This is a genomic window from Janibacter sp. HTCC2649 (genome assembly GCF_000152705.1).
Taxonomy (GTDB): domain Bacteria; phylum Actinomycetota; class Actinomycetes; order Actinomycetales; family Dermatophilaceae; genus Knoellia.
Genome location: NZ_CH672413.1, coordinates 1,496,827 through 1,553,056 on the forward strand (window position 1 = coordinate 1,496,827; position 56,230 = coordinate 1,553,056).

The following is a 56,230-nucleotide window of genomic DNA, read 5'->3' on the forward strand; positions in this document are numbered from 1 at the left end:
AGGACTTCACGACCGGCACGTTCCGCCCGATCCTCCCCGACCGCGAGGGTGCGACGAGCGGCACCGTCGACCGCGTGCTCCTCGCAGCCGGCAAGGCCGTGCACGAGCTCGAAGCCGAGCGGGCCAAGCGGGGCGACACGAGCACCGCGATCCTGCACATGGAGCAGTACTACCCGCTCCCCGGCAAGGAGCTCGCCGACGAGCTCAACAAGTACCCCGACGCCGAGCTCGTCGTGGTGCAGGACGAGCCCGAGAACCAGGGTGCGTGGCCGTTCCTGGCCCTCAACCTGCCCCAGTCGCTCGCCGAGCACGGAGTCCAGCGCCCGATGCGAGTCCTCTCGCGCAAGGCGTCGGCCTCCCCGGCCACGGGTTCCTCCAAGAAGCACCAGGCGGAGCAGGCCGACCTCGTGGCGCAGGCCTTCACCCGCTGACGTTCGACCTCACGGTCAGACGCACAGCACGGCGCGGCCCGGTCCTCACGGACGGGGCCGCGTCTGCGCGTTAGGGTTCCTTGGTGTACTTCACCGACCGAGGGATCGAGGAACTCGAGGCACGCAGAGGCGACGAAGAGGTCACCTTGGCCTGGCTCGCCGAGCAGTTGCGCACCTTTGTGGACCTCAACCCCGATTTCGAGACACCCGTCGAGCGCCTCGCCACCTGGCTGGCTCGGCTCGATGATGAGGACGACTGAACATGACCGACCAGATCCACCACTCGGAGCCCACCGACGAGGGCTCCCACAGCGACATCGAGTTCCGCCCGAGCGCCGACTTCGCGGCTCCCGGTGACGGCCCTCGTGACGTCGCCATCGTCTTCATGGGCGACTCCCTGGTGGCTGGGGTCGGCGACCCCAAGGGGCAGGGATGGGTGACCCGAGTCGTCGGGCGCACGTCCCACCCGGAAGTCGAGTTCACGGCATACAACCTGGGTGTTCGTGGACAGACGAGCGGTGACGTCCTCGCGCGCTGGCACACGGAGTGCCCGCCCCGCTGGAAGTCACGCAGCGAGCGACGCGTCGTCATCTCCTACGGCGCCAACGACATCGCCGCCGGCGTCACGCTGGCGCGCCATCGCCTCAACCTCGCCAACATCCTCGACGAGGCCGCGAGCACCGGCGTCTCCGCATTCGTCGTGAGCAGCCCTCCCACGAGCGACGAAGCCTTCAACGACAAGCTGGCCGTGCTCGTCGAGGCCCAGGCCGACGTGTGTGCCCGACGCTCCGTCCCGTTCGTCGACTGCTTCCGCCCGCTGCTCGGCCACGACCAGTGGCGGTCCGAGCTCGCGGCGAGCCGCGACGGACACCACCCCGGGCAGGCCGGCTATGGCCTCATCGCGTGGCTCGTCCTGCACAACGGCTGGAACGAGTGGCTCCAGATCTGATCCCGGGCCGGTTCAGGCCGTGAAGACGATCTTGCCAGTGACCTGACCGTCGACCATCTTGGCGAAGCCGTCACGAGCGTCGGCGAGCGGGATGACCGAGTCGATCAGCGGCTCGATGCCCTGTGCGACAACGAAGTTCGCCAGCTTCTGGAGTTCGTCACGGCTGCCCATCGTCGAGCCGATGACGCGCAGCTGCTTGAAGAAGATCTTGGTCAGCTCGGCCTTGGCCGGGGCGTCGCCCGAGGTCGCGCCCGAGATGACGATCGTCCCGCCGGGGCGCAGGGCGTTGACCGAGTGCGACCACGTCGCGGCGCCCACCGTCTCCATGACGGCGTCGACGCGCTCCGGAAGTCGCTCACCCGAGGCGAACGCGCGGTCAGCACCGAGGGCAACGGCCTGCTCGCCCTTGGCCGCGTCGCGACTCGTCACCCACACGCGGATGCCGGCAGCGGCCCCGAGCTGGACGAGGGCCGTGGCGACGCCACCGGCCGCTCCCTGGACGAGGACCGTGCCTCCGGGCTGCACCTGTGAGTTCGTGAAGAGCATCCGGTATGCCGTGAGCCAGGCGGTGGGTAGGCAGGCGGCCTGTTCCCAGCTGAGTTCCGCCGGCTTGGGCACGAGGTTGGCGCGCGGGACCGCGACCCTGGTGGCCAGCGTGCCATCGTGCAGCTCGGAGAGCAGGGTGCGGCGTGGGTCGAGGGTCTCGTCACCCTGCCAACCGTCCGAGGGCACAACGGCGTGGATGAGCACCTCGTTGCCGTCGGGGTCCATGCCCGCTGCGTCGCAGCCGAGCACCATCGGCAGCCGATCGGGCGCAAGGCCCACCCCTCGCAACGACCACACGTCGTGGTGGTTGAGGGCGCAGGTCTTGAGATCGACGACGACCCACCCGTCGCGGGCCTGCGGGTCGGGGCGCTCCCCCACCTCGAGGCCCGACAGCGGGTCGGACGCGGACTGGGAGACGGCGTAGGCAGCGAGCATGAGTTCGACCCTACCCATGGCGCTCGCCGGGCAGTGCGACGATGTGGCGATGACCATCGACGCGCTTCTTCACACCGGGCCGGTCGTCCTCGACGGCGGCTTCTCCACGGCACTGGAGGCGCGCGGCCACGACCTGTCCGGACGCCTCTGGTCGGCCCGGCTCCTGCGTCAGGCCCCCTCGGAGGTCGTTGCTGCACATCGAACCTTCGTCGATGCCGGAGCCGAGATCGTCATCAGTGCGTCGTACCAGGCGAGCCATGCGGGATATGTCGCCGCTGGCCTGACCGAGGAGGAGTGCGACGCCGACCTCGATGCCTCGATCGAGCTCGCGCGCCAGGGCGCGGACGGCCGGGCGCTCGTGGCTGCCTCGGTGGGTCCCTATGGCGCACACCTGGCCGACGGTTCCGAGTACACCGGCTACCCGGCCGTGAGCCGAGCGACGTTGCGCGAGTTCCATTCCCGCCGACTGGAGCGCCTCATCGCGGCCGGTCCCGACCTCGTGGCGGTGGAGACCATCCCCGAGGTCGCCGAGGCCGAGGTCGTCGTCGAGCTGCTCACCGAGATCGCCCCCGACCTTCCCTACTGGGTCTCGTTCTCCGCGACCGGGGGTGGGCGTCTCACCGGAGGCGCACCGTTCGCCGAGGCCATCGGCGTGGTCCGAGGAGCAGCCATCGCTGTCGGCGTGAACTGCACTGCGCCCCGCCACATCGACGAGCTCCTCGAGGCCGGCGGTCCGAACGTGCCCTACGTCATCTACCCCAACGCGGGTGCGACCTACGATCCCGGCAGCAAGACCTGGACCGAGGACGGGTCAGCGCACTTCGCGCCCACCACGGTGCAGCGGTGGAACGACCTCGGAGCCCGCTTCATCGGCGGCTGCTGCGGCATCGGCGCGGACGGCATCCGCGAGATCGCGGGCGCCGTCCGCGCCTGAGCACGTCGAGAGCGCTGGGTGCGAGCCTGAACGGGTGTCAGGCGAGCTTGGCCACCGCAGCCGCGACGATGTCCGCGACACCCGGCGCGAACACACTCGGCACGATCTCCTCGGCCGTGGGTTCGGGCACCATTGCTGCGATCGCCTCAGCCGCGGCCAGCTTCATGGCCTCGGTGATCTGGCTGGCACCTGAGTCGAGGGCTCCCCGGAAGATTCCCGGGAAGACCAAGACGTTGTTGATCTGGTTCGGGAAGTCCGAGCGTCCGGTGGCGACCACCGCGGCATGCCGGTGAGCGACGTCCGGGTGCACCTCGGGGTCCGGGTTCGCGAGCGCGAAGATGATCGAGTTCGGCGCCATCCTGGCGACCTCTTCCTCGGGCACCGTGCCCCCCGAGACGCCGACGTAGACATCGGCGTCGACGAGCGCGGTGCCGATCAGCCCCGACAGCCCGCGCGGATTGGTCGAGGCAGCGATGCGGTGCTTGTGCCCCGTGAGGTCCGTGCGCGACGGCGAGATGATGCCGCGCGAGTCGCACACGATGACGTCGCGCACCCCGGCCCGCTGCAGCAGACCGGTCACGGCGACACCAGCGGCCCCCGCACCGGCGACGACGACTCGGAGCTCGGCGAGAGTGCGGCCGACAACCTTGGCCGCGTTGATCAGCCCGGCGAGCACCACGATCGCCGTGCCGTGCTGGTCGTCGTGGAAGACGGGGATGTCGAGGCGTTCCTTGAGCTGGGCCTCGATCTCGAAGCAGCGCGGAGCCGAGATGTCCTCGAGGTTGATGCCACCGTAGGACGGCGCGATGCGGGCGATGGCGTCGACGAGCTCGTCCACGGATCCGGTCTCCATGCACACCGGAACGGCATCGATCCCGCCGAAGTGCTTGAAGAGGATCGCCTTGCCCTCCATCACCGGCATGGCCGCCAGCGGTCCGATGTCACCGAGGCCGAGGACCGCGGTGCCGTCGGTGATGACGGCGACCGTGTTGCGGCGAGCGGTGTAGCGAGCGGAGAGACTCGGGTCCTCGGCAATGGCGCGGCAGACATCGGCAACGCCCGGCGTGTAGAGCAACGACAGGTCATCGCGATCACGCAGCGGCTGCGTCGCGTGTACGCCGAGCTTTCCGCCTTCGTGAGCCCGGAACACCGGACTCTCGAAGTCGAAGCTCGAGTACAACGGGGACGCAGACATGACGGACTCCCAACACAAAGAACTTGCGCAACCGAAGCGGATCGGTGCGACGGGCCGACTCCCGGGTGGGGGACGTCGAAGGGCGGGAGGTGTGCCGCGCCCGGCCATCCTCGCACGCTCTGGGGCAGCACGTCTGCGGCTCGCCACGTGCGCAATGCCACAATCAGCGCGTGTCCCTCCGGTCGATTCCACGCCCACGCATCGTGCGGGTGCGTGGCCGGTCCATGGAACCCACGCTCCACGACGGCGACCTGCTGCTGGTCCTGTGGGGCCGCCTCGTCCGTCCGGGGGCCGTCGCCGTGGTGCGTCTGCCACCGGACACCACGGGGACTCCTCGCCCTCTCTCGATCAAGCGCGTCACCGGGGCCGACCCGGACGCTCCGGACCGCTGGTGGATCGACTCCGACAATCTGCGCGAGGGTGTGACGTCGTTCGACGTGGGCTCCCTCGGCCCGGACGACGTCCTTGCCGTGGCTCTGGCGCGGGTCTGGCCCCGTCCCGGAAGGGTGACCACACGGCATACGCCGTGAACAGGCCCGAAGGGCTCGTTGTAGGTTGGGAAGTGGCCACAACTCAGCCCAACGAAAGGGACGTTCATGCGCCTCCCCGCTCTGTTCAGCATCATCGATGTCAGCGCCCACTGCGACCTGCCCTGCGGCGTCTATGACCCCGCCCAGGCCCGCATCGAGGCGGAGTCGATCAAGGCGATCATCGCCAAGGTCGCCGACAACGACGACCCCGACTTCCGCACGCGCGCCGTGCTCATCAAGGAGCAGCGCTCGCAGCTCGTCAAGGAGCACCTGTGGGTGCTCTGGACCGACTACTTCAAGCCGCCGCACTTCGAGAAGTTCCCGAACCTGCACAGCCTGATCAACGAGGCCACCAAGCTCGCTGGCGCCTCGGGCACCAAGGGTGAGTTCGACGCCGCCAAGGCCGACGAGCTCCTCGCGAAGATCGACGAGATCGACGCGATCTTCAAGGAGACCAAGAAGGCCTGACCCGCGACAGCGAGTCAACGCTCGAAGGCCCCGGCACACCCTGTGCCGGGGCCTTCGACGTGTGCCCGCGACTCATCTGGGCGGGGTCGCGCCCACCGAGCGGATGAGGGCCTCGACAACTTCGGGGTCGTACTCGTAGCCCAACCCGAGATGGATCCGCTCCAGGGCGGCCTCGATCGAGTATGCATCGCCCCTGCCGTGCGAGAAGTCGTCAAAAGCGTTGGAAACCTTGATGATCCGGCTCTCGAGGGGAACCTTCTCGCCCCACTCGCGCACGTGCCGGAAGGGCGTCGTCTGCCGCTCCATGAGGTCGGCCACCCGATCGAGCACCTCCGTGCGTCGCACGATGCGAGCGCCTTCGGATGCGATCCGCCGCTGGTCATCCGGGGCCACGAGCACGGTCGCGCCGTCGGGGATCGGAGACCTCAGGCCGACCTGCCCGAGGTCATGGAGCAGGGCTGCGTACTCGAGGTCCTGGACTGCCGCCGCATGCAGGCCCATGGCTCGACCGATGCTCACCGATCGCCCGGCCACCCGGGACGCATGCCCCGTCGGGGTGTAGCCAGCCACCTCGGTGAGCCGGGACAGTGTCTCGATGGTCTGGCGGTACGTGGCTCTGTTGGCCGTGTGGCGGCGCACCGCGAAGTAGGTCAACACCATCGGCAGGAGGCCGAGGGGCAGGGCGGCCAATCCGATCACCGGTGCGAGGAAGGCCACGAGTGGGCCAGCTGCCAACAACCCCAGAGTGAGCGCCTGGGCCTCTCCCAGCTCCTCCCGAAGGGTGCTCGCCACCGGAAGGGCTCGGCGCTGCGCCCTCACCAGCCCCGTCAGCAAGAGGTCGACGTAGAGGCCCGCAGCAGCAGCTCCCATCATCACCACCGCAACGAGCCACGCCGGCCGCTGCGCGTCCAGTTGCCAGGCCCAGGCCCCGGCACCGTCGAGGGGGACGGCCCGCACCAACGTTGCGGTCACACCGACCCCGATCGTGCGGGTCGCCACGACGTACCACTCGATTCTGCGACGCAGGGCCCAGCGGAGCAGGGATCCAAGGCCGAGCGAGACCGCCACCACGACGGTGACGATCCCTGCTGGGACGTCGAACACCCGATGCCCCTGCACGGCCGCGAGCACGGCCAGGGCGATCGCGGAGGCGGTGGAGACTGGGGCCGCCACCCGCCCCGACGGCATGAGGACACGGAACTGCTCCCCCACGACGATGGCCAGGACGAACGCGGCGAGAACGGCCGTGTGGTTGCTCACCACGTCGGCGAGGCGCGAGGCTTCGGCCGCCAACGACAGCACCACCGTGATCGCACCCAGACCGAGGACGAGGGGTTCTGCCGTTCGGGTCAGGGTGCCTTGGGGTGTCGGCGTGAGCCCGATGACGCGTGGCGGAGGAGTCATCTCGTGGTCACTGCCTCGTCGGCAGAGTCCTCACGCAGACGCACCACCCGCGAGAGCGCCAGGAGCACGCGGTCGGTGCCCGCAATGGGCGCCTGGCGGGGGCTCAGCCTGGCGATCGCCGCGGGTGACGTGAGCGATTCGTCCTCCTGGAGCATGAGGTCGTACTCGTCCGCAACTCGCACGATGTCGGCGGCGATGGACAGGCCCGAGTCGCCGGCGTCCGCCCGCGCCACTTCCTCCATCACCGATGACGCCCCAGCCAGGAAGGGCAGGCTCTGGAGCATCGCCGCGCCCCGAAGGGCCGCACTGTCGGCCTCGTCCGCGCCGACCTGGCCGGGGGCGACGACCACTCGACCGAGATCGTGGAGCAGGCCGGCTGTGCGGACGTCCGCGACCTCCTTGGGTCCGAGTCCGAGGTCCTGGGCCATGAGAGCGGCCAGGTCTGACACGCGTCCACTGTGTCCCTCGAGCGCCGGCGCCCGCGTCTCGATGGCAGTCACCAGAGCCCCGAGGGCGCGCTCACGCGCATCGCGCTCTTCGCCGTACTGCAGCAGCGCCCAGAGAGCTCCGGCCAGCGGCGCCAGAGCCACCAGCACCGCGACCGGGCCCAAGCCGCCGGGAATCCACATGATGGCGACGAGGAACGCGATGATGCCGTAGGCGAACTGCGACGGCCCGGACCCCGTGAGCATGTCGCGTAACTGCAGCGGAATGGGAACGCCCGCAGTGAGCTTGATGACGCCGGCCACGAGGACGGCGTTCACGAAGAGGTTGACGACATCGGCGATGACGATCGGAAGGCCGACATGCCACATGAGCTCCACCGCCCCGTGCAGCTCCACGAGGTTGAACGATCCACCCGCCCACACGTAGGCGAGGCCGCCGACCATCGCCGATGACGAGACCATCGCCATGTTGAAGATCCGTCGGCGCAACGGGATGCGGCGCGTCGTCAGGCCGGTCATGACCAGACCCACGACGCCAGCACCCATCACACCGACGATCGGGATGGCGGCGAGGACCACGACGTTGTCTGCCGTGAAGTGACTGCGCCCGTCGCTACTGGTGGGCAACCAGTAGGTCAGCGAGCCCAGAAGGGCCAGCACCACGAGTCCGGCCCACTCCTGGGGCCAGCCGAACAACTGGTGACAGATGAGCCCCAGCAGCACCCAGAGGACCACGACTCCACTGATGTAGAGCGTGACCTTGTGCTGCCGGGCCCAGGTGTTGGCGCCTCTCGCCACCGCGATGTTCGGGTGCTCGTGCCGCGTGGTCTACCAGGTCCAGCCGGCGTTCTGCGGCGTCCAGGTCCACCCGCTGCTGGCAGGTGCCAGGGCACCAGCGGAAGGTGCCGCCTGCGCACTGGACGCGCCGACGGTGGTGAGGGCTGCAAGCAGAAGTGCAGTGGCGGTGAGACGGATGGCGCGCATGATGAGACCTTTCGCAGGTCCCGACCAGGGAAGTCGGGGCTAGTCGGCCCATCGTCCCATGCATCTTCAGTGTGCGACAATGTAACGGACGCACGAGTGAACTGTGGAGCCCTTGGCACCGTCAGGGCTCTTGGTCGCCGGTCCACCCCCCGAAACTTGAGGAGTCCCCATGAGCAAGCGTGCCCGCAAGCGCCGCTCGCGCAAGGGCAACAAGGCCAACCACGGCCGCAAGCCCAACGCCTGAGCACTGCGCAGCAGACGATCGAAGGGGCGACCACCGCACGGTGGTCGCCCCTTCGTCATGTCTGCGCGCTTGGTCAGCCGTCGAGCTCGATGCGCACCATGGTGATCCGCTGGAGGATCTGGACCCTGAGCTGATCGGGGCACGCCTGCGACCCGCCGGTGCGTCGCACCGCGGCCTTCACGGCGCGGTCGAGGTCGTGCTCGTGGAGGCACGGCCCGCAGGCCTCGAGGTGCTCGGCAACCCTGGCGACGTCAGCGGGCTGCATCTCGCCATCGAGATACTCATAGATCCGGTGGAGAACCTCGGAGCACTCTGCATGGGACTCGGAATGCGACCCCGACGCTGCAGACTCGGTTCCGGCCTGGCCATTGCTGTGCATCTCGTTCACGACGAGACCTCCTTGCCGAAGCCGCGCTCGGCGGCATACTCGGTCAGCATCTCGCGGAGCTGACGGCGACCGCGGTGGAGTCGTGACATCACGGTGCCAATGGGCGTTCCCATGATCTCGGCGATCTCCTTGTAGGCGAATCCCTCGACGTCGGCGAGGTAGACCGCCATCCGGAAGTCCTCGGGCAGGTCCTGCAGGGCCCGCTTGATCTCGGAGTCGGGCAGGTGGTCGAGGGCCTGGGCCTCGGCCGACTTCAGCCCCGAGCTCGTGTGCGACTCGGCGCGCGCGAGCTGGTAGTCCTCGACCTCGGAGGCGTCGGACTGCAGCGGCTCGCGCTGCTTCTTGCGATAGGTGTTGATGTAGGTGTTGGTGAGGATGCGGTACATCCAGGCCCGCAGGTTGGTGCCGGGCTTGTACTGGTGGAACGCGGCGAAGGCCTTCGCGTAGGTCTCCTGCAGCAGGTCCTCGGCGTCCGCGGGGTTGCGCGTCGTGCGCATCGCAGCGGCATACAGCTGGTCGAGCAGCGGAAGGGCCTCGGCTTCGAAGCGGGCCTGCCGCTCGTCCGGGGTCTCGGTGGTGACATCCACCGTGGGTTCGTCAGAGGTTGTCTGTGGTGTGGTCATTGCGCTCCACCCTAGACCCGTCTCTGCGGGTGACGTCGTGTTCAGGACGAGCACGGACCAGACCTCTCCATGACGCGGTGCGCCAGTGATCGGCGCGGGGACATGGGTGTCAACAGGGGGGAGGGAGGCGCCATTCCCCGCGTGTAGCGTTCGGCCATGACCACGCCGACCACATCACCCTTTGTCACCCTCCTCGGGGAGCAGGTCCGCCACGAGTTCACCGCCAGCCAGCAGTACATCGCCATCGCGATCTGGTTCGACGACCTCGACCTCCCCCGCCTCGCCGAGCGCTTCTACGCGCAGAGTGTCGAGGAGCGCAACCACGCCATGATGATGGTCCGCTACATGCTCGATCGCGACTGGGACGTCGAGATCCCCGGTGTCGACGCCGTGCGCAACGCGTTCGACCGTCCCGCCGAGCCGATTGCCCTGGCCCTCGCGCAGGAGAAGGCCGTCACCGAGCAGTGCGAAGCCCTTTTCCGCGCCGCTCGCGCCGAAGGAGATGTCCTCTCCGAGCAGTTCATGCTGTGGTTCCTCAAGGAACAGGTCGAGGAGGTCTCGTCGATGAACACGCTGCTGACGATCACTGAGCGCGCGGGGGACGACTGGTTCCAGGTCGAGGAGCACCTGGCCCGAGAGCCCCAGGCGGAGCCGACCGACAACTCCGCTCCCGAGGCTGCCGGCGGCGCGCTCTGACCTGAGGTCAGGCCAGCGTCTCGACGAACGCTCGGGCAGCGTCGACGAGCGGACCGGTGACCCTGATCGTGTGCTCACCCTTGACAGCGGTGACGTATGCCGCGTCCCTGAGTTCCGCTCGCACCTCGTCTGGGGTGCCGAACGGGTCGCGCTCCCCCTGGACCACGTGCAGGGGGATGCCGGCGCCGATCGGGAGGCGCAGCTCGTCGGCACGCGAGACCTCGGGCTTGCCGGGTGGGTGCAGCGGGAACGACAGGCAGAGCACGGCGTCAGCCCCGAGATCGGCCGCCGTGCGGCAGCTGACGCGCGCGCCGTTGCTCTTGCCCGACAGGACCAGCGGCCCCGGCAGCCGCCCCCGACCAGCGCGCAGCGCCTGGACCACGGGAAGCCAGGCCTCGTCCTGCGGGACGGGACGCGGCGGCATACGCCGTCCGGCAACGCCCCATGCCTGCTGCACGAAGGCGACCGCCCAGCGACTCTCGACGAGCCCGTCCCGCACGGCATTGAGGTCGACGCCGCCGAGTCCCCCACTCGCGCCATGGGTGAGGACGACGGTGCCGCGAGCGTGTGGCGGCCGAACCACGTGGGCGTGGGCAGGTCCCAGAGGTGTCGAGACCTCGACGAGTCGTCGCGTCGTCATGACGGCAACCCGATGATCTCGCCGGTCATGGGGTCGACGACGCCGCGCAGTTCGGACTCGGGGAGCGGGTCCAGCAGCTGCGGTCCGTTGGAGCGGTTGCTGCTGACCGCCCGAGAGACGGGGTATGCCGTGAAGCGGCCCGGATCGCGCGGCTCCAGGAGTGTGGCCACGTGTCCGACGTCGGTGAGCGACGGGTCGAGCCAGGCCTCCCAGTCAGCCGGATCGAGGACGAGCGGCTGCCGGTCGTGGATGCGGTCCAGGCCCGGCTCCGCCTCGGTCGTGATGATCGTGAAGGTGGTCAACCACGCGGCGGGGTCGTCGTTGTCGGCGACGGCCGGGTCGCGCCAGAACTCGTAGAGCCCAGCGAAGGCACAGTTCGAGCCGTCGTCGCGCGAGGTGAAGAACGGTTGCTTGAGGGGCTTGCCCTTGGCGTCGGTCGCGGTCGGCGAGACCTGCCATTCGTACCAACCCCGAGCCGGGACTAGGCATCGACGACGCGCCGCCGCCTTGGCGTAGGCCGGCTTCTCCAGGACCGACTCGGCGCGCGCATTGATCATGCGCACCCCCGACTTGGGGTCCTTGGACCAGCTGGGGACCAGCCCCCACGTGAGCAGCCGGAGCTGGCGCGTGGGCTCGGCCTCGGCCTCACCACGGGGTGACCGGGTGAGCACGACGGGCGCCTGCTTGGTCGGGGCCATGTTGTGGTCGGGGGCTCCGGGCGGGGGCGACTGCGGGTTGACGAGCACGCTGCGCGTGGGCTCGGCCGAGCGGTCATCGTCGACCTCGAACTCGAGGGTCAGCTCGTCTGGGTTGGCCGTGGCCGCGTAGCGCCCGCACATGCGACCAAATGTACGCACCGACGCCGACTGACCCTCGAAGACACGGATCCGCACGCACCAACTACGGTAGGAGAAGGTCCACGATCCGTTTTCGACCCTGAGGAGGACGCATGTCTTTGGTGCGTCGTGTTGCCCGTCCCATGCTTGCTGCCATGTTCGTCGTGGGAGGTCTCGACCAGCTCAAGCACCCAGGTGCCAAGGCCAAGGCCGCCCGACCCGTGCTTGGCCAGGCCAAGAAGCTCGGCCTGCCCGACGACCCCGAGCTCCTCGTGCGCGCCAACGGTGTGGCCATGGTCGGTGGCGGTGCGCTCCTGGCGACGGGTCACGTTCCTCGCCTTGCCTCGACGGTCCTGGCCGGAGCCTTGGTGCCGACCACCCTTGCGGCACACGCTTTCTGGAACGAGTCCGACCCCCAGACCCGCGCCCAGCAGAAGATCCAGTTCCTCAAGAATCTCGGTCTGCTCGGCGGCCTGCTCCTCGCCGCTGTCGACACCGATGGCAAGCCCAGCCTGTCCTACCGCGCCCACCTCGCCGGAGAGCGCGCACAACGCACCGCCCACACGACCAAGCGCGAGGCCCGTCACGTGGCCAAGGCTGCTCGGCGCGAGGCACGACTGAAGGCGGTCCAGGCACAGAATGCCCTCACCTGACTGGACCTGCCCCGCTGCCGAAGGCCCGGTCGCCGCGACGATCGACCTCCCCGGCAGCAAGTCGCTGACCAACCGCTTCCTCGTCCTCGCCGCGCGCGCAGGCGGAGTCTCACGGTTGCGCTCCCCGTTGCGCTCACGCGACACCCTGCTCATGGCGCAGGCCCTGGGTGGCCTGGGCGTCGGCATCGATGACGTCGACGGTGACGACTGGCTCGTCACCCCTGGCGAGGTCATGGGTCCGGCCGACATCGACTGTGGCCTTGCTGGCACGGTCATGCGCTTCGTCCCACCTCTGGCTGCGCTCGCGCGCGGGGCCGTCCGCTTCGACGGCGACCCGCATGCCCGCACGCGTCCCATGGGTCCGGCCCTAGACGCCCTGCGACACCTCGGTGTCGACCTCGATGACGACGGTCGTGGCGCCCTGCCGTTCACCGTGCGTGGAACGGGCTCCGTGCGCGGCGGTGACGTCACCCTGGATGCCTCGGCGTCGTCCCAGTTCATCTCCGCTCTCCTGCTCTCTGCCCCGCACTACGACCAGGGCGTGACGATCCACCACCAGGGCGAGCCCGTCCCCAGCCAGCCGCACATCGACATGACGGTCGAGGCTCTGCGTGACGCCGGTGCCGACGTCGACGACACCGAGGCGGACACGTGGCGGGTCGAGCCCGGTCCGCTCAATCCGCTCGACGTCCAGATCGAGCCGGACCTCTCCAACGCCGCGCCCTTCCTCGCAGCCGCGCTCGTCACCGGCGGCAGGGTCCGCATCTCCAGCTGGCCGCAGCACACCACTCAGGCCGGCGACGAGATCCGCGACATCCTCGACGAGATGGGCGCGGACGTGAGCCTCGGCCGTGACGGCCTCACGGTGAGCGCCGTCGACGGGTTCAGCGGCGTCGACGTGGACCTCCACGACGCCAGCGAGCTCACCCCCGTCGTGGCAGCCCTCGCAGCGCTCGCCCAGGGGCCCAGTCTCATCCGCGGCGTCGCCCACATTCGTGGGCACGAGACCGACCGGTTGGCGGCGCTCGCGCGCGAGCTCAACGCGCTCGGGGCCACGGTCACCGAGACCGCGGACGGTCTGCACATCGTGCCGCGGCCCCTCTCCCCCACGATGTTCCACACCTACGGCGACCACCGCATGGTCATGGCCGGTGCCGTCATCGGGCTCGCCGTCCCCGGAGTGGTCATCGAGGACGTCGGCACGGTCGCGAAGACGCTGCCCACGTTCACCGACCTGTGGGCCCACATGCTCGGCCATCCCGACTCCCAGGGACGCTCTGCCTGATGGCACGCTCCACGAGCGACTACGACGAGTCCGACGCCCGGATCCGGCCCAACAAGCGTGGCAGTCGTCCGCGGTCCAAGGACCGTCCGGCCCACCTTGATGCCGTCCCCGGCATGGTCATCGGCGTCGACCGTGGTCGCTACCACGTCCTCATGGAGCCCGGCACCGGCCAGGAGCGCACGGTGACGGCCATGCGGGCACGCGAGCTCGGCCGCAAGGGCATCGTGGTCGGTGACGACGTCTTCCTCGTCGGTGACGTCTCCGGCAGCCCCGACGCACTGGCCCGCGTCGTGCGGGTGGGAGCCCGTCGAACCCTCCTGCGTCGCACGGCTGACGACACCGACCCGGTCGAGCGCGTCATCGTGTCCAACGCCGACCAGCTCGTCGTGGTCTGCGCACTGGCCAATCCCGAACCCCGACCGAGGCTCATCGACCGCTGCCTCGTCGCGGCCTACGACGCCGGCATGTCTCCACTGCTGGCCCTCACCAAGGCAGACCTCGCGGACCCGGCTCCGTTCCTCGAGAACTACGCACCCCTCGAGGTGCCGAGCGTCATCACGGCAACGACCGAGAGCGATGGCACCGACGGCCTGGAAGCCGTCCGGGACGCCCTGCGAGGACACGTCAGCGTCCTCGTCGGACACTCCGGAGTGGGCAAGTCCACCCTCGTCAATGCCCTTGTCCCCAACGCCTATCGCGCCGTCGGCGTCGTCAATGACGTGACCGGACGCGGTCGTCACACCTCCACGTCCGCCGTGGCCCTGCGCCTGCCCGACGGCGACGGATGGGTCATCGACACTCCGGGCATCCGCTCCTTCGGCCTCGCCCACGTCGACCCCGAACGCATCGTCACGCACTTCCCCGAGCTCGAGGCGGGCACGGGCAACTGCCCCCGTGGGTGTTCGCACGACGAAGAGGAGTGCGCCCTGGACGAGTGGGTGGCCGACGGCCACGCCGGGCCGTCCGGCGTCTCGCGCCTCGAGTCGTTGCGCCGACTCCTGCGCACCCGCAACCCCCAGACCGGCGACTGACCAACACGCATCCCACTTCGTGCCCCGTACGGACACGAAACACCAGCCGAGGCCCCTTCGCCGTCCGTGCGGGGCACGAAGTGGGGTTCCCGCTCCAGACAAAAGGTATGCCGCCCGCTCTGGTGAGCGGGCGGCATACCTCGTGCTGTGTGTCAGCGGATCAGACGTTCGGGCCGGGCTTCTCGTTCGGCTCGTTGTCGATGACCCGGTGGGTGTCGTGCGGACGATCCAACGGACCTTCCTCGCCCGTGGCGTGGGAACGCTCCGCCATGGTGGCGGCGTCTGCCGGGAGCACGCCGCCGTCCTCGTTGAACGCGTCTTGGTCGATGACGTCGGTCGACGCGAACCGCGTGTCCACCTCGACGTCGGAGACGTCGATCGTCTCGACGATGACCCGCGGCTCGGCGAACAGGCAGGCCGAACGGTGGGCTGCGACGCCGTCGGGACGGTCCACCAGCTCGGGGTCGTCGACCTTGCAGCTGTCCTGCGCCTTGAAGCACCGCGTGTGGAAGCGGCAGCCCGACGGCGGGTTCGCCGGCGACGGGACATCACCGGAGAGGACGATCTGCTCACGCTTGCCACGCATCGTCGGGTCTGGGACCGGAACCGCCGAGAGCAAGGCTTGCGTGTAGGGGTGCGTCGGCCGCTGGTAGATCTCTTCCTCGGTGCCGAGCTCGACCATGCGCCCGAGGTACATCACGCCGACGCGGTCGGAGATGTGACGGACGACGGAGAGGTCGTGCGCGATGAAGATGTAGGACAGGCCGAGCTCGTCCTGCAGCTTCTCCATGAGGTTGATGACCTGTGCCTGCACCGACACGTCGAGCGCAGAGACCGGCTCGTCGCAGATGAGGACCTTGGGCCGCAGCGCAATGCCTCGGGCGATGCCGATGCGCTGACGCTGACCGCCCGAGAACTGGTGCGGGTAGCGGTTGATGTGCTCGGGGTTGAGCCCCACGAGGTCGAGCAGTTCCTTGACCGCAGCCTTGCGTCCACCCTTGGGCAGGACATCGGGGTGGATCTCGAACGGCTCGCCGATGATGTCGCCGACCGTCTTGCGCGGGTTGAGCGACGTGTAGGGGTCCTGGAACACGATCTGGATGTCGCGACGCACCTTGCGCATCGCGGATCCGCTCTGTGAGTACATGTCGACACCGTCGAAGTTCACGGTGCCCGACGTGGGCTCCTCGAGTCGCATGAGCACCCGACCCAGGGTGGACTTGCCACAGCCGGACTCGCCCACGATGCCGAGCGTCTCGCCGCGGTTCAGCTCGAACGAGACACCGTCAACGGCCTTGACGTGACCAGTCGTCGTACGCAGGACACCACCCTTGATCGGGTAGTGCTTGAACAGGTTGTCAGCCTTGAGGATGACGTCAGCCATTGAGGACCTCCTCGGCGAAGTGGCAGGCGGACTGCTGCTGACCGACACGGCGCAGAGCCGGCTCGTCGGTGCGGCAGATGTCCTGGGCCATGCGGCAACGCGGGTTGAATGCGCACCCCTGCGGGATGCGGGTGAGGTTGGGCGGGAGACCACCGATGGCCGCCAGCGTCTGGCCCTTCTGGTCCAGACGCGGGATCGACTCGAGCAGACCACGCGTGTAGGGGTGCGCCGGGTGGGCGTAGAGGTCCTCGATGCCTGCCTGCGCAACGATGCGACCGGCATACATGACCGCTGCGCGGTCGGCGACATCCGCCACGACACCGAGGTCGTGGGTGATGAGGATGAGGCCCATCTGGCGCTCCTCCTGGAGCTCAGCGAGCAGGGCCATGATCTGCGCCTGGACGGTCACGTCGAGCGCGGTGGTCGGCTCGTCGGCGATGAGCACCGCCGGGTCGAGGGCAATGGCCATGGCGATCATGATGCGCTGACGCATACCGCCCGAGAACTGGTGCGGGTAGTTCTTGACCCGCTCCTTGGCTCCGGGGATGGCGACACGCTCCATGAGGCGGACGGCCTGGGCGTAGGCGTCCGACTTGTTCATGCCCCGGTGCTGCCGGAACATCTCACCGATCTGCCACCCGACCGGGAAGGTCGGGTTGAGCGAGCTCAGAGCGTCCTGGAAGATGATCGAGATCTCCGGGCCGCGCGACTTGCGCCGCTCCTCCTCGGGCATCGTCAGGAGGTCATGGCCGCAGTAGCGGATGGCCCCTGACGGGATGACGGCCGGCGGCATGTCGAGGATGCCCATGATCGCCTGAGCGGTCACGGACTTGCCCGAGCCGGACTCACCGAGGATCGCGAGGGTCTCGCCCTGACGCAGGTCGAACGAGACGCCGTTGATCGCCTTGGCGACGCCCTCGGAGGTGTGGAACTCGACGAAGAGGTTGTCGACCTCGAGCAGGAGACCGTCGGAGTCGGGCTTGTAGCTCGACTCCGGAACGGCGGACTTCTGGGTGGTGGTGGTCACTTGTGGCTCCTCCTGCTCATCGAGACTTCGGGTCGAAAGCGTCACGCACGGCATCGCCGAGCAGGATGAACGCCAGGACCGCGAGGCTGAGGAACAGACTGGGGAAGAAGAGAACGTGCGGGTACGTACGGATCGCACTCAGCGCGTCGCTGATCGCGACACCCCAGGAGATCGCCGGGTAGGTCAACCCGATCCCCAGGAACGACAGGGTCGCCTCGGCCACGATGAACGCGCCGAGGTTGATCGTCGTGACAACGATCGCCGGCGCGAGCGCGTTGGGCAGGATGTGCGACCGGATGATCCGCCACGGGCTCGCACCCAGGGCGCGAGCAGCGAGGACGTACTCGTTGGGCTTGACCTGCAGGACGCTTGAGCGCATGAGGCGGGCAATCGAGGGCCACCCGAAGATCGTCAGCGTGAGCACGACCTTGCCGACCACCACGAAGTAGTTCGTGTCCGGCTTGTTGGGGAAGCTCGCCATGAAGAGGATGCCGCCGAGGAGCAGCGGGATCGCGAAGAAGATGTCCGTGACACGCGAGGTCAGGGAGTCCAGCCAGCCGCCGTAGAAGCCTGCGACGACGCCGATGACGCCGCCGACGATGAGCGTCGCCAGTGACGTCAGGACTCCGACGATGATCGACGCGCGGGCACCGTAGATCGTGCGCGCGTAGATGTCGTAGCCCTGGGTGTCGGTGCCGAACCAGTGGGAACCGCTGGGCCGGTCGCGCACATTGTTGATGTCGCCGAACGTCGGGTCGGTCCTGGTGAACAGCGACGGCCAGATCGCCATGAGGACGAACAGCCCGATGAGCGTGACCGAGATCCAGAACATCTTGTTCTTGCGCAGCGAGCGCCAGGCGTCCTGGGCGAGCGAGCGAGCCTCGCCCACGTCGTCGGCAGCTCCGGGCTGGACGGTGGCAGCGATGGTGTCAGTCATGGCTGATCCTCGGGTCGAGCACGCCGTAGAGCAGGTCGACGAGCAGGTTGACGAGCAGGTACACGATGACGAGCACGGTCACCGCAGAGACGACGGCGACACCGTCGCGGGAGTTGATGCCCTTCCAGATGTAGCCACCCACTCCCTGGATGTTGAAGATGCGCTCGGTCACGATGGCACCGCCGAGGAGGCCACCGAAGTCAGCACCGATGAAGGTGACGACCGGGATGAGGGAGTTGCGCAGGGTGTGGACCCCGACCGCTCGCGTCCTCGTCAGACCCTTGGCCGCCGCCGTGCGCACGTAGTCCGCACGCAGGTTCTCCACGAGGTTGGTCCTCGTGAGTCGTGCGACGTAGGCGATGGACAGCGAGCCGAGCACGAAGGCCGGCAGGATCAGGGAGGCGGTCGGCGCATCCAGGCTGGGCACGGTGGGTTCAACGATCCCCCACTTGATGCCGACCAGGTACTGCAGGAAGACGCCGATGACGAACACGGGGATGGAGATGACGAACAGCGTGCTCACCGTGACGAGGTTGTCGATGAACCTGCCTTTTCGCACGCCTGCGAGGACACCGGCGAGCACGCCGATGATCGTCTCGAACAGGATCGCCATGATGGCGAGGCGGCCCGTGATGGTGTAGCGCTTGGCCAGGTCCTCCTTGACGGGGATCCCGTAGTAGTTCGTACCGAGGTCGCCCTGGACGAACTTGCCAAGGTACTTGCCGTACTGCACGGGCAGCGAGTCATTGAGGTTGTGTTCCTCGCGGAACTTTGCAACATACTCCGCCGAGCACGGGCGTTCGCCGCACTTGCCGGAGGTCGGGTCTCCGGGCAGGGCGAAGACCATGACGAAAATGATGAAGGTTGCTCCCAGAACCACCGGGATCATCTGCAGCAGTCGTCTGACGATGTACTTGCCCATGTCACCTCCTGTGTCACAGTCGGCCCGTTCCGTGGTAACGGACGGGCGCGGCGAGACGGCATCCGCGCGTCTCGTGAAGTCTGATAGTGGCCTCGTGGGCCAGCCAGACCTGCAACATACCTGACGCCTGATGGGCGGTGAGGCGGGTCACACATCTGGGGGGCGAAGGGGCCCCACACCGAGGGTCTTGACCCCCGGCATGCGGTCGGCCTGCCGGCGAAAAGCCGGCAGGCCGACAGCCTGCTGTATGTCGGGTCAGGTGCTCACCCGACACGCGGGAGTCACTTCAGCGAGATGCTTGCGTAGTCAGGCACACCGAAGGGCGTGACCTTGACGTTGGTGACCTTGTCGGACCAACCCATGGTGGTGGTGGAGTACCACAGCGGGATGGAGGCCATGTCGTCAGACAGGATCTGCTCGGCCTCCTGGTAGATCTTGTTCGATGCGGCAGCGTCGGTGGCCGCAGCGGCCTCCTTGAGCTTGGCGTCGAACGCGGGGTTGTTGTAGTCACCGTCGTTGGACGAGGCGCCCTTGCCGTAGATCGGCGTGAGGAAGTTCTCGATCGACGGGTAGTCCATCTGCCAACCGGTACGGAACATGCCCGTCATCTTCCGGTCGTGGATCTGCTTGCGGAACGTGGAGAAGTCCACGACTCCGGTGGCGACACAGTTCACACCGAGCGCCTGCTTGATGCTGTTGCAGGTGGCCTCGGTCCACTCCTTGTGCGACGAGTCAGCGTTGTAGGAGAGGGTGATCTGCTTGCCCTTGAAGCCACCAGCGGCCTCGAGTGCAGCCTTGGCCTTGGCCGGGTCATAGACACAGGACTCGCCACAGACGTCCTTCTTGTAGCCGTCAACGACTGGGGAGACCCAACCGGTGGCCGGCTGGCGCGTTCCGTTGAAGATGGCCTTGATGATGGCCTCACGGTTGATCGCCATGGAGATGGCCTTGCGGATCGCCGGCGGGTAGTTGGGGTCAACTGCCGTCGGGGCCGTGGTGATCGTCTGGATGACGCCGACCGGCTTCTGGAGGTTGCGGTCCGGAAGGTCGGTCTTGTACTTGTCGTCGATCTGGGCGCTGGCCGGGACCTCGTCGGTCACGTCGAGCTGGTTCGCCTGGACGTCGGCGTAGGCAGCACCGCTGTCCTGGTAGATCTTGAACGTGATGTTGTCGACGTTGCCCTTCTTGGCTCCGCTGTAGTCCGCGAACTTCGAGAGCTTGATCTCGGCGTTCTTGGTCCAGCTGTCGAGCTTGTAGGGACCAGCAGCGATCGGCTTGTCACCGAAGGCCTTGGGGTCCGTGAAGAAGGAGTCGGGCTGCGGCGCGAAGGCCGTGTAGCCGAGGCGAACCGGAAGGTTCGAGACCTTGTCGGTCGTCTTGATCGTGAAGGTGCTGTCGTCGACGACCTTGAGACCGGTCATCTCCTTGGCCTTGGGGGCGGGCGCCTTCTGGGGACCGTCAGCGTCCGGGTCCTCGGACTGCAGGTCGCCGTAGCCCTCGATCGGCTCGAAGAAGTAGGAACCGAGCTGGGCGTTGGGCCCGTAAGCGGTGTAGTTCCACGCGTCAACGAAGTTCTTGGCCTTGACGACAGTGCCGTCCTGGAACTTGTAGTCCTTCTTGAGCTTGACCGTGAAGTTCTGGTTGTCCGTGGTCTCGATCGACTCCGCGATGTCGTTCTCGGGAGCGGCCGTCTCAACGTTGTACTTGACGAGCTTGGCCGTGATGACGTCGAGCACGTTGCCACCGCAGGTCTCGGACGTGTTGCCCGCGATCAGGGGGTTCTCGGGGTTGCAGCCACGAACGGAGATGGATCCGCCAGTCTTGGCGGTCGTGTCAGTCTTCGTGTCGTCGCCGCCGCCGCCGCAGCCTGCGAGAAGCAGGGCTGCCGCCGAAATACCGGCAACGGCCACCGTGCGAGTGGTTCCTCGCATGGATGTCCTCCTACGTGTAGAGCCGTCCCAGGGAAAGTGAACGGACATCAAGTGAGAGCCGGTCCCGGTCGGGTGGCCCCCGCATGCCCCGGAAGGGCACGCGGTCCCCATGAAAGACCACAAGTGCGACTCGCGGGAGAGGCGTGACCGACCCGAGACCCGATTGTGACCGTCGCGAGCGGCTACGGTGACGGACGTGCCGACCTATGACGACGACCTGCGACTTGCCCATGTCCTCGCGGACGCCGTCGAGCGAGTGACCGTCTCGCGCTTTCGCGCTGAGGATCTGCACGTCGAGTCCAAGCCGGATCTCACCCTCGTGAGCGACGCGGATCGCAGCGCCGAGGAACTCGTCCGCTCGCAGCTCAAGCGGACCCGTCCACGAGACGCCGTCATCGGCGAGGAGATGGAGAACACGGGACACGGACCGCGCCAGTGGGTGATCGACCCGATCGACGGCACCCACAACTTCGTGCGCGGCGTCCCCGTGTGGGGCACCCTCATCGGGCTCATCGACGACGGCAAGCCCGTGCTGGGTCTGGTCGCCGCTCCCGCCCTGAACCGCCGGTGGTGGGCGGCCCTGGGCAGCGGCGCATGGGTCGGCCGCAGCCTGACCTCGGCGAAGCGCATGAGCGTCTCGAAGGTCTCCCGGATCAGCGACGCCTCGCTGTCCTACAGCTCGGCGTCCTCGTGGGAGGCGGTCGGCCGACAGCAGGCGTTCCTCGACCTCGCCCGTGACTGCTGGCGTGAACGCGCCTACGGCGACTTCTGGTCCTACATGCTCCTCGCCGAAGGTGCGGTCGACATCGCCGCCGAGCCGGAGCTCAACCTGCACGACATGGTGGCGCTCGTCCCGATCGTCACCGAGGCCGGCGGCCGCTTCACCTCACTGCAGGGTGTGGACGGTCCCTTCGGAGGCAACGCCGTGGCGACCAATGGCCTCCTGCACGACGAGGTCCTGGCCCGCATAGGTCTGTGACCGCAACGACACCACTGGTCAGTTGGGCACGACCTTCACAGGGCCGAGATCGAGGGCCTCGATGCCGTCACGAAGCTCTGCCGCATCACCGACGACGATGATGACCCACTCCCCCGTGACGACATCGCTGTATGCCGTCGTGAGACGTGCGTTGTCGAGTTCTCCCATGCGGGTCAGGGTGGTCGTCTGGAAGTCGAGCGGGAGCCCCTCGATCGCGAGGGCCGACGCCTCGTCCGCCACCGCGTCGGCCGTGGCGTAGCGCCCCGGAGCGGTCTGCACCACGTAGTCGACGCCCGCGCGAATCTCCCTGTCGGAGAAGCCATTTCGCGCCTCACCCAAGATCTCGACAAGGAGTCGCAAGGCGTCGACCGTGGCGTCGGCTCGCACGGATCCTGCGGTGATGAAGGACCCTCCGCGTGCGCGCGGCCGGAAGCTCGCGCGGATGCCGTAGGTGTATCCCTTGTCCTCTCTCAGGACCGCGTCCACGCGAGCGCTCGGGGAGCCGCCGACGATGAACGAGAGCACCGGGTAGGGGTCCCAGCCGGTGTCGATCGAGCGGTCGGGACCAGGTGCCGCGACGGACAGCTCGCTCTGGACCGAGCCCGGGCGATCGACGAGGACGACGCGGGTCGCTCCTCCCGTGGCCACTGGCGGGCGCGCGGGAGTCGCCTGGACGTGGTCGGGGTTGACCCAGCCGCCCAACCCCTCGGTCACGACCTGCGCAACGTCGACGTCAGCGAGGTCCCCGGCGATGACGAGAGTGGCACCCAGTGGGCCCACGTGGGCACGGTGGAAGGCGACGACATCGTCGCGCGACATCGCCCCGATGGAGTCCGGCGTGCCAGCGGTGGGCCGCGAGGCGCGCTCGGTCGGTGCCCACAGGTTGGCCGTGAGTTCGCGCGCGCCACGGTGGGGAGCGGACGCACGCTCCTGTTCGATCTCGGCGAGGCGGCTGCGCAGGATGCGTCGCACCTCGGGCTCGGGGAAGACCGGTTCGGCCAGCGCCTGGCGCATGAGATCCAGGGCCGCGGGCAGGAACCGTTGCGGCACATCGACATCCACCGTCAGTGCACCGTCGGTGACCGATGCGCCAAGCACCATCCCGGTGCGCTCCATCAGCTCGGCGAACTCGTCGCTCGAGTGACGCGCCGTGCCCTCGTCGAGCAGCCGGGCCGTCATCGCGGCCACGCCCTCTCGGTCAGCGGGTTCGTCGGCCAGGGACAGGGGCACGACGAGACGCACGGAGATGACGTACTGGCCGGGAACGGCATACGAAAGAAGTCGTATGCCGTTGTCCGTCACCGACTCGTCGGGCAGCGGGAAGGCCCAGGCCTCGGGTGGGGCGACGTCGGGCCTGGGGACTGTGGGGGTGATCATCGGGGTCCTCGCAAAGTATCGGAGTCGGGTCCCATGCTCTGCATGGGCCGGAGGAGCGCAGAACTTTGTGGGGTGATGCTCATGCGACCTCTTCGGTCTCGATGTCGGCGCGGTAGGCGACGACGGCGCGGCTCTCGGGACGCAACCACGTGGCAGCGGCGGCGCGCACCTGCTCCGACGTGATGGCGCGCAGTCGATCCAAGTGGGTGTTGACGAGCTGTGGCTCTCCGTGGAGCAGGGCGTAGTGGCAGATGGCGTCCGCACGCTCCTCCTGGCTCGCGAGCATCGACAACCAGCCGCGCTCGGCCTGCGCGAGAGCGGCCTCCATCTCGGCCTCCGTGGGGCCTTCGACGGCGAAGCGTTCGAGTTCCTCGAGGAGGGCGGCCTCGACCTCGTCGGTGTCGGCCTCGGTGGCGATGTCGATGACGATGAAGCCGAGCGACACCCCGTCGACGAAGCCCCACGACGTCGCATGGGCGCCGAGCGCGGTCTGCTCCTTGCGCACGAGCCGTCGCACCAGCCGCGATGACGCGAGACCGCCGAGGGCGTCGAGGGCCAGGCTCGCGGCGTTGAACTCCTCGGTCTCGTCCACGGGCAGTCGGAACGCGATGTGCAGCCGGTCGTTGGGCACGTCCTCACGACGCTCCACCCGCACCGGCTCAGTGAGCGGCGGGAGTGCGTCAACCGGTCCACGGCGCGTCTCGAGATGAGGCTCGATCGAGCCGAAATAGCGCTCCACGAGGGCGAATCCGTCATCGGGAGTGACGTCACCACACAGGGTCAGGACGGTGTTGTCGGGCGCGTAGTGACGTCGGAAGAACGCGTGGACGTCCTCGACGCTCGCGGCGTCGAGATCCTCCATCGAACCGATCGTCGAGTGGTGGTAGGGATGCCCCTCGGGGAAGACCGCGGCGTAGACATCAATGAGCGCGTTGCCATAGGGCTGGTTGTCGTAGCGCTGCCGCTTCTCTTCCTTGACGACGTCGCGCTGGTTGTCGAGGTTGGCCTGGTTCACGGCGTCGAGAAGGTGACCGTGCCGGTCAGCCTCGAGCCAGAGTGCGAGTTCGAGGGCCCCCTTCGGGACGGTCTCGAAGTAGTTGGTCCGGTCGAACCACGTCGTCGCGTTGAGCCGGCCACCCTGGGCCATCAGGGCCTCGAAGTGCTCGCCACTCGCGACGGCGCGCGACCCCTGGAACATCAGGTGCTCGAAGAGGTGCGCGAATCCGGTTCGCCCGGCGGCTTCGTGGCGTGAGCCCACTCCCACCCAGATGTTGACGGTGACATTGGGAACGCTGGGGTCCGGCGAGACGACGACACGCAAACCGTTGGGCAGCGTGCGCTCATGGACCGGGTAGTCGAGCGGCATGACGCCACCCTACGTGGCGTCCCCGCAAGGCTCGCTGACCCGCCGGTATGCCGTTCGGTCAGCTCGCGTGCTCGGCCGCGGCCACGTCCGGCGCGGTCCGATCGGCGGGCTCGACCCGGTCGGGCGCGATGTGATCCGACTCGACCACGGGGAGCTTGGGCAGGTCCTCGGGTGCCATCTTGCGGATGATGTTGCGCGCCAGGATCTGCTGCGCCGTCACGGTCCGCTCCGAGCGGCCGCGCCCGATGAAGCTCACCATCCAGTGGAGGAGCGTGGTGATGCGCTGCTTGAAGCCGATGAGGTAGACGATGTGGATCGCGAGCCACAGCACCCATGCGAGGAAGCCGGAGAAGCGCAGCTTGCCGACACTCGCGACCGCGCTGAAGCGCGAGATGGTCGCCATCGAACCCTTGTCGAAGTACGAGAAGGGTTCGGGTGCGGGCTTGCCGTCGAGGCGAGCCTTGAGGTGCTTGGCGGCGTACTTCGCACCCTGGATCGCGACCTGTGCCACACCCGGCAGGTTGTCGAGCGCGGCCATGTCACCAACGACGTAGACGTCGGGGCGGCCCGGAAGGGTGAGGTCGGGGTTGACCTTGACTCGTCCGGCACGGTCGAGCTCGGCGTCGGACTGGTTGGCCAGCATCGCGCCCAGCTCGGAGCCCTGGACACCCGCGGCCCACACCTTGGTCATGGCCTCGATGCGTGAGTGCGTCCCGTCGGCCTTCTCGATGTCGATACCCGTGGAGTCGACCCCGACGACCTTGGTGCCGAGCTCGACCTCGACACCCATCTTGGTGAGGCGGTTCTTGGCGGCGTCGCCGAGACGATCACCAAAGGACGGCAGGACCTGGGGTGCGGCGTCGAGCAGGACGATCCGCGCCTGGCGCGTGTCGATGGCCCGGAAGTCCCTCTTGAGGGTGCGGTGCGCAAGCTCAGCGATCTGACCGGCCATCTCGACCCCCGTGGGCCCAGCACCGACCACGACGAACGTGAGGTAGCGGTCGCGCTCTGCCGGTGCGGTGGCCAGCTCGGCCCACTCGAAGGCCCCGAAGATGCGGCCGCGCAGCTCGAGGGCGTCATCGATGCTCTTCATACCCGGGGCGTACTCGGCGAAGTGGTCGTTGCCGAAGTAGGACTGCCCGGCACCGGCTGCGACGAGCAGGGTGTCGAACGGCGTCACGGTCTCGCGACCGAGGACCTCGCTGGTGACCGTCTTGGCCTCGAGGTCGATGTTGACCACCGTGCCAAGGATGACGCGGGCGTTCTTCTGCCCGGCCAGGATCTCGCGCGTGCTCGGGGAGATCCCGCCCTCGGACAGGATGCCGGTCGCGACCTGGTAGAGAAGGGGCTGGAACAGGTGGTGGGTCGTCTTGGCGACGAGGGTGACCTCGATGTCGTCACGTCGCTTCAGCGCCTGGGTTCCGAAGAGCCCGCCGAAGCCAGATCCGATGACGACTACGCGGTGCGGGGCCATGCTGTGCCTCCCGAGAGACCACCTCGTGTTGCCAGAGGTGCTAGATGCAAAAAACGGCGAGTCGTCAGGTGACGACACGCCGTTGTGGTGTGGGTTGCGACCAGTGCGTTCCTGATCTCCTCCATGCTATCGGACCTCACGCCCCGCGAGCGCCACGGATGGCGTGAAGTGCGCTACTCCCCCAGCCGGCGCAGGATCGGATCCTGTGGATCCGTGTGGTCCACGAGGATCGACGCCCTGGCCTGCGGGTCCTGCTCCGCCAGGTAGATCCGGCAGGCCGCCATGTAGCGGTTGTCGTAGGCCGCCCGAGCCTGCTCGGCCCCACCGAGCTGGCGGCTGTCTCGAGCGACTCCTCGCTGCATCGCGACACTTTCATCAGCATCGAGGTAGATCACCTCGTCCCAGTGAGCACGCGTGTCGTCACGCTGGATGAACGTCGCGCCAAAAAGCACGACGGCGCCGGGCGGAGCCAGGGCAGTCTCATCGGTGATGACCGCGTCGGACGGCAGGTCGTGGACGCGTTCAGCGAACTCGCCGCTGCCACCGGGGCCCAGCGGCAAGAGCACACGCTCCACGAGCGAGTCGAGGTCGTACGCGTCGTCGTAGTAGCCACGTGCCGACTCGCGGCCCTGCCGGTAGCGGCGCTCGCGGAGGTGGTGGAAGCCGTCGGAGTCGACATGGATGGCCGGGCGACCGAGTGCCTCCACGGCAGTTGCGAGCTCGCCGGCGAAGGTCGTCTTGCCGACGCCACACACCCCGTCCACCCCCACGCGCAGTCGTTGCCCGGGCCGCTTCTCGACGAGGTGCCGCGCGATGCGGTCCATCAGGTCGGTCCGGCCCGGTGCTGCGGTCACGCCCATGAAGTCCTCGCCAGAAGTTGAGTCATGTCGGGAAACGGCTTCAGGCCCGGAATCCGAGGATTCCGGGCCTGAAGTTTCGTAGCGGGGGCAGGATTTGAACCTGCGACCTCCGGGTTATGAGCCCGGCGAGCTACCGAGCTGCTCCACCCCGCGTCGGGTGAGTGACCTTGCGGCCTCTCGGTGCCCCCAAGGTTACGGGACACTGGCCCGTGCGCCAAATCGGTTCAGCCGGAAGGCATTCCTGCTTCCCAGCCGCCGGCCCCGGCCACGGGGACGCCGTCAAACTCGGTGGGAGGATGGCGCCCATGCCGCACAAGGATCGGGCCGGACCCTCGAGGCCACGCACCCTTGACTTCGGCGTTCGGGACCTTGTGCGACTCAACCCGGTGCCACCTGGGTCGCACCGCGTCGCACTTCGAGCCGGCCTCAGCGTGGCCGTTCCCCTCCTGGCTGTCATCGCCCTCGACCGGACACCGTGGGCGTTGTATGCCGCCTTCGGAGCCTTCGCATCGCTCTACGGGCGCAACCACGTGCACCTCCCTCGAGCGGTGATGCAGGCAACGGCAGGTGTCTCCCTCGTTGCCGCGGTGGGGTTGGGCTCTGTCGTGGCTGCCACGGGCGCCGGGCCGTGGGTCCTGGTGCTCGTCTCCGCCCTCGTTGCCGGGGGGGGGATCCATGCTCTCGACGGCGCTCGACTGGCATCCCCCCGGGCCGCTCTTCATGATCTTCGCCTTCGGCACCGTGGCCTCAGCGCCGGGAGGGTGGTCCGACGTCGGCGTCGCCCTGACGGTCAGTGGATCGAGCGCTGCGTTTGCGCTCGTCGTGGGCAACATCCGCGCAGTGGCCACCCGATCACCGGGCCACCCGCCGCCCCAGCTGCGCTCACCCTGGGGCCCGGACCCGATGCGGTTCATGATCGCGGTGGGGATCGCTGGTGCGATTTCCTCCGTGGCCGGGATCGGCCACCCGTGGTGGGCCATGGTCGCCGCCGCAGCTCCCCTGAGCGTCCGCGGCCGAGGGCACCAGGCGCTGCGCGCGGGTCACCGCATCGCCGGAACCCTGCTGGGGCTGGTGACGAGTGTGCCGCTGCTGCTCCTCGAACTCGAACCGGTGACTCTCGTCCTCGTGGTCGTCGTCCTGCAGATCGTCACTGAGCTGCTGATCGGCCGCAACTACGGCTTGGCTCTGCTCTTCATCACGCCGATGGCGCTGCTCATGGGCCAGCTCGGCGCATCGCAAACTGCACCGCACCTGCTCTTTGACCGGGGGGTCGAGACCGTCATTGGCGCTGTTGTTGCCATCGCGATCCTGGCCATACAGAACCGCCGCGCTCACGAGTGGTGAGCGCGGCGGTTCGGTCCTGATCGAGGCGTGCCGGGTCAGGGCGAAGGACTCGCTGTCGCTGTGGGCGACGGGCTCGCCGAGCCGCTCGGAGTCGGTGTCGGCGTGAGCTGCGGGCTGAGTACCGCAGCGCGGGCGATGGCGTCCTGGAGGTCCTTCTGAGCGACACCGTATGCCGCGAAGTCGCCCTTCTTGAGTGCCGCCTGGCCCGCCGCGTTGGCGGCTTCGATGTCACGGATGACCTCGGCCAGCTGCGCGCCCGGGGTCGTCGTGGGCGTGCCGCCACCGGTGGTCGGCGGAGTTCCGCCCGAGCCGGAGCCACTGTCACCGGCACTCGCACCCGAGTTGCCGCCGAAGAGACCGTCGAGCGCCTGGTCGAGCGTCTCGCCCCAGGCAATGCGCTTGCCGAAGACCGCGACCGTTGCCTTGTTCTGCGGGAAGGAGCCACCCTCACGTGACGCCTGGACATACATCGGCTGCACGTAGAGGAGTCCCTCGCCCACAGGCAGGGTGAGCAGGTTGCCGTAGGTCAGCTGCTTGCCCGACTGGCGGTTCTGCGCGATGAACTGGCTGAGGTTGAGCGGCTCTGTCGGGCTCTGCGATCGAGCCGTCGAGACCTCGATCTGGTTCTGCACCTGCCCCGGACCATCGACAGCCGAGTTGCGCGGAAGTTCGAGCAGACGCATCGATCCATAGGTCGAAGCCGGTTTGCCCGCCTCGGAACCAGCATCAGCATCCACGGCGAGGAACCCACGCAGAATCTCGCGGCCCGTGCCCGAGGGGATGAAGGTGGTCGTCAACGAGAACGCCGGCGACTTCTGGTCCGGCATGGCCAGCGACTGGTAGTAGACCGGCTGGTCCTGGGTCGCGTGGGTCGGGTCCTTGGGAACGCGCCAGAAGTCACCACCGCCGTAGAACGAGTTCGCGTCCGTGACGTGATAGCTCGACAGGAGCTGGCGCTGGACCTTGAAGAGGTCCTGCGGGTAGCGAATGTGGGTCATGAGCTGGGAGGACATCTCAGACAGCGGCGAGACCGAGCCGGGGAAGGCCTTGCTCCACGCCTTGAGGATCGGGTCGGTCGTGTCCCACCCGTAGAGCTTGACCGAGCCGTCGGCCGCGTCGACCGTGGCCTTGACCGAGTTGCGGATGTAGTTGACCTGTCCCGCACCGGTGACGACGACGCGAGAGGTGGCGCTCACGGAGTCGGACGTGGCCTCGGTGAGGTCGGTGAGCTTGCTGTTGGGATAGCGCGAGGTGGTCGTGTAGCCGTCGACGATCCACTTCACCCGACCGTCGACGACTGCCGGGTAGGCATTGCCGTCAATGGTCAGCCACGGGGCGACCCGCTCGACCCGCTCGCGCGGCTGCCGGTGGTCGAGGATGCGCGAGTCCGAGTTGACCGCATCGGACAGGAGGAACTTCGGCTCGCGGTACTTCACGGCATACGCAAGCTTGCGGATGAAGGAGCCAATCTTGACCCCGCCCTTGCCGCTGTAGGTGTTGTTGGCCTGTCCGCCCTCCCCCTTGTCGTCGGGAAAGTCGAACTCGCGGGGCTTGGCATCGGCCGGGGCGCCCACGATGGAGTAGGACGGGGACTGCTCACCGAAGTAGATCCGGGGCTCGTACTCGACGCCATTGGGGCCCTTGGTGGAGAACCCGTTCGAGAAGAACTGCGGGTCGCCCTCGGTCGTGCGCTTGTTGCCGTAGGCCCCTATGAAGCCGAACCCGTGGGTGTAGACGGTGTGGTCGTTGAGCCAGTTGCGCTGACCCTCGGGAATGCCGTCGAGGTTGAGCTCACGCACGGCCACGATCGAGTCGCTCTTCTTGCCGTCGACTGCGTAACGGTCGACGTCGAGGATGTCGGGGAAGGCGTAGTACTGACGCAGGCCCTCGAACTGACGGAACGTCGGCGAGACCACGTTGGGGTCGACGAGACGAATCCCCGGGATGGTCTCGGCGTCCGCGCGGAGCTGACCGGGCGCGGCGTCGGTGGTGGCGGCATACGGAGTCTTCTTGATGCCGTCGATCGCGAACGCGGCGCGCGTGGCGTCGATGTTGCGCTGGATGTACTTGGACTCGAGCGACTTCTCGGACGGTCGCACCTTGAGCGACTGCACCGCTGCGGGATAGAGCCCACCGGCAACGATGGCCAGGACGGTGAGCAGACCGACGCCGATGAGCGGGAGGCGCCAGCTGCGCGTCCAGATCGCGGCGATGAAGAACCCAGCACACATCACCGTCGCGACAGCGAGGATCGCCTTGATCGGCAGGACGGCGTTGGCGTCGGTGTAGGTGATGCCAGTGATGAGCTTGGACTCGTGAGTCGTCAGGCTGTAGCGGTCGAGCCAGTAGGCGGCCGCGCGCACCAGTGCCAGGAGGGAGGCGACGGTCGCGATCTGGATGAAGGCGGCCCGCGTCGTCGTGCCACGACCCGGGAGCTGGAGCCCGCCATAGACGTAGTGGGTGAAGGCGGCCGCGATGAGCGCAAGCAGCAGGACGACCGTGAAGAAGCTCACGAGGAAGCGCAACCACGGCAGCGTGAAGACGAAGAAGCCGACGTCCAGATCGAACTGCGGGTCCTTGGTGCCGAACGGAACAGCGTTGCGCCACAACAGGAACGTGCGCCAGGCACCCATGGCTGCGGCACCGGCCAGGAGGCCGAGAACTGAGGGGATGACGACGGTGGCGAGGCGACGGAGCGGGTCGAGGACCTGGCGGTACTGGTCGAGGACCTGGGCCGATGGTGACGTCGGGATGCGCAGCGGACGCGTTCGGTATGCCGTGACAAGACTTGCCGCGACCGCCCCGGCGGTGAGGATGAAGGCGGCGATGAAGAGCAGCACGCGCGTGCCGAGCTGGGTCAGGAAGACGTCCTTGAAGCCCACGGACTCGAACCACCACAGGTCCGTGAGAATCCCGGACAGGAGCAGGGCCACGACGACCAGCGCAGCAATGATGCCGATGGTCGTGCCGAGGGGCCCACGCTTGGGCGGAGTTCCCCCGCCCACCGGGCGGATGCGACCGCCACCGAAGCCGGAGGCGCCAGCCGCCGGACCCTCAGGGCGAGAAGGTCGCCCCTGGCCACCGGGCCCGGTCGCGCCGGGCCCCTTGTCTGCGTCGTCGGGGTCGATCCCGTCGAACCACTCTGACCGGCTCACTTTTGGCTGACTCCACGTCCGTGCTTCCCCGAGCGCGAGCCCGGGCTGGAGGCCAACCTATACGGCGAACATGAGTGCGGCACGATGGGTTCGTGACCTCCGCCTCCCAGCCCGTGACCGAGCCGCTCTCCCTCGCCGCCCTCGACACCGAACGCCACGTCGCGTCATCAGGGTGGGACCAGCCCCCACGCCTGTTCGCGCTCGTCCCGACCGCGGACCTCCTCAAGCGCGAGCCGCACCTTGCGGCCGGCTTGACCGTGTCCGACCAGGTTGCTGGCGCCCTCACCGCGATCGAGCAGGAGGATCTGCCCACCAACGAGTCGATCGAGTCCCTGCTGGGCCAGATCGCCTGGCCGGAGACCGTCGAAGGCTGCGCCATCGTCGTCGAGCGTGTCGTCGTCCCCCCGGATGCGGAGCGTGGCCTGCCCGCTGACCGTGATGCCGCTGTGGCAGCTCTCGCCGAGCATCCCGACCGGCGCGACGTCCGGCTGCTGGCGGCAGTCACCCGCGACGGACGCAGCATCTGCCTCCTGCGTCAGCGCGACCACGACCGCGACGACCGCGTCGCCACCGGCGCTGACATCGCCCCCGGACTCGTCTCAGCCCTGCGCGCCACCTTCACCGACTGAACCAGCGCCGCACTGGCCGAGCGCACACTCAATCGGTCACTTGGTGCACCTGGGGAGGGCGTCGGCCTTGCCTGCAGCGATGGCCCTGACGGCGCCGAGGGCATCATCGAAGTTGCCGATCTTCACCACGGTGAGCCCATCGGGGATGTGGCCGACGACCTCCGAACAGTTGTCCGCCGGAGCCAAGAAGTAGTCGGCTCCGCCGTCGCGGGCGCCGTGGAGCTTTTGTCGAATACCCCCGATGGGGCCCACGGACTCGTCCGGCTCCATCGTGCCCGTGCCTGCGATGCGCTTGCCCGCCGTCAGGTCTCCCGGGGTGAGGACGTCGTAGACCGCCAGAGTGAACATCGTTCCGGCAGAAGGCCCCCCGACTCCCCCGGCCGCGATCGTCACGTCGACGGGCAGGGTGTAGTCGCGTCCGAGGAGGACGCCGATGATCGTGGCGCCCTTGTTGTCGCGAGTCGGAACGGACAGCGCCTTCTCGACGCCCTTGCGCTTGACGACAATGGCCACGGAGCTGCCGGCCTTCTGCGCGCGCACGGCGGCCTGCACCGCGGCGGCATCGGTCGTCGGCGTCCCCGCGACGGACACGAACTCGTCGCCCGCCTCGAGCGCACCCTTGGCCGGTGAGCCGTCGGGAACCTGCGACACGATGACGCGCTCGGGCACGACGTGGCCCGTCTCGCGCAACGCGATCGCCGAGGCGACCTCCTGGGAGTCCACCATCTCTGCGGCGTTCTCCTGCTGGATCTCCTCGCGGGTCGATGCCTCGGGATAGATCTCCTCGCGCTTGAAGACCTCCTGGTCATCGCGCAGGCCGGCGACCACGAGGTCAAAGGCGTTGACGCGCACTCCCGGCCCACCGATGACGCGCACCGTGGTGAAGTCCAGGGCGCCCTTGGCCGGGTATGCCGTGGCGCCCTTGATCTGGATGATCGGCTTGCCGTCGAGCTGGCCGAGGGTGTTGGTGATCGGCCCCGGCTGGAGGACGACATAGGGCAACGAGATGAACGAGATCCCGGCCGACAGCACGATGGCGACGAACAACGCGGTGAGCATCGCGGAACTGCGGCGGCTCACGGAGTACGGGTGGAGATCGGGTGCGCCGAGGTCGTGAGGTGCGGGTGACTCGGACGAGCTCACGGCATACCCACCCATTCGGTGCCGCCGGCGCCGAGGTGTTGGTGCTTCCAGATCGGAACCTCTGCCTTGAGCGTGTCGATGAGGTCACGGCAGGCGGCGAAGGCCCCGTCCCGGTGGGGGGCCGAGGCGGCGACGACAACCGCGATGTCACCGATCTCGAGATGGCCGCTGCGGTGCAACGCAGCAAGGCGCACTGCACCCGAGCGCGCCGCGACGACGCCAGCGACCTCCGTCAGGCGGGCCTGGGCCGTGGGGTGGATCGAGTAGTCGAGGGACGCGACGTCCTGGCCTCGATCGTGGTCGCGGACGACGCCGACGAACACGGTGATCCCCCCGCACGTGGGGTCCTGAACTGCTGCGAGGACCTCGTCCACCGAGAGAGGCTCCTCACGGATCTGTGCCAGGGACACCGTGCCGGCCACCGACTCCGCACCGGTCACATCGTGCTCCACACGTTCCTCCTCGGAACTATCCCCGGGTCATCCGTGGTTGGGTATTGATGAGACCACATCTTCTCATCGCCGCCACAGGAGCCCAGCAGTGACCGATTCGCCTGACCGCCCCGACGACCCCGAGGACTCGGGCATCCCGCCGGAACTCGAGCAGGTTCTGCGAGGCCTCACGGGCGGTGGCGAACTCGACCCGCAGATGCTCGAGATGATGCGCGGCATGGGTCTGGACAAGGTCGACCCGCAGATGCTGCAGATGGTGGCCGGACAGGTCCAGGCGATGTTTGCCGGAGCCGACGAGTCCGGCTCCGTCGATGCCACGGTGGCCACCGACATTGCGCGCAAAACCGTTGCAGCAGAGGGCGATCCAGCTGTCTCTGCCGCAGTCTCCGCCGAAGCGCGTCAGGCCGTGGACGTCGCCAACCTGTGGCTCGACACCGTCACCGACCTGGACCACTCCGGACTCGTGGGTCGGGCGTGGAGCCGCGCCGAGTGGGTGGAGGCAACGATCCCCGTCTGGCAGGAGCTCGTCGACCCCATTGCCGTCGGCGTCAGCGACGCCATGGGCAACGCCCTGACCAAGCAGCTCGGCGACCTGGGTGAGGGTGGACTGCCCGAAGGACTCGTTCCCCCCGGGACGAACCCGGCCGAGGTGATGGGCCAGATGGGTCCGATGCTTCGCCGCATGCAGGGATCGATGTTCTCGGTCCAGCTCGGCCAGGCGGTCGGTGCGCTTGCCGGCGAGATCCTCACGGGTGGCGAGGTCTCACTCCCCCTCGTGCCTGCCCCCGACGTCGTCCTCATGCCCGAGGCCATCACTGCCTTCGCGCAGGGCCTCGAGATCGACGAACCGCAGGCCCGCCTCCTGCTCGCCGTCCGCGAGAGCGCCCGCACCCGTCTCTTCCACGCCGTTCCCTGGGTCGCGCCGCAGTTGCTGTCCGCCGTGCGTGACTACGCCCGCGACACGACCATCGACACCGAGGCCATCGAGGAGGGGTTGCGCTCCATCGACCCGAGCGACCCCGAGGCGATGCAACAGGCGCTGGCGGGAAGGCTTTTCGCGCCTCAGCAGTCCGACTCGCAAAAGGCCGCCCTCACCCGTCTGGAGACCCTCCTCGCCCTCATCGAGGGCTGGGTCGACGTCGTCACCGCAGCCGCGGTCAAGCAACACCTCCCCCAGGCCGATGCCCTGGGCGAAGCCGTTCGCCGCCGCCGTGCGAGCGGCGGGCCGGCCGAGAAGACATTCGCGGCGCTCGTCGGGCTCGAGCTGCGACCCCGACGCCTGCGCGACGCCGCCAACCTCTTCGCCGCCCTCGAGGCCTCAGGTGGCGCGGAAGCACGCGACGCCGCCTGGGCCCACCCCGACGTCGCGCCGTCTGCGGCAGACCTCGACGACCCGCTGGGCTACGTCGAGCGGCAGAACGCGGTCGCCGCAGGCAGTGACTCGTTCGATGCCGAGCTCGATGCCCTGCTTCGCGGTGACACCGGCACCGCCGGCAGCCCCGGCACGTCGACGGACGGCCCGTCGGCCCCGTGACCGGCCCGATCGACGCCCACGCCGGCTCCGTCGACGCGGCCGTGGCGCACGCCTTCGCGCACCTGCACGCGGAGGCGACCACGACGCTCGGCAACTGGCAGGCACCGGACACGGCCCAAGAACGGTTGCGGGCGGCATACCTGGATCATCTCCAGCGGCACCCTGACGGTGTCGCCAAGGCCGGGCCACCGGCCCATCTCACCGCGAGCTGCCTCGTCATCAGTCCCGATGGCGCCCAGGTGCTGCTGACACACCACCGTCGGGCCAAGCAGTGGTTCCAGTTCGGTGGTCACCTCGAGGTCGGCGACGCGAGCCTGTATGCCGCCGCGCAGCGCGAGGGCCGTGAGGAGTCCGGGATCGCCACGGTGACACCCGAGCCACACATCGTCCAGCTCGACCAGCACGCGTTGAGCGGCGACTTCGGGCACTGCCGCGAGCACCTCGACGTGCGCTTCGCCGCCGTGGTGGACCGCGACGTCATGCCCGAGACGAGCGAAGAGTCACTCGACGTCGCGTGGTGGGCGACCAACGACCTGCCCGCAGGCACGCGCGAGGAACTCACCAACCTCGTGGGCGCGGCACGCCGGGCACTGAGCCTGTGACCTGAGTCAGGCCGAGGCGTCCTCGACGCCCTGCTCGTCGACGTCACCCTCATCCGCGATGTCGAAGCCCTTGGCGAGCGCCACGCCGTCGAGGAAGCCGCGCGCCCGCTCGAGCTTGGGATAGGACCGCAGCAAGGTCCAGAAGTCGCGGTTGTGTCCAGCGACGAGCAGGTGTGCGAGCTCGTGCAGGATGACGTAGTCGACGACGTAACCGGGCATGTCCTGGAGCCGGTCGGACAACCGGATCGAGCCGTCGGCCGGGGTGCAGCTGCCCCACCGAGAACGCTGGTTGGAGACCCATCGGATGCTGCGCGGCCGGGCGTGCCCGCCGAGGTAGCGCTGCGACAGATCGGTCGCGCGGGCCAAGAGGTCCTTGTCGCTCGGGCGTCGGCGCCGCTCGCCAGCCTTGAGCTTGTCGAGCATGCGCGCCACCCACACTCGCTCCTCGGCCCGGGACATCGAGGCGGGGATCAGCACGACGACACGGCCGTTTTCGCGACGGGCGCTGACGGTGCGCCGACGTCGCGGGCTGCGTCGGACCTCAACGTCCTCGGTGCTCACGAAGTCAACGGTAGGCCAGAGCGCCGACAATGTCCGAGACCCGCCGTCCGACCCTCCGGTGACCAGTGAGACCCAGGTGACCAGTGTGGTCAGTGAGGCTGATTTCCCGCCTGACAGCACGCAGTGGCCGCGTGTCGGCTGAGCGTGGCACAGCACGGATTCGTGCTCAGTCGGTCTAGGGTGAAAGAGTCCTCGCCGCTCACCGCGGCACCACGACCAAGGAGTTGCTATGGCTGACGAGACCTACAAGGGCGAGTTCTACTGCGTGAAGTGCAAGGAGAAGCGCGAGGCCGAAGGCAACGTCGTCGTCTCCGACAACGGCCGTCGCATGGCCAAGGGCAAGTGCCCCGTGTGCGGCACCAACCTCAACCGCATCCTCGGCAAGGCCTGACCGCCCCGTCCTTCTCGTTGTGCGCGGCCCCCGGTTCTCACCGGGGGCCGCTGCTTTGTTCGGGCCACTGCTGTCGGGCCAGCCGATCGAGGCCTGTGGATGACGCCGGTGTCGGTGGGCCGGGGTGTGCCAGATTGTCAGGACCAGACGTTCTCGGGAGGCATCGATGGTCCAGCCGGCAATCGTCGTGGACGGTCGCGGTGGCCTCCCCGATGAGATCGCTCGTCAGCTGCGACTGGCCGGCACCGACCGAGTGCATGGCGGCCCCTATGCCGCGGACGCCGCCGAGGCTCTGCTCGGGCTGAGCCCCCGAGAGCGTCCCGCCGCCGTGATCCTCGTTGACAACCACACGGTCACGGTCGAGGCCACCGCTCCGTGGCAGCGCGCAGGCGTGATCCACCTGCCCGTGACGTGTGATGGCGCCCGCTCGGTGGTGGGGCCGCTGATCATCCCGGGACAAGGAGCGTGCTGGCGCTGCCACGCCCTGACCGCCCACGACCTCGAGGCCGTCGGCGCCCTCCCGGCCGTCGGCCGCTTCACCCTCGACCCGGTCGCGCTTCCTCCCGGCGGTCTGGGCGTCCTCACCGCGGCCATCACGGCGAGCGTCACCCTGGCGGCGGTCGCCGGAGCGACCCGCCTGAGCGGGGTCTCGACCGAGCTGGAGGTGGAGGGACCGAGCGTCGCCCACAGGCACTGGGGACGCCATCCGATGTGCACCGACTGCTCCGCATCCGGATCCGCCGCATGGCCCCCCAACACTCAGGACACAATGGCGGGGTGAGCGACATCCCCCGGCGATCCCTGACCCGCACGGCGAAGCTCGTCGGCCTGCCCCTCGGGCACGCCGGCCGGGCGGCCATGGGCCTTGGGCGTCGAGTCGGTGGCGCCCCGGCCGAGGCCATCGCCGCCGAGCTCCAGACCCGCACCGCCGAGCAGCTGTTCGCCGTGCTCGGTGAGCTCAAGGGCGGCGCGATGAAGTTCGGCCAGGCCCTCTCTGTCATGGAGGCCGCGATGCCCGAGGAGCTTGCCGGCCCCTATCGAGCCACGCTGACCAAGCTCCAGGAAGCCGCTCCCCCGATGGCGGTCGAACGGGTCCACGCGATCCTCGCCGAGCAGCTGGGCCCGCGCTGGCGGACCGCCAAGTTCCAGTCCTTCGAGGACCAGCCCGTCGCCGCCGCATCGATCGGACAGGTGCACCGGGCCGTGTGGCGCGACGGGCGCGAGGTGGCCGTCAAGGTGCAGTACCCCGGCGCCGGGGCCGCCCTCCTGTCCGACATCACCCAGCTCTCGCGGGTGGCACGGCTCGCCGGTGCGTGGATTCCCGGGATCGCCATGGGGCCGATCCTCGACGAGGTGCGCGACCGTATGAGCGAGGAGCTCGACTACGACCTCGAGGCGACGCACCAGAAGGTCTTCGCCAAGGCGTTCCGCGACGACGAGGACGTCTTCGTGCCCGACGTCCTCGCCCACAGTGACCAGGTCATCGTCTCGGAGTGGGTCGAGGGCCGTCCGCTGTCCCAGGTCATCTCCGACGGCACCGCGGCCGAACGCGACCAGGCAGCAAGCCTCTACCTCGAGTTCCTGCTCCGCGGCCCCAACCGAGCCAGCCTCCTGCACGCAGACCCCCACCCGGGGAACTTCCGGATCACGCCCGATGGTCGCCTGGGCGTCCTCGACTTCGGCGCGGTCAACCGCCTGCCGAACGGCATGCCGGCCGCAATGGGCGAGATCATCACGCACACCCTCACCGCTGACGAAAAGGCACTCGGAGTCGTCCTGCGTCGGGCGGGTTTCATCCGCCCCAACGTCGAGGTCTCTGACGCTGCCCTCCTGCAGTACCTGTCCACCTTCGTCGAGCCCTTCCAACACGAGACCTTCACGTTCAGTCGCAGCTGGCTGCGGTCGGTCTCGGCGACGATCCAGGACCCGCGCCGCGAGCAGTTCCTCGTGGGGCTGAAGTTCAACCTCCCTCCCGACTACCTGCTCATCCACCGGGTGTGGCTCGGCAGCATCGGCGTGCTGTGCCAGATCGGCGGCACCGTGTCGATGCGCGACCTCGTCTTCGCTCACGTTCCCGGGATCGACGAGGACGCCGTTCCTCCGCCGAGCTGAGCGGACGGCATACACCGTTCCTTTTGCGTATGCCGGTCTGCTCAGTTGCGCTGAGTGCTCGCTGCCGCTTCTGCCACGAGGGCGCCAATGCCATTGGGGTACAGCGGAATTCGCTCATGTGCGTCATTCACGGGTCGCCACTCGACGGGCATCGGCTGGTCGTTGTCCGTGAACATCCCGCCCTGCCTCGGGATCGTGTCGGGTGGGTCGAGCCTGCCCGAGTAGACGAAGACGACTTCGTGCCCGGGGTCGCCGTCGAGCTCGAAATGGTTCTCGAGGACACCGAGCAGAGCGGGCTCGATCAGCATCGCTCCGAGCTCCTCACGAACCTCCCTGACGACCGCCCCGAGGGAGGTCTCGCCGAACTCGACACCGCCGCCGACGAGGCGGTGGTAGCCGTCGGGGTTCTCACGAGAAGGCTCCAGACGCGCGACCGCGTGCTGAGTCCTGTCCGGGCCGAGCAGGACGACCAGCGCCGTGACCCGGATGCAGGGTCGATGCGACGAGATGGTCCTCAGGCCTTCGCTGCCTTGGCCGCTGCCTTGGCGGACTTCTTGAAGTCACGAACCTTGAGCAGGGACTCGGGGTCGACGACGTCCGCGACGGAGCGGAAACTGCCCTCCTCCGAGTAGGCGCCGGCCACCTTCTCCCACCCGTCGGGTCGCACTCCCAGTTGCTTGGCCAGCAGGGCGACGAAGATCTTGGCCTTCTGCTCGCCGAAGCCGGGGAGGTTCTTGATGCGGGTGAAGAGCTCGGCCCCAGTGGTTGCATCGGACCAGATGCGGCTGGCGTCTCCGGCGTACTCGTCACGCACGACGGTCGCCAGCGCCTGGATGCGGCCCGCCATGGACCGTCCGTAGCGGTGGACTGCCGGCGGAGTCGCGCACAGGTCGGCGAACGCCTCCGGCTCGGCCGCGGCGAGGGCGGCCGGCTCGAGCGTGCCGAAGCGCTCGAGCACCTTGGCCGGTCCGGCGAAGGCGCGCTCCATCGGGAACTGTTGGTCAAGAAGCATTCCCGTGAGGAGCGCGAACGGATCGTTGGTCAGCACCTCGTCGGCGGCCACGTCCTGGGCGATGCGGATCTGGGTTGCCATACGGCCCATCCTGCCGCATGCCCGGCGCGGCTCAGGCCCCCAGAAGGATGGCCGGACGCGCGATGGGTAGTCCCTCTCCGCGCCACGTGGCGAAGCCACCGACGAGGTCCGTGGTGCGCGACAGGCCCAACGAGCGCAGCGCGTCCGCGGCCAGGCTCGAGGTGTAGCCCTCCTGGCACATGACGATGACGCGCGTGTCGAAGTCGACGCCGGGGAGAACGGCGTCCTGGCGCGGGTCGAAGCGCCACTCGAGGACATTGCGTTCGATGACGAGGGGCGCCAGGCCCGGCGAGACCTCGCCCTCCTCGGCCCGCTGCGCGGCTGGCCGGATGTCGACGAGCCAGGCCGCGCCCGAGCGGACCTCACGCCAGGCGTCGCGCGCTGACAGGCGGTCGAGCCGGGAGCGTGCCTGGGCGAGCTGTTGATCAATACCGATGCCGCTCACCAGTTCTCACCTCGCTGCTCGACGCCGGCTGGGATGAGCCGACCGTCGACGAAGTCGTAGTGCGTCATCTGGTCGAGACGCGGCGAGTAGGCGTGCACGCTCAATGCCGCGACGTCCCCGTCATTGGTCACATCGTGAAGGTGGTTGGCGCCGAACGCCCTGCCCTCACCAGCTGGCAACCCCCGGGAGTGCACGTCGCCCTGGATCACCTGCCGTTCGGTGAGCACGCCCCGCACGGTCGTGAACGCGCCTCGGGATCCTCCGTGGTCGTGGAATCCGGTGCTCGCGCCCGGTGGCCACTCGATGACCCAGAGTTGAAGGTGGTGGGTCTCGGCCAGCTGGTGCCACCGTCGGCCGCCCGGATCCTCGGCACGCGCCGGGAGGAGGTCGGGCAGGTCCGGGTCAGCGGCGAACAGTCGCGCCACGCGCAGGAGCTGGACAGGGGTGAAGGTGTTGACGCCGGGAAGGGCCGACGTTGGACGTGCAAGGGTCATGGCTTCTCTTGGGGGGTGTCGTGGGTGGTGGTCGCGACAGAGGGCGACCGGGGCTGTGCGAGATCAGCAGCAACAGCGACAGCACATGACGGCAGCGGGCATGACCGGGAACTTCCGGACGGCTGCGGTCGACGACATGGGTAGAGCGAACCATGGCCCGTGGGACCGGTCCACCCGAAAAGTGGGGCGTCTCACGGAATGGAAGGACACGGCATACCCGGTCCCGTGCGGGCGACGCCCCACGGCCCCCGGACATGAAACGGCGCCGCCCCCAGCGTTCGGGGAGCGGCGCCGATTCCATCGGTCATCGCACGATCATGCGGACCTCGGCGAGAAGTCGCTCTCGCTCGAGGTGCACCTGCGCGCGGCGGTGTGCTTCGTGCACGTTCCGCTCGTGCAGGGTGCGGCGAAGCTGTTGCATTCGCTTGCGGTACATGGTTCCTCCAGGGATCCAGGTGGGCTGTCATGTGGTCAGTTGGCGTTCGACGGTGAGGTCATGCCGCAACCGTGTCCTTCCGCGGGCGGCCACGGGGCCGCTTGCGGGGGATCACGACGCCCTGCTCGAAGAGCTCGCCACCCCAGACGCCCCACGGCTCCTGACGATCGAGGGCACCCGCGAGGCAGGCATTCTTGATCGGGCAGGTCCCGCAGAGGGTCTTGGCGAACTCGACACCGGCAGGGGTGTCGGCAAACCAGATCTCAGCGTCGTTCTCGCGACAGGGCACGGCGTCACCGAGTTCGGCAGTGCACTCCTGTGCGTCGATGAGGTCAGTCAGCTGCATGAGTGTCACCTCCTTCTCCGCCCGGTCGGGGCGGGGTTGTGTTCTTCGATCGGTTGATGTGTGTGGTGTCTGTGGATCGACGGACAAACGAAAAAGGCCGCGGATCCCGGGTGGGTTCCGCGGCCTTTTGGCCCATCGCTGCTGTGGTCTACAGCGGCGACGCCAAGAAGGAGGCGGAGCGGTCACCCGTGATGAGGTCGAAGGCAGCATTGGCGCCGAAATCGGCTCCAGCGACGGCGGAAGGCGCCATGCCGGCAGCGGGCACACTGATCCCCTGGACCGGAACGCTGATCGGTGCGAGGGTCGGCAGTGCGCCCTGGCGCTCACGCGTGCGGAACGGAACGGTGTAGTCCGTTGCGATGCTCTTCGTGATGTCCATGCGGCCAACCCTCCTCACTGTCTTGGTGACGTCGTGACACGGCTCTTGCCGTGCTGTGTCAGATCAGGTTAGGGGACCGCCGTGACGGGGTGCAACGGAATTAATGAGTTGATTTTGTGTGAGTGCGCATCAGATGTCGGAATCCGTTGCGGCAGAACCGGATTCACTCTGAGAATTTGTTGCAGATTCGACGACGGACTCGGGAGATTCGCCGCCGAGGACGGCCAGCACCTGACTCGCGTAGAGGTCGAGCTTGCGCTGCCCGACGCCGCTGATCGCCGACAGGCTCGCCAGATCGGACGGCGTCTGCTCGGCGATGGCCGTGAGCGTCGCATCCGTGAAGACCACGTATGCCGGCACGGCGGCACCTCTCGCAGTGGCGAGGCGCCACTCGCGCAGGCGCTCGAACAACGCCTCGTCATAGGTCGCCGGGCACGTGGCGCAACGACCAACGGTGCGCTCAGCCGCTGTCGACAGGTCGGCACCGCACGTGCGACAGACGCTCCGGCGAGCCACCTTGGGCGTCTTCGCTCCTGCCCCACCACCGACCCGTGACCCGCGCTTCGGCTGCGATCGCGCGCCGTCGCCCAAGATGCTCGCCGTGCCGTCGAGGAAGCGCGAGGGGCGACGGGTCGCCCGCGCCCCCGGCGTGCGTGCGCCCGACCACGAGACGACGAGGCGGTCGCGGGCACGGGTCACTCCGACATAGAGCAGCCGCCGCTCCTCCTCGATCGCCTCGGGCGTGTCCGCCATGGAGATCGGGAGATAGCCGTCAGAGGCTCCGATGAGGAACACCGTCCCCCACTCGAGGCCCTTGGCCGCGTGGAGCGAGGCGAGCGTGACGCCCTGGACGGCGGGTGCGTGCTGTGAGGCCATGCGCTCGTCGAGCTCCCGGACGAAGGCGGGCATGCGGGCCTCACCGTCAGCCGCCGCGAGATCGTCGGCGAGCGCGGCCAGGGATGCCAACGACTCCCACCGCTCACGGGCGGCTCCCCCGGCGTTGGGCGCGTCACGCGACCACCCGGCACCGAGCAGGACATCGCGCACGAGATCGGGCAGGGACACCGACCCGTCGTCGGACCGAGCCGCCCCCCGCATGAGAACGATGGCGTCGCGCACCTCCTTGCGCTGGAAGAAGCGCTCACCACCACGGACGAGATAGGGAATCCCACGATCAGCCAACGCCGACTCGACGTTCTCGGACTGACCGTTGGTGCGGAACAGCACAGCGATGTCGGCGGGAGCAGCTCCCCCGGCGATGAGGTCCGCGATCTGGCCGGCGACCGCCGCCGCCTCGCTCGGGTCGTCGGGGTGGCTGACGAGGGTCGGCGTTGGGCCGGACTCACGCTGGGCCTCGAGGACGACGGAGCCGCTGCGCCGGCCGCCACCGGGAGACCGGAGCACGAGGTTGGCCAGCCCCACGATCTCGGGGGTCGACCGGTAGTTGCGCACGAGCTCGACCTGCTGCGCCTTGGGGTGCTTGGCGCGGAAACCGAGCAGGTGGACCGGGGAGGCGCCGGTGAACGAGTAGATCGTCTGGGCCGGGTCGCCGACGACACAGATGTCCTGCCGACCGGCGAGCCACAGGTCGAGCAGGCGTTGCTGGAGGGCGTTGACGTCCTGGTACTCATCCACGACGAAACTGCGGTACTGCTCGCGCACGGCGCGGGCGACGGCTTCGTTCTCCTCGAGGATCCCGACGAGGACGAGCAGCACGTCCTCGAAGTCGATGACCCCACGCTCGGCCTTGACCTCCTCGTAGCCAGCGAGGACGCGGGACATGGCAGTGAGGTCGAGGCCCGGCGCCTCACGCCCTGCAGCGCGCGCCGCACTGGCATAGGTCTCGGCGGTCAGCATGCTGACCTTGGCCCACTCGACCTCGGCAGCCAGGTCGCGAATACCCGTGCGGTCAAAGCGCATTCGCAGCCGACCAGCTGCTTCAGCGACAGCACCGGCCTTGTGCGGCATGACTTCGGGGGCCGCCCCACCGATGGCCTGCGGCCAGAAGTAGTGCAGCTGTCGCAACGCGGCCGCGTGGAAGGTTCGGGCCTGCACTCCGCCCACTCCGAGGTCGCGCAGACGCGTGCGCATCTCACCCGCGGCCCGCGCCGTGAAGGTGACCGCGAGCGTGCGCTGCGGTTGCTGCGCACCGGACAACACGGCATACGCAATGCGGTGGGTGATGGCCCGGGTCTTGCCCGTCCCCGCACCAGCGAGGACCACCATGGGTCCAGTCGGGTTCGCGGCGACCTCGCGCTGCTCCGGGTCGAGACCTTCGAGGATCGCGTCGGCAGTGGGGTGTGAGGGCAGTGGGGACATCGGTGCGATCCTAGATGTCAGGTCCGACCCTCCACCCTCGCCTGTCCACAGGAGCACCATGAACGCCAAGAACCCTGCCCCGGGAACCGTGACGATGTACTCGACGACGTGGTGCGGCTACTGCCGACGCCTCCGGTCCCAGCTCGACCGTGAGGGCATTGCCTACGACGTGATCGACATCGAGCGCGACGACGACGCGGCGGTCTACGTCATGCAGGTCAACGGTGGCAACCAGACGGTTCCGACCGTGGTCTTCCCCGACGGCACCGCCGCGACGAACCCGTCACTGGCCGAGGTCAAGCAGCGCCTCAGCGCCTGATCCGGTCGACCGCTCTGTCGATCAGCCGCGCAGGGGTGCGTCGGCGATGTCGATCTCTTCGCCGTACCAGTGCTCGATGAGCCGGCGGGCGATGGAGATCCGGCTCGAGATGCGCAACGACCCGTCGGCGAGCGCACGGGTGAACTCGTCGCGATCGAACCACTGCGCCGCCTCGATCTCGCTCTCCTGCAGCGTGAGGTCGGTCGTGACCGCACGCGCCGTGAACCCGATCATCAACGATGACGGGAACGGCCAAGGCTGGTCGCCGAGGTAGGTCACGTCGGTCACCGTGACGCCGGCCTCCTCGTGCACCTCACGCGCCACCGCACTCGCCAGGCTCTCGCCCGGTTCGACGAATCCGGCGAGCACCGACATCCCCGCCGAGGCGAATCCCACGCCCCGCGCGAGCAGCAGCCGGTCCCGGTCGTCGATGACCGACATGATCACCGCGGGGTCCGTGCGCGGATAGTGCTCGCTCTCGTCGTTCGGACACACCCTGATCCAGCCCGACTGCGCTGGTTCGGTGGGCGAACCGCAGCGCGGACAGAAGCCGTGTCGGTGGTGCCAGTTGGTCAGGCCCGTCGCCGTCGTGAGGACTCCGGCGTCGAGATCGCCCAGGCTCGCGCCCACCGCGCGCAGACCGCGCCGCTGCGGGTCGTCGGTCGTTGCCGCGGTCTCCGGCGCAACACTGACGAGGTATGCCGTGCCACCCGTTGGTGCGTCATGGCCCAAGTAGGCGACGAACCGGTCGCGGTCGGCCGGGTCCGGGGCGCGGTATCGCAGCGCCACCTGCCCGTCGATCCGCTCCTCGACCGGGGCTCGGCCGTCCACGAGTTCGAGCACTCGCGTCGCTGGATCGTCGAGGAGGACGTCGAGAAGTCCGGGCTCGTTCCGGAGTTCACTGTGGCGGTCGAGAGCACCACGGGAGAGTGGGAGGGAAGGAAGACTCGCTGCTGCACGCGTCACGTTCCCACCCTAGAGGGCCACACGGCATACGGTGAACGGGTGGAACTCACCCCGACCTTTCTAGCGGCCGTCGCGAGCGCCGGCGTGCCCGGGCTGGACCCGGTGAGCGTCGAGGCCCTGCCGAGCGTGCCGGACCAGGACTACGACGTCGCCTTCGTCCAGGACACCGAGCACCGCCGATGGGTCGTGCGGGCTCCGCGCAACGAACTGGCGGCGGCCCGGATGGACCTCACGGTCACCCTGCTGCAGCTGCTCGCGCGACGACTGCCCTTCACGGTTCCGGCACCGCGCGGCTTCGTCGAGCTCAAGACCGGCGGCCGCGCGATGATCTATGCCTACCTGCCGGGACACAACCTCTCGTTCGAGTCGCTCCCCGCAGGCGCCGGCCCGGCCGCCGAGCTGGGCCGAGCCATCGCCGCCCTGCACAACACCGACCCTCGCCTCTTCGACGAGGCCGGGATGCCGACCTACGACACCGACTCGTATCGCCGGCGCCGGCTGGCCGAGCTCGACCGCGCCGCCGAGTCGGGGCGCGTCCCCACGGCCCTGCTGGCGCGCTGGGAGCACGCCCTCGAGGACGTCGCACTGTGGCGTTTCGCCCCGACGGCCACCCACGGAGACCTCACCGGCGACCAGGTGCTCGCGGTCTTCGAGGACGACTCCGATGCCTCCTCCGGCCGCATCAGGGGCATCACCGGCTGGGAGGACGCCAAGGTCGCCGACCCGGCTGACGACTTCGCAGCCCTCGTCGATGAGACCGACCCGGCGACTCTCGAGACGGTTCTCGAGGCCTATGCGCACGCTCGCGTCGAACGCCCCGACCCCAACCTCCTGGTGCGGGCGCGTCTTGCCGCCGAGCTGACCGTGCTGCGCGAACTCATGCGGGCCGACTCGCGTGGCGATGCCGCGGCCATCGAGGGACTGTCCAGCCGTCTGCGCCGACTCGACGAGGACGTGCACACGGAGGACACCACCGACGACTACCGCCGCACCTCGCTCACCCCGGTCGCTCTGCGAGGCCGCGCCACTCCCCCACCAGCGGTCGCAGAAGAAGACGACGAGGAGGAGGAGGTCGAGTTCGAGCCGTCGGGCACTGATGGCGCCTCCACACCGGTGACCGAAGCAGTCGAGCTCGCCGAGACCATCGAGGACTCAGAGCCCACCGAGACCTCCGAGACCACGGAGGACTCAGAGACCACCGGTCCCACTCCTCCGGTCTCGACGTCCGGCCTCGGACTGGACCTCGACTACGACGAGGTCGAGGAGTCCGGTCCCGCCGACGAGGACGAGGACGACGAGGACGAGGACGACGAGGATGATGTCGACGACATTGACGATGCCGACCTGGAGTCGGTCATCGAGGACGCCTCCCACGACGACGAAGTGGCGTGGACGCCGCGAACCTTTGCTCCGTCCCCCGTTGCAGACGGAGGTCCCGATGACGAGGCCGCTGGTGAGCCCGACACCGAGCCCGCCCCCGCAGCTGACGACGAGGACGAGGTCGAGGACCTGACCATCACTCGACCCATCCCCGGGCTGGCGACGGGTCGAGCCGCCCAGCCCGAGGTCACGCCCGAGGAACTCCCCCGAGAAGGTCGCTGATCTCGGCCTCGTCCGCGAGGACCGGCCAGACCGTCTCACCCGTGCCTGCGTAGTAGAACCCTCCGCTGACCCGTTGCGGGTCGACTCCTCGCAGTCGCGCCCAGGCGATCCGGTATGCCGCGAGCTGCAGGGCGCGCATCCTCGCGACCTCTCCCGAGGGCTTGCGACCGGTCTTCCAGTCGACGATGACCCAGTCGGAGCCCTCGACGTCGGCAAAGACGGCGTCGATGCGCCCGCGGATGGCGACTCCGTCGACCACGGTCTCGAGCGCCGTCTCGATCTCGATCGGCTCTCGAGCGGCCCAGGGGCTCTCGAGGAAGCGCTCGCGCATGGCTGGCAGCTCTGCGTCGCCCATGGGGTCCTCGTCGGCACTGCCGGGGAGGTCGAAGAGGTCGACGATCGCGGCCCTTGCGTAGTGCTCCTCGATCCACGCATGGAAGGCCGTACCCCGGCGCGCCGCCTGGGCGGGAGCCGACGGCATGGGGCGACGGAGCTCGGCGGCAAAGCGTTCGGGGTCGGTGGCGAAGGCCACGAGTGACGACGTGGACAGGTGCGAAGGCAGCTCGACGATGTCGTCGTGCCGTGACGCTCGCCTCGCGCGCTCGGCGAGCAGCAGGTCCAGCTCGCGCGCCCACGGCCCGACCGTCGCCGACGTCGACTCGGGCCCTTCGGAGGCTTCCGTGACCGCCCGCGCCGCCGCGTCGGCTCGGACCCGACGGTGGCCGAGGTGGTCAACCGGCCAGACGAACTCGTGACCGTCCTCGGTGCCCGGCTTGACCAGTGGCGACCCGTCCTCGGGAGGCACGGGGAGGTCGACCCACTCGAGGATGCGGACCGGCGAGCCCTCCACGGAGGCAAGCTCCCTGACCTCGTCGAGGAAGCGTGAGGTCACTCGTGGGGTCTTCGGCCGGCTCCACACGCTCGCCGTGAGCAGCAGGGCATGACGGGCGCGGGTGGCCGCCACATAGGCGAGGCGACGCTCCTCGGCCACAGCGTGCTCTCCACCGGAGACGGCGAACTCCTCGAGCCGTGCCGCCAGCTCATCCCACCCGACGGCGCTGCGCCAGCCGAACTCGGGCAGACCGTCGCGGTCGCCACGCAACTCGTAGGGCAGTCCCCCGTCCTGCAGGCCGGCGAGCCAGCCCTTGTCCTTGGGCGCCGAGATGCGCCACTGCCCGTCCTTGAAGCTCGGCGAGTGGAGGTTGTGCGCCGGGAACGTGCTCTCGACGAGGGCGGGCACGGCGACGACGTCCCACTCGAGGCCCTTGGCCGCGTGGATCGTCATGACCTGCACCGCATCGGGCGTCGCGTCGGCGTAGCCGCGATCCAGCCCGCGCTCCTCGTCGATCGCGGCCTTGATCCAGTCGAGGAACCCACCGAGCGTGGCCCGGTCGGCGCTCTGCGAGAACTGCGCTGCCACGTCACCGAACGCGTCGAGGTGGGCCCGGGCTGCGGCCGGCGTGTACTCAGGTCGCGACAGGACCTCGATGTCGAGTCCGAGCGCCTTCTCTGCTTCGAGGACGAGGTCGGCGAGTGGGAGGAAGGTGAGCCCGCGCATGCGGCGGACGGTGGCCGCGAGGCCGGCCAGGCGGTCGCGGGCCACGTCCGAGAGTCGCTCGCCCTCGTCACCCACCCAGCCGCGCGGAGGCAGGGAGTCGAGGGCCTCGATGATGCTCGGCGCGTTAGCGGCATCCGGCGCAAGGTCCTTCTCGTGTCGTGCCACTGCCCCGCCGCGGAGCCGCTGTTGCACGCGGGACCACGCGGCGAGGGCGTCGAGGTCGGCGATCCCGAGCCGCATCATCGGGCCCGACAGGAGCCGGACCAGATGGTCGCCACGCGCCGGGTCCTGGACGACGTGAAGCAGGGCGACGACGTCCTCGACCTCCGGCGTGAGGAGGAGACCTCCGAGACCGACAACTTCGTGGGGTATGCCGTGTTCTTCCAATGCCGCTGTCACAGTGGCGAATTCGGCTCGCTTGCGACAGAGCACCGCGGCGCTGACGGCGCCTCGTGAACGGTGGGTCGCGAGCCAGCGCGCGATGTGGTCGGCCTCGTCTGCTGCGGTGGTCAGCCTCGCGACCTCGACGGCGCCGACTCCCGCACCGGGGCGTGAGGCCAAGGGCTCGACCTTCACCCGCGACGCGGCACGCAAGGGCTGTGCGAGGTGGTTGGCGACGGCGAGCACGGCGCTGTCGTTGCGCCAGCTCGTCGAGAGGTCGAGCTTCTGCGCCGGGTCCGGGTCACCGAACTCCACCGCGAAGCGGGTCAGGGTCGTCGCGCTCGCCCCCCGCCAGCCATAGATCGACTGGTGCGGGTCGCCGACGGCGGTGACTGCCGAGGTCTCACCGGGCGCGACGTAGAGCGCCTTGAGCAACGCCAGCTGCGCCTCGGACGTGTCCTGGAACTCGTCGAGCAGGACCACCCGGTGCCGCGCGCGCTCGATCGCACCGATGTCGTCGAAGGTCATCGCGAGCTGGGCGGCAAGTGCCATCTGGTCGGCGAAGTCCATCGCGTCCCGGCTGCGCTTGAGCTCGGCGTAACGGCCGACGATGGGCAGTACGGCTCGGCGCAACCGGAGGTTCGTGAGCTCACCGGCCACCGGGTTGACCCGCTTCTTCGTGTCGCCGCGCTCCAGTTGCTCGAGATGCTCGATGACCCGATCCAAGTGTGCCGCAACGCTTTCGGGCGTCTGCAGGTGCTCCGCCATCTCGCCTGCGAGGTCCACCACGGCCGCAGTCACGGTGGATTCGGCCTTGTCGACCTCGTCCATCGGGCCGTCGTAGCGCACCACGGCTTCGTGCGCCGTCTGCCAGGCGGCCGCCTCCGAGAGGAGTCGCGTGTCGGCCTCGTAGCCCAACCGCAGGCCGTGCTCGCGAACCAGCCGACCGGCATACGAGTGGTAGGTCGACACACTCACTGCCGCTCCGAGCGAGGGCGCACCGTCAACTTCCTGGGGCGTCCAGAGACCGACTCGACGCAGTTGCGCGAGACGGTTGCCGATGCGGTCGGAGAGCTCGGTCGCTGCCTTGCGCGTGAAGGTGAGTCCGAGGACGTCCTCCGGCTCGACGAAGCCGTTGGCGACGAGCCAGACGACTCGCGCAGCCATGGTCTCGGTCTTGCCCGACCCGGCCCCCGCGATGACCAGCAAGGGGCGAAGGGGCGCCTCGATGACGGCAGTCTGCTCAGGCGTGGGACGGTGTGGCAGCCCGATCGCCTCGGCGACGGCGGCAGCGGACCAGCGCACCTCCGTCGCGGCAGGTGCCGTCGCTGGGTTCACAGGGCCCTCCCCTCGGGCTGGGCCGGGCACGAACTGCGCACCGGACAGGTGCGGCAGAGGTCGTCGCTCGGCGTCGCCACGTACGTCGCCCCGCCCATGAGCTCACCGGTGTCGACGATGAGGCGCTCCGCCCAGCCGGGATCCTCGTCCTCCGCCAGGGGTGGCTGCACCTGCATGGTTGTCGCCTTGCCTGCGGCCTTGCCGACGTGGAGCAGCGCAGCACCCGATGAGGACTGCGGCACCTCGACGTCCTCGAACCCACCCTCGATGACGGCCAACTGGTAGGCGCCGAGCTGCCCGTGCCGTGGCACATCCGACGCCTTGGGCTTGCTCGACCCGGTCTTGTAGTCGATGACCCGGACCTCGCCCGAGGGGCTGACGTCGAGGCGGTCGACCGTGCCGCTCAGGACGATGCGCCCGAGCTCGACCTTCATCCGCGACTCGGCGGCGAGGCGCTGCCATCCCACAGCGGTGTTCTCGTCGAAGAAGCGCGCGAGCCGGTCGACCATGCCCTCGGCCTGGCGACGCTTGAGGTCGGTGGACCACCCTTGGGGCAGCCCGAGTCGGGGCCAACGCTCGTCCAGGGTTGCGCGCATGGTGGCAGCATCGGCGTCGCCCTCGGCGGCGATCTCGTGGATGAGCGTGCCGATGTCGCGCTGCCCGATCATCGGACCGTCGCCCCCGACCTTGGTCAGCGCCCACTTGAGCTGACAGGACGTGAAGCCGTCGATGGCCGACGGCCCGACCCGCACCGGGTCCGCAGGTCCACGACGAGGTCGCTCGTCGGACAGCCCGTGGAGCACCCACCACGAGGCAGGATCGGCGCCGGGGACCCCGGCACGGGCGAGACGGGCCAGACCCGTGATGGCACCTCCTCGACGGCGCATGTCGTCGGAGACAACATCACGACGCAAGGCACCGACGAGGGCCGGCAGAGTCACTGGGCGCGCCCAGTCACTGGCCTCACGGCGGTCCGCATCATCGGGCAGAGGATCGACGACATCGAGGTAGGGAGAGGGCTGTTCGTCCTCACTGCGCACCGCCGTGACGAGAAGTGATCGACTGGCACGGGAGACAGCCACGTGGAACAGGCGGGTCTCGTCGTGCCGCACGGCAGCGAGCGCGGCGCGGTGCCCACCCGCACGACCGCGCACCACGTCGACGAGGTCCTGGGACCCCAACAACGAGCCGCGCAGTCTGAGGTCGGGCCACGACCCCTCCTGGACCCCTGCCACGACAACGAGCGGCCACTGTCGCCCCGCCGCCGACTGGGGCGTGAGCAGCGAGACCGACTCGCCGGTCGGGGCCCGGGCAGCGAGGGTGTCGCCGGGCACGTCCTGCCCGAGCACGTGCTGGAGGAAGGCTTCGGGCGAGGAGCCCGGCAGACGTTCGCCATAGGTCGCGGCAGCGCGAAGCACAGCCAGGACGGCATCGAGATCACGATCAGTGCGGGCACCCGCGGCACCACCACCCAGGGCGGTTTCGCGCCACTGTCCCGCGAGCCGGGAGGCGTCCCACATGGCCCAGAGAATGCCTTCGGCACTGACACCGGGACCCCACTCACCCTCAACGGCACCGCAGGCCTCGACCCCGGCCCGGATCATCCGTCCGATGCGCTGCACGGACCGACCCTCGATCCCGAGGCGGTCATGGACGGCGGGGCGCAACAACACCTCGGCGATGAGCTCGTCGCTGGTGCGCGAGCCGCCGGCATCGAGCTCCTCTCGGCGGAGTGCTCGTCGCAGGCGTCGCAGCTCGACCGGGTCAGCGGCCCCCAGGGGCGAGACCAGCACGTCGAGAGCGACGTCCACGGGCACGTCCTCAGCGCGCCCCAGGGCGAGGTCGGCGACCACCTGGAGAAGCGTGAGCAGCGGTCTCACCGAGGGCTCGTCACGCACCGGGAGCTCCGCCTCGGCTGCGCTCACCGGCACTCCCGACGACTGCAGGGCCCGCCGCAACCCCGCGCTGCGGGACTGCCCACGCACGATGACGGCCATGTCGGACCACGGCACGTCGTCGAGCAGGTGGGCCGCCCGCAGTCGGGCAGCAATGAACCCCGCCTCCTGACTTGCCGACCGCAGCAGGTGCACCTCGGACGAGCCCCCCTCGACGCAGGCTTCAGCCCTGCGATGGGCCACGTCGCCGAGCACGCCGATGTGTCCTGCGACGGCGTTGGTCACGCTCAGCAACCCCTCAGGGAGGCGATGGCTGCGCGGGAGGACGACCGTCGGCCCGTCACCGAGGACGGCCCATTCGCGCGCCAGCAGGGTGGGGTCACCACCACGGAAGGTCTGGGTGGCGCTGTCGGGGTCGCCGATGAGGACGATGCCGGCGGCGGGGGCAACGTGTCTCAGCACCTCGAGCAGGCGCAGCGCCGCTGGCGTCATCTCCTGCGCGTCGTCGACGACGACGAGGCGCAGCCCTGCGGTGAGCGATCGCGCCAGGTCGTCGTCACCCGCAAGAGCACTGGCTGCCGCTCCGAGGATCCAGGCAGGGTCGAAGGCTCCGGGCGTCAGCAACGCCGTCACCTCGTCGTACTCACGCAGCAGCTCGGCCCCCGCCACCCACTCATCGCGCCCGTGCCGCACCCCCAGCTCCAGGAGATCGTCCGGGTCGAGACCCAGCTCGACGGCGCGCATCAGGAGGTCGCGCAGCTCCGCCCGGAAGGCTCTGGTCGGCAGCGCCAGCTTGACCCGCTCGGGCCAGCGGGGGCCGACGCTCTCACCCGAGGCGTGTCCGGCCAACAGCTCGCGCAGCACGACGTCCTGCTCGGGGCCACTGAGCAGTCGAGGCGGCGGGTCTCCGTCGAGTGCAGCCGCCGCTCGCAGGACTCCGAACCCGAAGGACGGGAAGGTACGCGCCAGCGGCTCGGTCGACGTGCCGCCCACGCGCGCCGTCACCTGGTCGCGCAGCCGGGCAGCATCGCGCCTGGATGAGGCGAGGAGCAGGCACTGGTCGGGGCGGACCCCGTCGGCCACGTGGGCTGCCACGAGCTCGACGGCGATCGTGGATTTGCCCGTGCCGGGCGCGCCGAGGACCCGCAGGACGCCGGTTCCGCGCCAGTCGACGACCGACTGCTGCACTGCGTCGAGGACCGGCACCACGGTCTCGGCGGTCACGGCACGTCGGAGGGTCAGCACGTCCCGATCCCATCACGCCGCACCGACATCAGCGCTCGGCCCTGCGCCGCGTCAATAGGTCGACAGGCTCGGGTCGACATCGCGCACCCAGGCCAGGACGCCGCCGGTGACGTCGATGGCGTCGACCCCCCGCTGCCGCAGCAGCCGAACGGCCTCCGCGGACCGGGCCCCGGACTTGCAATACACCAACGTGGGTATGCCGTCCGCGCCGTGCGCGAGTCCGTCACCTTCGCCGTGACGCACCTGCGCCAACGGCACCGCCACGGCACCCGGGATCGTCACCACCTCGCGCTCGCCGGGCTCACGGACATCGACGAGGACGAACGCATCAGCACCCGCGTCGCGGTCACGCAGCCGGAGGGCCAGGGCTGCGACGGAGATCGATGGAAGTGCGGGTTCGCCTGCGGCAGAAGCGGATTCGGACTCGAGTGCGACTTCCTCTTCGATGCCAAGAGGGCGCTGAGGGTCCGCTGCTGCGCCGCACACGACACAGTCGGGGTCGGCCGCGACCTTGAGCGTGCTCCATTCCTGACGCCACGCGTCGTGCAGCAGGAGTCGGCCCACGAGCGGCTCGCCGCCGCCCACGAGCAACTTGACGACCTCCTCCGCCATGACCGACCCGACGGCACCACACGACGCGCCGAGGACCCCACCCGTCGAGCACGACGGCACGGCTCCGGGCGGCGGAGGCGTCGGGAAGACACAGCGATAGCAAGGCCCCTCGCCGGCCCACCAGACGCTGGTCTGGGCGTCGTGCTGATAGACCGAACCCCACACGTGTGGCACGCCGAGTCGGGCGCACGCGTCACCGACGAGGTAGCGGGTCGGGAAGTTGTCGGCTCCGTCGACGACGACGTCGTGGTCGGCGACGAGGGCCAGGATGTTGTCGGCAGTGAGCCTCTGCCCCACCGGTGTCACGGCCACGTCCGGTGCCAGGGCCCGCAGAGCGGCAACGGCAGAGTCGACCTTGGGTCGACCCACGTCGGCGACACCGTGCACGACCTGGCGCTGGAGGTTGGTCGACTCGACGACGTCGTCGTCAACGACCGTCAACTGCCCCACCCCGGCAGCGGCGAGATACAGCAGGATCGGTGACCCCAGTCCCCCCGCACCGACGACGAGGACCCGGGCCGCTCGCAGGCGGCGCTGTCCCGTGTCACCGATCCCGGGAAGGATGACGTGGCGGGCAAAACGCGTCCGCTCGGGAGGCGAGAGCTCCTCGCCGACTGGTGCGAGCGGCATACGCCCGCTTGTCCTGCCCACGGCGTCCACCCGGCCACGATACGTCGGAGCGCACCCGCCCGACTCCGGCGTTCCGTACTATGACGCGCACCACACGAACGCGAAGCCCAGACAGGACTCCCATGGACACCAGCACTCACCGCGGACAGCGCATGCCCCGATCAGAGCGCCGGGCACAGCTCCTCGAGGCGGCGCAGGCAGTGTTCGTCGAGCGGGGCTACCACGCGGCCGCGATGGACGACATCGCCGAGCACGCAGGGGTCTCCAAGCCGGTTCTCTACCAGCACTTCCCGGGCAAGCTCGAGCTCTACCTTGCGCTCCTCGACGAGCACTGCGACACCCTTGAGCAGTTGGTTCGGGCGGCCATGCAGGAGCCCGCGGAGGACAACCTGGACCGTGTCCGCGCCACGATCAGCGCCTACTTCGACTTCGTCTCGCGCGAGGGCGCGGCCTTCCGGATGATCTTCGAGTCCGACCTCACCGGCGTCCCCCAGGTCCGTGCCCGCCTCGACAGCCTCGAGCTCGCCTGCGCCGAGGCCATTGCGGACGTCATCGCGCACGACTCCGGCATCCCCGACGAGCACGCCATGCTCCTGGCGACGGGCCTGTCCGGCATGTCCCAGATCACCGCACGGCACTGGTTGGCGGCCGAGTCCGACCTCGACCGTGACGAGGCCGCTGCCCTCGTCACGCAGCTCATGTGGCGCGGCATCGGCTACCTGCCCATGGTGGGCGGGGAACGATCTGAACCCGCTCAGGGTTAGCCTCTCGTGAAAGGTCGCTCGGCTCTTGCCGGGCGACCCCCACGAACGAAAGGTGACTGACCGTGGAGGTCAACATCGGCGTGCAGAACGTCGCACGCGAGATCGCAATCGAGACCGACGCCTCGCCCGCAGAGGTGTCCAAGGCCATCGCGGCTGCCCTCACCGACGGCGGCATCCTGCGCCTCACCGACACCAAGGGCCGCGAGCTCCTCGTGCCCGGACGCGCCCTCGGCTGGGTCATGGTCGGAGAGTCCGAGAAGAGCAAGGTCGGCTTCGGTCAGATCTGACGGCGCGACGGCCCCTACCATCGGCCGACGTGATCGCAAAATAGGGCCTGACCTGCCGCGATGACCAGCAGCGTCGTGGCGAAATGGGCCGCCCGCTGTGCATGCTCCACGCAAAATGTGGCATAGGGTCAATGCGTCAAGGTCACCAACAAGGTGACTTACCTCTCGCCCGTCAGGGCCAGAAAGGAGCGGTTCCCGTGATCGGAACCATTATCGGCGCCAT

58 protein-coding genes and 1 tRNA gene (2 of these 59 running past the window's edge) are annotated in these 56,230 nt (G+C 68.8%); 24 read left to right on the top strand and 35 right to left on the bottom strand.

Going from position 1 to position 56,230, the window contains the following annotated elements; all coding sequences use genetic code 11:
- The 3 genes from JNB_RS07025 to JNB_RS07030 form a co-directional block, all read left to right on the top strand.
- On the top strand, positions 1-431 hold the final stretch of the coding sequence (locus JNB_RS07025; RefSeq protein WP_009775736.1) for a multifunctional oxoglutarate decarboxylase/oxoglutarate dehydrogenase thiamine pyrophosphate-binding subunit/dihydrolipoyllysine-residue succinyltransferase subunit. 3,415 nt of this gene lie to the left of the window's left edge; the window shows 431 of its 3,846 coding nt (coding positions 3,416-3,846); its start codon lies beyond the left edge, outside the window; it ends in the stop codon at positions 429-431.
- An 83-nt stretch (positions 432-514) separates the two neighbouring features.
- Positions 515-691, top strand: a complete 177-nt coding sequence (locus tag JNB_RS21655) for a DUF6104 family protein (RefSeq protein ID WP_009775737.1) — start codon at positions 515-517, stop codon at positions 689-691.
- A gap of 2 nt (positions 692-693) precedes the next feature.
- Positions 694-1,380, top strand: coding sequence for a GDSL-type esterase/lipase family protein (locus JNB_RS07030; RefSeq protein WP_009775738.1), 687 nt, complete (start codon positions 694-696; stop codon positions 1,378-1,380).
- A 12-nt stretch (positions 1,381-1,392) separates the two neighbouring features.
- On the opposite strand, the gene JNB_RS07035 is transcribed toward JNB_RS07030, so the two are convergent.
- The gene (locus JNB_RS07035; RefSeq protein WP_040884354.1) at positions 1,393-2,361 is read right to left on the bottom strand and encodes a zinc-binding dehydrogenase; all 969 of its coding nucleotides are present in this window, start codon (positions 2,359-2,361) and stop codon (positions 1,393-1,395) included.
- Here JNB_RS07035 and mmuM point away from each other — a divergent pair.
- Positions 2,360-3,295: a homocysteine S-methyltransferase gene (gene mmuM / locus JNB_RS07040; RefSeq protein ID WP_237700626.1), complete on the top strand. Its 936-nt coding sequence runs from the start codon at positions 2,360-2,362 to the stop codon at positions 3,293-3,295. The genes JNB_RS07035 and mmuM overlap by 2 nt on opposite strands.
- 37 nt (positions 3,296-3,332) lie before the next feature.
- Here mmuM and JNB_RS07045 read toward each other — a convergent pair whose 3' ends face one another.
- Positions 3,333-4,490, bottom strand: a complete 1,158-nt coding sequence (locus JNB_RS07045) for an NADP-dependent malic enzyme (protein WP_009775741.1) — start codon at positions 4,488-4,490, stop codon at positions 3,333-3,335.
- 170 nt (positions 4,491-4,660) lie between these two features.
- Here JNB_RS07045 and JNB_RS07050 point away from each other — a divergent pair, with 170 nt between their 5' ends.
- Together JNB_RS07050 and sodN are read left to right on the top strand one after the other, a co-directional pair.
- Complete coding sequence (locus tag JNB_RS07050) at positions 4,661-5,020, top strand: S24/S26 family peptidase (protein WP_040883641.1); 360 nt, start codon at positions 4,661-4,663, stop codon at positions 5,018-5,020.
- A 66-nt stretch (positions 5,021-5,086) separates the two neighbouring features.
- Positions 5,087-5,488 (top strand): superoxide dismutase, Ni, encoded by a 402-nt coding sequence (gene sodN, locus JNB_RS07055; RefSeq protein ID WP_009775743.1) that lies wholly within the window; start codon positions 5,087-5,089, stop codon positions 5,486-5,488.
- Positions 5,489-5,560: 72 nt separating this feature from the next.
- Here the strand turns inward: sodN and JNB_RS07060 are convergent, their stop codons facing one another.
- Genes JNB_RS07060 through JNB_RS21475 form a run of 3 tightly spaced genes read right to left on the bottom strand, consistent with a single transcriptional unit; the run spans position 5,561 to position 8,322 of the window.
- Positions 5,561-6,892 carry an HD-GYP domain-containing protein gene (locus tag JNB_RS07060; protein ID WP_009775744.1) on the bottom strand — a complete coding sequence of 444 codons (1,332 nt, stop codon included), beginning with the start codon at positions 6,890-6,892 and terminating at the stop codon, positions 5,561-5,563.
- Complete coding sequence (locus JNB_RS07065) at positions 6,889-8,136, bottom strand: HD-GYP domain-containing protein (protein WP_009775745.1); 1,248 nt, start codon at positions 8,134-8,136, stop codon at positions 6,889-6,891. The genes JNB_RS07060 and JNB_RS07065 overlap by 4 nt, the downstream gene beginning before the upstream one ends.
- 30 nt (positions 8,137-8,166) lie before the next feature.
- Positions 8,167-8,322 (bottom strand): hypothetical protein, encoded by a 156-nt coding sequence (locus tag JNB_RS21475; protein WP_009775746.1) that lies wholly within the window; start codon positions 8,320-8,322, stop codon positions 8,167-8,169.
- A gap of 169 nt (positions 8,323-8,491) precedes the next feature.
- Here JNB_RS21475 and JNB_RS22270 point away from each other — a divergent pair, with 169 nt between their 5' ends.
- Positions 8,492-8,566, top strand: coding sequence for a 50S ribosomal protein bL37 (locus JNB_RS22270; protein ID WP_009775747.1), 75 nt, complete (start codon positions 8,492-8,494; stop codon positions 8,564-8,566).
- 73 nt (positions 8,567-8,639) lie between these two features.
- Here JNB_RS22270 and rsrA read toward each other — a convergent pair whose 3' ends face one another.
- Together rsrA and JNB_RS07075 are read right to left on the bottom strand one after the other, a co-directional pair.
- Entirely contained in the window at positions 8,640-8,945 is a 306-nt protein-coding gene (gene rsrA, locus JNB_RS07070; protein WP_148232579.1) for a mycothiol system anti-sigma-R factor, read from the bottom strand.
- 5 nt (positions 8,946-8,950) lie between these two features.
- Positions 8,951-9,577 carry a sigma-70 family RNA polymerase sigma factor gene (locus tag JNB_RS07075; RefSeq protein WP_040883642.1) on the bottom strand — a complete coding sequence of 209 codons (627 nt, stop codon included), beginning with the start codon at positions 9,575-9,577 and terminating at the stop codon, positions 8,951-8,953.
- A 156-nt stretch (positions 9,578-9,733) separates the two neighbouring features.
- Here JNB_RS07075 and JNB_RS07080 point away from each other — a divergent pair, with 156 nt between their 5' ends.
- The gene (locus tag JNB_RS07080) at positions 9,734-10,273 is read left to right on the top strand and encodes a ferritin (RefSeq protein WP_009775750.1); all 540 of its coding nucleotides are present in this window, start codon (positions 9,734-9,736) and stop codon (positions 10,271-10,273) included.
- Positions 10,274-10,280: 7 nt separating this feature from the next.
- Here JNB_RS07080 and JNB_RS07085 read toward each other — a convergent pair whose 3' ends face one another.
- Positions 10,281-10,913, bottom strand: a complete 633-nt coding sequence (locus JNB_RS07085; protein ID WP_009775751.1) for an alpha/beta family hydrolase — start codon at positions 10,911-10,913, stop codon at positions 10,281-10,283.
- Positions 10,910-11,752 (bottom strand): SOS response-associated peptidase, encoded by an 843-nt coding sequence (locus JNB_RS07090; protein WP_009775752.1) that lies wholly within the window; start codon positions 11,750-11,752, stop codon positions 10,910-10,912. The genes JNB_RS07085 and JNB_RS07090 overlap by 4 nt, the downstream gene beginning before the upstream one ends.
- Before the next feature lie 110 nt (positions 11,753-11,862).
- Here JNB_RS07090 and JNB_RS07095 point away from each other — a divergent pair, with 110 nt between their 5' ends.
- The 3 genes from JNB_RS07095 to rsgA are packed head-to-tail and all read left to right on the top strand — an operon-like array spanning position 11,863 to position 14,718.
- A complete protein-coding gene (locus tag JNB_RS07095) occupies positions 11,863-12,402 on the top strand; it encodes a DoxX family protein (protein WP_040883643.1) in 540 nt (179 codons plus the stop codon).
- A complete protein-coding gene (gene aroA, locus JNB_RS07100) occupies positions 12,389-13,687 on the top strand; it encodes a 3-phosphoshikimate 1-carboxyvinyltransferase (RefSeq protein ID WP_009775754.1) in 1,299 nt (432 codons plus the stop codon). The genes JNB_RS07095 and aroA overlap by 14 nt, the downstream gene beginning before the upstream one ends.
- Positions 13,687-14,718: a ribosome small subunit-dependent GTPase A gene (gene rsgA, locus JNB_RS07105; RefSeq protein WP_009775755.1), complete on the top strand. Its 1,032-nt coding sequence runs from the start codon at positions 13,687-13,689 to the stop codon at positions 14,716-14,718. The genes aroA and rsgA overlap by 1 nt, the downstream gene beginning before the upstream one ends.
- Positions 14,719-14,878: 160 nt before the next feature.
- Here rsgA and JNB_RS07110 read toward each other — a convergent pair whose 3' ends face one another.
- The 5 genes from JNB_RS07110 to JNB_RS07130 form a co-directional block, all read right to left on the bottom strand.
- Complete coding sequence (locus JNB_RS07110; protein ID WP_009775756.1) at positions 14,879-16,102, bottom strand: ABC transporter ATP-binding protein; 1,224 nt, start codon at positions 16,100-16,102, stop codon at positions 14,879-14,881.
- The gene (locus JNB_RS07115; RefSeq protein WP_009775757.1) at positions 16,095-17,129 is read right to left on the bottom strand and encodes an ABC transporter ATP-binding protein; all 1,035 of its coding nucleotides are present in this window, start codon (positions 17,127-17,129) and stop codon (positions 16,095-16,097) included. Before JNB_RS07115 ends, JNB_RS07110 begins: the two co-directional genes overlap by 8 nt.
- Before the next feature lie 16 nt (positions 17,130-17,145).
- Complete coding sequence (locus JNB_RS07120) at positions 17,146-18,066, bottom strand: ABC transporter permease (RefSeq protein WP_009775758.1); 921 nt, start codon at positions 18,064-18,066, stop codon at positions 17,146-17,148.
- Entirely contained in the window at positions 18,059-18,988 is a 930-nt protein-coding gene (locus JNB_RS07125; protein ID WP_009775759.1) for an ABC transporter permease, read from the bottom strand. The genes JNB_RS07120 and JNB_RS07125 overlap by 8 nt, the downstream gene beginning before the upstream one ends.
- A 281-nt stretch (positions 18,989-19,269) precedes the next feature.
- On the bottom strand, positions 19,270-20,919 hold the full coding sequence (locus JNB_RS07130; RefSeq protein WP_009775760.1) for an ABC transporter substrate-binding protein: 1,650 nt from the start codon (positions 20,917-20,919) through the stop codon (positions 19,270-19,272).
- Between the two features lie 196 nt (positions 20,920-21,115).
- Between JNB_RS07130 and hisN the strand changes: the two genes are divergently transcribed.
- On the top strand, positions 21,116-21,898 hold the full coding sequence (gene hisN / locus JNB_RS07135; RefSeq protein ID WP_040884361.1) for a histidinol-phosphatase: 783 nt from the start codon (positions 21,116-21,118) through the stop codon (positions 21,896-21,898).
- A gap of 18 nt (positions 21,899-21,916) precedes the next feature.
- Here the strand turns inward: hisN and JNB_RS07140 are convergent, their stop codons facing one another.
- The 5 genes from JNB_RS07140 to JNB_RS07160 form a co-directional block, all read right to left on the bottom strand.
- On the bottom strand, positions 21,917-23,275 hold the full coding sequence (locus JNB_RS07140) for a pitrilysin family protein (protein WP_009775762.1): 1,359 nt from the start codon (positions 23,273-23,275) through the stop codon (positions 21,917-21,919).
- A 79-nt stretch (positions 23,276-23,354) separates the two neighbouring features.
- A complete protein-coding gene (locus tag JNB_RS07145) occupies positions 23,355-24,641 on the bottom strand; it encodes a pitrilysin family protein (protein ID WP_009775763.1) in 1,287 nt (428 codons plus the stop codon).
- A gap of 58 nt (positions 24,642-24,699) precedes the next feature.
- A complete protein-coding gene (locus JNB_RS07150) occupies positions 24,700-26,115 on the bottom strand; it encodes an NAD(P)/FAD-dependent oxidoreductase (RefSeq protein WP_009775764.1) in 1,416 nt (471 codons plus the stop codon).
- 173 nt (positions 26,116-26,288) lie between these two features.
- On the bottom strand, positions 26,289-26,975 hold the full coding sequence (locus tag JNB_RS07155; protein ID WP_009775765.1) for a uridine kinase: 687 nt from the start codon (positions 26,973-26,975) through the stop codon (positions 26,289-26,291).
- Positions 26,976-27,054: 79 nt separating this feature from the next.
- Positions 27,055-27,128 (bottom strand) — tRNA-Met (locus JNB_RS07160).
- A 522-nt stretch (positions 27,129-27,650) separates the two neighbouring features.
- Here JNB_RS07160 and JNB_RS07165 point away from each other — a divergent pair.
- A complete protein-coding gene (locus JNB_RS07165; protein WP_009775766.1) occupies positions 27,651-28,319 on the top strand; it encodes an FUSC family protein in 669 nt (222 codons plus the stop codon).
- Positions 28,320-28,354: 35 nt separating this feature from the next.
- Here JNB_RS07165 and JNB_RS07170 read toward each other — a convergent pair whose 3' ends face one another.
- The gene (locus JNB_RS07170; protein WP_009775767.1) at positions 28,355-31,474 is read right to left on the bottom strand and encodes a UPF0182 family protein; all 3,120 of its coding nucleotides are present in this window, start codon (positions 31,472-31,474) and stop codon (positions 28,355-28,357) included.
- 92 nt (positions 31,475-31,566) lie between these two features.
- Between JNB_RS07170 and JNB_RS07175 the strand changes: the two genes are divergently transcribed.
- Positions 31,567-32,103 carry a PPA1309 family protein gene (locus tag JNB_RS07175; RefSeq protein ID WP_040884364.1) on the top strand — a complete coding sequence of 179 codons (537 nt, stop codon included), beginning with the start codon at positions 31,567-31,569 and terminating at the stop codon, positions 32,101-32,103.
- Positions 32,104-32,139: 36 nt separating this feature from the next.
- Here the strand turns inward: JNB_RS07175 and JNB_RS07180 are convergent, their stop codons facing one another.
- Positions 32,140-33,246: a PDZ domain-containing protein gene (locus JNB_RS07180; protein ID WP_237700628.1), complete on the bottom strand. Its 1,107-nt coding sequence runs from the start codon at positions 33,244-33,246 to the stop codon at positions 32,140-32,142.
- Positions 33,243-33,698: a molybdenum cofactor biosynthesis protein MoaE gene (locus tag JNB_RS07185; protein WP_009775770.1), complete on the bottom strand. Its 456-nt coding sequence runs from the start codon at positions 33,696-33,698 to the stop codon at positions 33,243-33,245. The genes JNB_RS07180 and JNB_RS07185 overlap by 4 nt, the downstream gene beginning before the upstream one ends.
- Before the next feature lie 88 nt (positions 33,699-33,786).
- Here JNB_RS07185 and JNB_RS07190 point away from each other — a divergent pair, with 88 nt between their 5' ends.
- Positions 33,787-35,232, top strand: a complete 1,446-nt coding sequence (locus JNB_RS07190; protein WP_009775771.1) for a zinc-dependent metalloprotease — start codon at positions 33,787-33,789, stop codon at positions 35,230-35,232.
- Positions 35,229-35,834, top strand: coding sequence for an NUDIX hydrolase (locus tag JNB_RS07195; RefSeq protein ID WP_009775772.1), 606 nt, complete (start codon positions 35,229-35,231; stop codon positions 35,832-35,834). Before JNB_RS07190 ends, JNB_RS07195 begins: the two co-directional genes overlap by 4 nt.
- 6 nt (positions 35,835-35,840) lie before the next feature.
- Here the strand turns inward: JNB_RS07195 and JNB_RS07200 are convergent, their stop codons facing one another.
- Complete coding sequence (locus JNB_RS07200) at positions 35,841-36,395, bottom strand: M48 family metallopeptidase (protein ID WP_009775773.1); 555 nt, start codon at positions 36,393-36,395, stop codon at positions 35,841-35,843.
- Between the two features lie 229 nt (positions 36,396-36,624).
- Between JNB_RS07200 and JNB_RS21660 the strand changes: the two genes are divergently transcribed.
- The 3 genes from JNB_RS21660 (at position 36,625) to JNB_RS07210 (ending at position 38,898) form a co-directional block, all read left to right on the top strand.
- Positions 36,625-36,786: a DUF5679 domain-containing protein gene (locus JNB_RS21660; RefSeq protein ID WP_009775774.1), complete on the top strand. Its 162-nt coding sequence runs from the start codon at positions 36,625-36,627 to the stop codon at positions 36,784-36,786.
- A 166-nt stretch (positions 36,787-36,952) separates the two neighbouring features.
- Positions 36,953-37,567, top strand: coding sequence for a hypothetical protein (locus JNB_RS07205; protein WP_009775775.1), 615 nt, complete (start codon positions 36,953-36,955; stop codon positions 37,565-37,567).
- The gene (locus JNB_RS07210; RefSeq protein WP_009775776.1) at positions 37,564-38,898 is read left to right on the top strand and encodes an AarF/ABC1/UbiB kinase family protein; all 1,335 of its coding nucleotides are present in this window, start codon (positions 37,564-37,566) and stop codon (positions 38,896-38,898) included. The genes JNB_RS07205 and JNB_RS07210 overlap by 4 nt, the downstream gene beginning before the upstream one ends.
- Positions 38,899-38,939: 41 nt before the next feature.
- On the opposite strand, the gene JNB_RS20900 is transcribed toward JNB_RS07210, so the two are convergent.
- From JNB_RS20900 to JNB_RS07250, 8 genes are all read right to left on the bottom strand, one after another.
- Positions 38,940-39,416: an NUDIX domain-containing protein gene (locus tag JNB_RS20900; RefSeq protein ID WP_202795261.1), complete on the bottom strand. Its 477-nt coding sequence runs from the start codon at positions 39,414-39,416 to the stop codon at positions 38,940-38,942.
- Entirely contained in the window at positions 39,413-39,991 is a 579-nt protein-coding gene (locus tag JNB_RS07225; RefSeq protein WP_009775778.1) for an HhH-GPD-type base excision DNA repair protein, read from the bottom strand. The genes JNB_RS20900 and JNB_RS07225 overlap by 4 nt, the downstream gene beginning before the upstream one ends.
- Positions 39,992-40,022: 31 nt before the next feature.
- Positions 40,023-40,436 carry a rhodanese-like domain-containing protein gene (locus JNB_RS07230; protein WP_009775779.1) on the bottom strand — a complete coding sequence of 138 codons (414 nt, stop codon included), beginning with the start codon at positions 40,434-40,436 and terminating at the stop codon, positions 40,023-40,025.
- Positions 40,433-40,930, bottom strand: a complete 498-nt coding sequence (locus JNB_RS07235; protein WP_009775780.1) for a cysteine dioxygenase family protein — start codon at positions 40,928-40,930, stop codon at positions 40,433-40,435. The genes JNB_RS07230 and JNB_RS07235 overlap by 4 nt, the downstream gene beginning before the upstream one ends.
- 304 nt (positions 40,931-41,234) lie before the next feature.
- Positions 41,235-41,366 (bottom strand): hypothetical protein, encoded by a 132-nt coding sequence (locus JNB_RS22145; RefSeq protein ID WP_009775781.1) that lies wholly within the window; start codon positions 41,364-41,366, stop codon positions 41,235-41,237.
- Between the two features lie 58 nt (positions 41,367-41,424).
- Positions 41,425-41,712: a WhiB family transcriptional regulator gene (locus JNB_RS07240; RefSeq protein ID WP_009775782.1), complete on the bottom strand. Its 288-nt coding sequence runs from the start codon at positions 41,710-41,712 to the stop codon at positions 41,425-41,427.
- A gap of 148 nt (positions 41,713-41,860) precedes the next feature.
- Entirely contained in the window at positions 41,861-42,091 is a 231-nt protein-coding gene (locus tag JNB_RS07245) for a hypothetical protein (RefSeq protein ID WP_009775783.1), read from the bottom strand.
- A gap of 129 nt (positions 42,092-42,220) precedes the next feature.
- Entirely contained in the window at positions 42,221-44,410 is a 2,190-nt protein-coding gene (locus JNB_RS07250; RefSeq protein WP_009775784.1) for an ATP-dependent DNA helicase UvrD2, read from the bottom strand.
- 58 nt (positions 44,411-44,468) lie between these two features.
- On the opposite strand from JNB_RS07250, the gene JNB_RS07255 reads away from it, so the two are divergent.
- Positions 44,469-44,729 carry a mycoredoxin gene (locus JNB_RS07255; protein WP_009775785.1) on the top strand — a complete coding sequence of 87 codons (261 nt, stop codon included), beginning with the start codon at positions 44,469-44,471 and terminating at the stop codon, positions 44,727-44,729.
- A 21-nt stretch (positions 44,730-44,750) separates the two neighbouring features.
- On the opposite strand, the gene nudC is transcribed toward JNB_RS07255, so the two are convergent.
- Positions 44,751-45,695 carry an NAD(+) diphosphatase gene (gene nudC / locus JNB_RS07260; protein ID WP_009775786.1) on the bottom strand — a complete coding sequence of 315 codons (945 nt, stop codon included), beginning with the start codon at positions 45,693-45,695 and terminating at the stop codon, positions 44,751-44,753.
- Positions 45,696-45,734: 39 nt separating this feature from the next.
- Between nudC and JNB_RS07265 the strand changes: the two genes are divergently transcribed.
- Positions 45,735-47,297, top strand: coding sequence for a macrolide 2'-phosphotransferase (locus tag JNB_RS07265; RefSeq protein ID WP_009775787.1), 1,563 nt, complete (start codon positions 45,735-45,737; stop codon positions 47,295-47,297).
- On the opposite strand, the gene JNB_RS07270 is transcribed toward JNB_RS07265, so the two are convergent.
- From JNB_RS07270 to JNB_RS07280, 3 genes are read right to left on the bottom strand one after another with little or no spacing between them, the layout of a single operon-like run.
- Positions 47,263-50,574: an ATP-dependent DNA helicase gene (locus tag JNB_RS07270; RefSeq protein ID WP_009775788.1), complete on the bottom strand. Its 3,312-nt coding sequence runs from the start codon at positions 50,572-50,574 to the stop codon at positions 47,263-47,265. The two genes, JNB_RS07265 and JNB_RS07270, sit on opposite strands and share 35 nt — an antisense overlap.
- A complete protein-coding gene (locus tag JNB_RS07275; protein WP_009775789.1) occupies positions 50,571-53,714 on the bottom strand; it encodes an ATP-dependent DNA helicase in 3,144 nt (1,047 codons plus the stop codon). Before JNB_RS07275 ends, JNB_RS07270 begins: the two co-directional genes overlap by 4 nt.
- Before the next feature lie 51 nt (positions 53,715-53,765).
- Positions 53,766-54,956 carry a ThiF family adenylyltransferase gene (locus JNB_RS07280; protein WP_009775790.1) on the bottom strand — a complete coding sequence of 397 codons (1,191 nt, stop codon included), beginning with the start codon at positions 54,954-54,956 and terminating at the stop codon, positions 53,766-53,768.
- Positions 54,957-55,078: 122 nt separating this feature from the next.
- Here JNB_RS07280 and JNB_RS07285 point away from each other — a divergent pair, with 122 nt between their 5' ends.
- The 3 genes from JNB_RS07285 to JNB_RS07295 all read left to right on the top strand — a co-directional run.
- Positions 55,079-55,720, top strand: coding sequence for a TetR/AcrR family transcriptional regulator (locus JNB_RS07285; RefSeq protein ID WP_009775791.1), 642 nt, complete (start codon positions 55,079-55,081; stop codon positions 55,718-55,720).
- Positions 55,721-55,782: 62 nt separating this feature from the next.
- Positions 55,783-56,007: a DUF3107 domain-containing protein gene (locus JNB_RS07290; protein ID WP_009775792.1), complete on the top strand. Its 225-nt coding sequence runs from the start codon at positions 55,783-55,785 to the stop codon at positions 56,005-56,007.
- A gap of 197 nt (positions 56,008-56,204) precedes the next feature.
- Positions 56,205-56,230, top strand: partial view of a GlsB/YeaQ/YmgE family stress response membrane protein gene (locus JNB_RS07295; protein WP_009775793.1) — the 5' portion only. It continues 244 nt past the right edge of the window; only the first 26 of its 270 coding nucleotides appear in the window; the start codon lies at positions 56,205-56,207; its stop codon lies beyond the right edge, outside the window.

Coding starts and splice junctions, on each gene's coding strand:
- JNB_RS07030 (WP_009775738.1), top strand. CDS start 694: ATGACCGACCAGATCCACCACTCGGAGCCCACCGACGAGGGCTCCCAC.
- JNB_RS07125 (WP_009775759.1), bottom strand. CDS start 18,988: ATGGGCAAGTACATCGTCAGACGACTGCTGCAGATGATCCCGGTGGTT.
- JNB_RS07285 (WP_009775791.1), top strand. CDS start 55,079: ATGGACACCAGCACTCACCGCGGACAGCGCATGCCCCGATCAGAGCGC.
- JNB_RS07080 (WP_009775750.1), top strand. CDS start 9,734: ATGACCACGCCGACCACATCACCCTTTGTCACCCTCCTCGGGGAGCAG.
- JNB_RS07110 (WP_009775756.1), bottom strand. CDS start 16,102: ATGGCTGACGTCATCCTCAAGGCTGACAACCTGTTCAAGCACTACCCG.
- mmuM (WP_237700626.1), top strand. CDS start 2,360: ATGAGTTCGACCCTACCCATGGCGCTCGCCGGGCAGTGCGACGATGTG.
- rsgA (WP_009775755.1), top strand. CDS start 13,687: ATGGCACGCTCCACGAGCGACTACGACGAGTCCGACGCCCGGATCCGG.
- JNB_RS07245 (WP_009775783.1), bottom strand. CDS start 42,091: ATGGACATCACGAAGAGCATCGCAACGGACTACACCGTTCCGTTCCGC.
- JNB_RS07280 (WP_009775790.1), bottom strand. CDS start 54,956: ATGCCGCTCGCACCAGTCGGCGAGGAGCTCTCGCCTCCCGAGCGGACG.
- JNB_RS07090 (WP_009775752.1), bottom strand. CDS start 11,752: ATGTGCGGGCGCTACGCGGCCACGGCCAACCCAGACGAGCTGACCCTC.
- JNB_RS07145 (WP_009775763.1), bottom strand. CDS start 24,641: ATGCCGCTCGACTACCCGGTCCATGAGCGCACGCTGCCCAACGGTTTG.
- JNB_RS07045 (WP_009775741.1), bottom strand. CDS start 4,490: ATGTCTGCGTCCCCGTTGTACTCGAGCTTCGACTTCGAGAGTCCGGTG.
- JNB_RS07255 (WP_009775785.1), top strand. CDS start 44,469: ATGAACGCCAAGAACCCTGCCCCGGGAACCGTGACGATGTACTCGACG.
- JNB_RS07225 (WP_009775778.1), bottom strand. CDS start 39,991: ATGGCAACCCAGATCCGCATCGCCCAGGACGTGGCCGCCGACGAGGTG.
- JNB_RS07235 (WP_009775780.1), bottom strand. CDS start 40,930: ATGACCCTTGCACGTCCAACGTCGGCCCTTCCCGGCGTCAACACCTTC.
- JNB_RS07205 (WP_009775775.1), top strand. CDS start 36,953: ATGGTCCAGCCGGCAATCGTCGTGGACGGTCGCGGTGGCCTCCCCGAT.
- rsrA (WP_148232579.1), bottom strand. CDS start 8,945: ATGCACAGCAATGGCCAGGCCGGAACCGAGTCTGCAGCGTCGGGGTCG.
- JNB_RS07250 (WP_009775784.1), bottom strand. CDS start 44,410: ATGTCCCCACTGCCCTCACACCCCACTGCCGACGCGATCCTCGAAGGT.
- JNB_RS21660 (WP_009775774.1), top strand. CDS start 36,625: ATGGCTGACGAGACCTACAAGGGCGAGTTCTACTGCGTGAAGTGCAAG.
- JNB_RS07130 (WP_009775760.1), bottom strand. CDS start 20,919: ATGCGAGGAACCACTCGCACGGTGGCCGTTGCCGGTATTTCGGCGGCA.
- JNB_RS07085 (WP_009775751.1), bottom strand. CDS start 10,913: ATGACGACGCGACGACTCGTCGAGGTCTCGACACCTCTGGGACCTGCC.
- JNB_RS07150 (WP_009775764.1), bottom strand. CDS start 26,115: ATGGCCCCGCACCGCGTAGTCGTCATCGGATCTGGCTTCGGCGGGCTC.
- JNB_RS21475 (WP_009775746.1), bottom strand. CDS start 8,322: ATGCGCGCCATCCGTCTCACCGCCACTGCACTTCTGCTTGCAGCCCTC.
- JNB_RS07120 (WP_009775758.1), bottom strand. CDS start 18,066: ATGACTGACACCATCGCTGCCACCGTCCAGCCCGGAGCTGCCGACGAC.
- JNB_RS07240 (WP_009775782.1), bottom strand. CDS start 41,712: ATGCAGCTGACTGACCTCATCGACGCACAGGAGTGCACTGCCGAACTC.
- JNB_RS07035 (WP_040884354.1), bottom strand. CDS start 2,361: ATGCTCGCTGCCTACGCCGTCTCCCAGTCCGCGTCCGACCCGCTGTCG.
- JNB_RS07155 (WP_009775765.1), bottom strand. CDS start 26,975: ATGGGCGTGACCGCAGCACCGGGCCGGACCGACCTGATGGACCGCATC.
- JNB_RS07140 (WP_009775762.1), bottom strand. CDS start 23,275: ATGATCACCCCCACAGTCCCCAGGCCCGACGTCGCCCCACCCGAGGCC.
- JNB_RS07165 (WP_009775766.1), top strand. CDS start 27,651: ATGCTCTCGACGGCGCTCGACTGGCATCCCCCCGGGCCGCTCTTCATG.
- sodN (WP_009775743.1), top strand. CDS start 5,087: ATGCGCCTCCCCGCTCTGTTCAGCATCATCGATGTCAGCGCCCACTGC.
- JNB_RS22145 (WP_009775781.1), bottom strand. CDS start 41,366: ATGTACCGCAAGCGAATGCAACAGCTTCGCCGCACCCTGCACGAGCGG.
- JNB_RS07075 (WP_040883642.1), bottom strand. CDS start 9,577: ATGACCACACCACAGACAACCTCTGACGAACCCACGGTGGATGTCACC.
- aroA (WP_009775754.1), top strand. CDS start 12,389: ATGCCCTCACCTGACTGGACCTGCCCCGCTGCCGAAGGCCCGGTCGCC.
- JNB_RS07060 (WP_009775744.1), bottom strand. CDS start 6,892: ATGACTCCTCCGCCACGCGTCATCGGGCTCACGCCGACACCCCAAGGC.
- JNB_RS07095 (WP_040883643.1), top strand. CDS start 11,863: ATGTCTTTGGTGCGTCGTGTTGCCCGTCCCATGCTTGCTGCCATGTTC.